General features: G+C 48.5%; 63 protein-coding genes and 1 other annotated feature (1 of these 64 running past the window's edge). Of the genes, 5 read left to right on the top strand and 58 right to left on the bottom strand.

The features are described from left to right. The 20 genes from rplR to AC1VOR_RS21800 form a co-directional block, all read right to left on the bottom strand. Positions 1-216, bottom strand: the 5' portion of a protein-coding gene (rplR, locus tag AC1VOR_RS21895; RefSeq protein ID WP_059048893.1) for a 50S ribosomal protein L18. 153 nt of this gene lie to the left of the window's left edge; only the first 216 of its 369 coding nucleotides appear in the window; its start codon is at positions 214-216; its stop codon lies beyond the left edge, outside the window. Positions 217-299: 83 nt separating this feature from the next. Continuing rightward, a complete protein-coding gene (gene rplF / locus AC1VOR_RS21890) occupies positions 300-842 on the bottom strand; it encodes a 50S ribosomal protein L6 (RefSeq protein ID WP_482621031.1) in 543 nt (180 codons plus the stop codon). Between the two features lie 30 nt (positions 843-872). Further along, positions 873-1271, bottom strand: coding sequence for a 30S ribosomal protein S8 (gene rpsH / locus AC1VOR_RS21885; protein WP_018753981.1), 399 nt, complete (start codon positions 1269-1271; stop codon positions 873-875). Between the two features lie 31 nt (positions 1272-1302). Next, on the bottom strand, positions 1303-1488 hold the full coding sequence (locus tag AC1VOR_RS21880; RefSeq protein WP_013312154.1) for a type Z 30S ribosomal protein S14: 186 nt from the start codon (positions 1486-1488) through the stop codon (positions 1303-1305). 41 nt (positions 1489-1529) lie between these two features. Then, positions 1530-2072 carry a 50S ribosomal protein L5 gene (gene rplE / locus AC1VOR_RS21875; protein WP_482621028.1) on the bottom strand — a complete coding sequence of 181 codons (543 nt, stop codon included), beginning with the start codon at positions 2070-2072 and terminating at the stop codon, positions 1530-1532. Between the two features lie 33 nt (positions 2073-2105). After that, the gene (gene rplX, locus AC1VOR_RS21870) at positions 2106-2459 is read right to left on the bottom strand and encodes a 50S ribosomal protein L24 (protein WP_482621026.1); all 354 of its coding nucleotides are present in this window, start codon (positions 2457-2459) and stop codon (positions 2106-2108) included. 39 nt (positions 2460-2498) lie between these two features. Next, the gene (rplN, locus tag AC1VOR_RS21865; protein WP_059048890.1) at positions 2499-2867 is read right to left on the bottom strand and encodes a 50S ribosomal protein L14; all 369 of its coding nucleotides are present in this window, start codon (positions 2865-2867) and stop codon (positions 2499-2501) included. Between the two features lie 36 nt (positions 2868-2903). After that, the gene (gene rpsQ / locus AC1VOR_RS21860; RefSeq protein ID WP_482621024.1) at positions 2904-3167 is read right to left on the bottom strand and encodes a 30S ribosomal protein S17; all 264 of its coding nucleotides are present in this window, start codon (positions 3165-3167) and stop codon (positions 2904-2906) included. 51 nt (positions 3168-3218) lie between these two features. Beyond that, positions 3219-3419 carry a 50S ribosomal protein L29 gene (gene rpmC / locus AC1VOR_RS21855; RefSeq protein WP_482621022.1) on the bottom strand — a complete coding sequence of 67 codons (201 nt, stop codon included), beginning with the start codon at positions 3417-3419 and terminating at the stop codon, positions 3219-3221. After that, positions 3409-3843 (bottom strand): 50S ribosomal protein L16, encoded by a 435-nt coding sequence (rplP, locus tag AC1VOR_RS21850; RefSeq protein ID WP_059048888.1) that lies wholly within the window; start codon positions 3841-3843, stop codon positions 3409-3411. The genes rpmC and rplP overlap by 11 nt, the downstream gene beginning before the upstream one ends. Positions 3844-3845: 2 nt before the next feature. Then, positions 3846-4514: a 30S ribosomal protein S3 gene (rpsC, locus tag AC1VOR_RS21845; RefSeq protein ID WP_059048887.1), complete on the bottom strand. Its 669-nt coding sequence runs from the start codon at positions 4512-4514 to the stop codon at positions 3846-3848. Between the two features lie 13 nt (positions 4515-4527). Beyond that, positions 4528-4860: a 50S ribosomal protein L22 gene (gene rplV, locus AC1VOR_RS21840; protein WP_018753989.1), complete on the bottom strand. Its 333-nt coding sequence runs from the start codon at positions 4858-4860 to the stop codon at positions 4528-4530. A 38-nt stretch (positions 4861-4898) separates the two neighbouring features. Continuing rightward, positions 4899-5177: a 30S ribosomal protein S19 gene (rpsS, locus tag AC1VOR_RS21835; protein WP_018753990.1), complete on the bottom strand. Its 279-nt coding sequence runs from the start codon at positions 5175-5177 to the stop codon at positions 4899-4901. Between the two features lie 77 nt (positions 5178-5254). After that, positions 5255-6085 carry a 50S ribosomal protein L2 gene (rplB, locus tag AC1VOR_RS21830; protein ID WP_059048885.1) on the bottom strand — a complete coding sequence of 277 codons (831 nt, stop codon included), beginning with the start codon at positions 6083-6085 and terminating at the stop codon, positions 5255-5257. A 28-nt stretch (positions 6086-6113) separates the two neighbouring features. Continuing rightward, positions 6114-6404, bottom strand: coding sequence for a 50S ribosomal protein L23 (rplW, locus tag AC1VOR_RS21825; protein ID WP_018753992.1), 291 nt, complete (start codon positions 6402-6404; stop codon positions 6114-6116). Next, a complete protein-coding gene (gene rplD, locus AC1VOR_RS21820) occupies positions 6404-7027 on the bottom strand; it encodes a 50S ribosomal protein L4 (protein ID WP_059048884.1) in 624 nt (207 codons plus the stop codon). The genes rplW and rplD overlap by 1 nt, the downstream gene beginning before the upstream one ends. Before the next feature lie 28 nt (positions 7028-7055). Then, positions 7056-7679 (bottom strand): 50S ribosomal protein L3, encoded by a 624-nt coding sequence (gene rplC / locus AC1VOR_RS21815; protein ID WP_059048883.1) that lies wholly within the window; start codon positions 7677-7679, stop codon positions 7056-7058. Between the two features lie 45 nt (positions 7680-7724). Then, a complete protein-coding gene (gene rpsJ / locus AC1VOR_RS21810) occupies positions 7725-8033 on the bottom strand; it encodes a 30S ribosomal protein S10 (RefSeq protein WP_006037947.1) in 309 nt (102 codons plus the stop codon). Positions 8034-8298: 265 nt separating this feature from the next. Then, the gene (locus AC1VOR_RS21805) at positions 8299-9819 is read right to left on the bottom strand and encodes a response regulator transcription factor (protein WP_482621016.1); all 1521 of its coding nucleotides are present in this window, start codon (positions 9817-9819) and stop codon (positions 8299-8301) included. Further along, positions 9816-11573 (bottom strand): sensor histidine kinase, encoded by a 1758-nt coding sequence (locus tag AC1VOR_RS21800; RefSeq protein WP_482621014.1) that lies wholly within the window; start codon positions 11571-11573, stop codon positions 9816-9818. Before AC1VOR_RS21800 ends, AC1VOR_RS21805 begins: the two co-directional genes overlap by 4 nt. 136 nt (positions 11574-11709) lie before the next feature. Here AC1VOR_RS21800 and AC1VOR_RS21795 point away from each other — a divergent pair, with 136 nt between their 5' ends. The 3 genes from AC1VOR_RS21795 to AC1VOR_RS21785 are packed head-to-tail and all read left to right on the top strand — an operon-like array spanning position 11710 to position 15210. Beyond that, the gene (locus AC1VOR_RS21795) at positions 11710-12618 is read left to right on the top strand and encodes an ABC transporter permease (protein WP_482621012.1); all 909 of its coding nucleotides are present in this window, start codon (positions 11710-11712) and stop codon (positions 12616-12618) included. A gap of 13 nt (positions 12619-12631) precedes the next feature. Further along, positions 12632-13504: a carbohydrate ABC transporter permease gene (locus tag AC1VOR_RS21790; RefSeq protein WP_482621010.1), complete on the top strand. Its 873-nt coding sequence runs from the start codon at positions 12632-12634 to the stop codon at positions 13502-13504. A gap of 29 nt (positions 13505-13533) precedes the next feature. Next, a complete protein-coding gene (locus AC1VOR_RS21785; RefSeq protein WP_482621008.1) occupies positions 13534-15210 on the top strand; it encodes an extracellular solute-binding protein in 1677 nt (558 codons plus the stop codon). An 81-nt stretch (positions 15211-15291) separates the two neighbouring features. Here AC1VOR_RS21785 and tuf read toward each other — a convergent pair whose 3' ends face one another. The 23 genes from tuf to cysE form a co-directional block, all read right to left on the bottom strand. Next, the gene (gene tuf / locus AC1VOR_RS21780; RefSeq protein ID WP_482621006.1) at positions 15292-16482 is read right to left on the bottom strand and encodes an elongation factor Tu; all 1191 of its coding nucleotides are present in this window, start codon (positions 16480-16482) and stop codon (positions 15292-15294) included. A gap of 86 nt (positions 16483-16568) precedes the next feature. Beyond that, positions 16569-18647, bottom strand: a complete 2079-nt coding sequence (fusA, locus tag AC1VOR_RS21775; RefSeq protein ID WP_482621004.1) for an elongation factor G — start codon at positions 18645-18647, stop codon at positions 16569-16571. A gap of 47 nt (positions 18648-18694) precedes the next feature. Then, complete coding sequence (rpsG, locus tag AC1VOR_RS21770; RefSeq protein ID WP_018753997.1) at positions 18695-19165, bottom strand: 30S ribosomal protein S7; 471 nt, start codon at positions 19163-19165, stop codon at positions 18695-18697. A 56-nt stretch (positions 19166-19221) separates the two neighbouring features. Continuing rightward, a complete protein-coding gene (gene rpsL, locus AC1VOR_RS21765; protein WP_018753998.1) occupies positions 19222-19644 on the bottom strand; it encodes a 30S ribosomal protein S12 in 423 nt (140 codons plus the stop codon). A gap of 142 nt (positions 19645-19786) precedes the next feature. Further along, positions 19787-20038 carry a ribosomal L7Ae/L30e/S12e/Gadd45 family protein gene (locus AC1VOR_RS21760; RefSeq protein WP_059048875.1) on the bottom strand — a complete coding sequence of 84 codons (252 nt, stop codon included), beginning with the start codon at positions 20036-20038 and terminating at the stop codon, positions 19787-19789. 121 nt (positions 20039-20159) lie between these two features. Then, positions 20160-20594, bottom strand: coding sequence for a VOC family protein (locus AC1VOR_RS21755; protein WP_482621002.1), 435 nt, complete (start codon positions 20592-20594; stop codon positions 20160-20162). Positions 20595-20707: 113 nt separating this feature from the next. After that, positions 20708-21760 (bottom strand): GNAT family N-acetyltransferase, encoded by a 1053-nt coding sequence (locus tag AC1VOR_RS21750; protein ID WP_482621000.1) that lies wholly within the window; start codon positions 21758-21760, stop codon positions 20708-20710. 163 nt (positions 21761-21923) lie between these two features. Continuing rightward, a complete protein-coding gene (gene rpoC, locus AC1VOR_RS21745; protein ID WP_482620998.1) occupies positions 21924-25538 on the bottom strand; it encodes a DNA-directed RNA polymerase subunit beta' in 3615 nt (1204 codons plus the stop codon). 43 nt (positions 25539-25581) lie between these two features. Continuing rightward, entirely contained in the window at positions 25582-29127 is a 3546-nt protein-coding gene (gene rpoB, locus AC1VOR_RS21740; protein ID WP_482620996.1) for a DNA-directed RNA polymerase subunit beta, read from the bottom strand. A gap of 337 nt (positions 29128-29464) precedes the next feature. Further along, positions 29465-30064, bottom strand: coding sequence for a class I SAM-dependent methyltransferase (locus AC1VOR_RS21735; RefSeq protein WP_482620994.1), 600 nt, complete (start codon positions 30062-30064; stop codon positions 29465-29467). 102 nt (positions 30065-30166) lie between these two features. After that, positions 30167-30532, bottom strand: coding sequence for a 50S ribosomal protein L7/L12 (gene rplL / locus AC1VOR_RS21730; protein WP_059048871.1), 366 nt, complete (start codon positions 30530-30532; stop codon positions 30167-30169). 71 nt (positions 30533-30603) lie between these two features. Beyond that, positions 30604-31113, bottom strand: a complete 510-nt coding sequence (gene rplJ / locus AC1VOR_RS21725; RefSeq protein WP_482620992.1) for a 50S ribosomal protein L10 — start codon at positions 31111-31113, stop codon at positions 30604-30606. Between the two features lie 34 nt (positions 31114-31147). Next, positions 31148-31295 (bottom strand) — a sequence feature (ribosomal protein L10 leader region). 86 nt (positions 31296-31381) lie between these two features. Continuing rightward, on the bottom strand, positions 31382-32074 hold the full coding sequence (rplA, locus tag AC1VOR_RS21720; protein WP_482620990.1) for a 50S ribosomal protein L1: 693 nt from the start codon (positions 32072-32074) through the stop codon (positions 31382-31384). 124 nt (positions 32075-32198) lie between these two features. Continuing rightward, a complete protein-coding gene (rplK, locus tag AC1VOR_RS21715) occupies positions 32199-32624 on the bottom strand; it encodes a 50S ribosomal protein L11 (RefSeq protein ID WP_026263624.1) in 426 nt (141 codons plus the stop codon). 116 nt (positions 32625-32740) lie between these two features. Next, positions 32741-33274, bottom strand: coding sequence for a transcription termination/antitermination protein NusG (gene nusG / locus AC1VOR_RS21710; protein ID WP_482620988.1), 534 nt, complete (start codon positions 33272-33274; stop codon positions 32741-32743). A gap of 23 nt (positions 33275-33297) precedes the next feature. Continuing rightward, on the bottom strand, positions 33298-33489 hold the full coding sequence (gene secE / locus AC1VOR_RS21705; RefSeq protein ID WP_009226623.1) for a preprotein translocase subunit SecE: 192 nt from the start codon (positions 33487-33489) through the stop codon (positions 33298-33300). Positions 33490-33510: 21 nt separating this feature from the next. Continuing rightward, positions 33511-33660 (bottom strand): 50S ribosomal protein L33, encoded by a 150-nt coding sequence (gene rpmG, locus AC1VOR_RS21700; protein ID WP_071784256.1) that lies wholly within the window; start codon positions 33658-33660, stop codon positions 33511-33513. A gap of 620 nt (positions 33661-34280) precedes the next feature. After that, positions 34281-34940, bottom strand: coding sequence for an RNA polymerase sporulation sigma factor SigH (gene sigH, locus AC1VOR_RS21695; protein WP_018754010.1), 660 nt, complete (start codon positions 34938-34940; stop codon positions 34281-34283). A 239-nt stretch (positions 34941-35179) separates the two neighbouring features. Next, positions 35180-35701: an NYN domain-containing protein gene (locus tag AC1VOR_RS21690; protein WP_059048867.1), complete on the bottom strand. Its 522-nt coding sequence runs from the start codon at positions 35699-35701 to the stop codon at positions 35180-35182. A gap of 5 nt (positions 35702-35706) precedes the next feature. After that, complete coding sequence (gene rlmB / locus AC1VOR_RS21685; RefSeq protein ID WP_482620985.1) at positions 35707-36459, bottom strand: 23S rRNA (guanosine(2251)-2'-O)-methyltransferase RlmB; 753 nt, start codon at positions 36457-36459, stop codon at positions 35707-35709. A gap of 52 nt (positions 36460-36511) precedes the next feature. Continuing rightward, positions 36512-36988, bottom strand: a complete 477-nt coding sequence (locus AC1VOR_RS21680) for a Mini-ribonuclease 3 (RefSeq protein WP_482621071.1) — start codon at positions 36986-36988, stop codon at positions 36512-36514. Positions 36989-37071: 83 nt separating this feature from the next. Further along, positions 37072-38478 (bottom strand): cysteine--tRNA ligase, encoded by a 1407-nt coding sequence (gene cysS / locus AC1VOR_RS21675; protein ID WP_482620983.1) that lies wholly within the window; start codon positions 38476-38478, stop codon positions 37072-37074. A gap of 54 nt (positions 38479-38532) precedes the next feature. Then, on the bottom strand, positions 38533-39192 hold the full coding sequence (gene cysE, locus AC1VOR_RS21670; protein WP_482620982.1) for a serine O-acetyltransferase: 660 nt from the start codon (positions 39190-39192) through the stop codon (positions 38533-38535). A gap of 75 nt (positions 39193-39267) precedes the next feature. Here cysE and AC1VOR_RS21665 point away from each other — a divergent pair, with 75 nt between their 5' ends. Beyond that, positions 39268-39546: a hypothetical protein gene (locus AC1VOR_RS21665; protein WP_482620981.1), complete on the top strand. Its 279-nt coding sequence runs from the start codon at positions 39268-39270 to the stop codon at positions 39544-39546. A gap of 104 nt (positions 39547-39650) precedes the next feature. On the opposite strand, the gene gltX is transcribed toward AC1VOR_RS21665, so the two are convergent. The 4 genes from gltX to AC1VOR_RS21645 form a co-directional block, all read right to left on the bottom strand. Continuing rightward, the gene (gene gltX, locus AC1VOR_RS21660; RefSeq protein WP_482620979.1) at positions 39651-41111 is read right to left on the bottom strand and encodes a glutamate--tRNA ligase; all 1461 of its coding nucleotides are present in this window, start codon (positions 41109-41111) and stop codon (positions 39651-39653) included. A gap of 44 nt (positions 41112-41155) precedes the next feature. Next, positions 41156-41644 carry a 2-C-methyl-D-erythritol 2,4-cyclodiphosphate synthase gene (gene ispF, locus AC1VOR_RS21655; protein ID WP_482620977.1) on the bottom strand — a complete coding sequence of 163 codons (489 nt, stop codon included), beginning with the start codon at positions 41642-41644 and terminating at the stop codon, positions 41156-41158. An 81-nt stretch (positions 41645-41725) separates the two neighbouring features. Beyond that, positions 41726-42427 (bottom strand): 2-C-methyl-D-erythritol 4-phosphate cytidylyltransferase, encoded by a 702-nt coding sequence (gene ispD, locus AC1VOR_RS21650; protein WP_482620976.1) that lies wholly within the window; start codon positions 42425-42427, stop codon positions 41726-41728. A 63-nt stretch (positions 42428-42490) separates the two neighbouring features. Then, a complete protein-coding gene (locus AC1VOR_RS21645; RefSeq protein ID WP_482620974.1) occupies positions 42491-43579 on the bottom strand; it encodes a PIN/TRAM domain-containing protein in 1089 nt (362 codons plus the stop codon). Between the two features lie 204 nt (positions 43580-43783). Here AC1VOR_RS21645 and AC1VOR_RS21640 point away from each other — a divergent pair, with 204 nt between their 5' ends. Beyond that, entirely contained in the window at positions 43784-44179 is a 396-nt protein-coding gene (locus tag AC1VOR_RS21640) for a nucleoside triphosphate pyrophosphohydrolase family protein (protein WP_482620972.1), read from the top strand. Between the two features lie 189 nt (positions 44180-44368). Here the strand turns inward: AC1VOR_RS21640 and pssA are convergent, their stop codons facing one another. From pssA to AC1VOR_RS21585, 11 genes are all read right to left on the bottom strand, one after another. Next, positions 44369-45103, bottom strand: a complete 735-nt coding sequence (gene pssA / locus AC1VOR_RS21635) for a CDP-diacylglycerol--serine O-phosphatidyltransferase (RefSeq protein WP_482620970.1) — start codon at positions 45101-45103, stop codon at positions 44369-44371. 50 nt (positions 45104-45153) lie between these two features. Continuing rightward, a complete protein-coding gene (gene disA / locus AC1VOR_RS21630; RefSeq protein ID WP_482620968.1) occupies positions 45154-46230 on the bottom strand; it encodes a DNA integrity scanning diadenylate cyclase DisA in 1077 nt (358 codons plus the stop codon). A gap of 13 nt (positions 46231-46243) precedes the next feature. Then, on the bottom strand, positions 46244-47611 hold the full coding sequence (gene radA / locus AC1VOR_RS21625; protein WP_482620966.1) for a DNA repair protein RadA: 1368 nt from the start codon (positions 47609-47611) through the stop codon (positions 46244-46246). 233 nt (positions 47612-47844) lie between these two features. Then, a complete protein-coding gene (locus AC1VOR_RS21620) occupies positions 47845-49095 on the bottom strand; it encodes a DHHW family protein (protein ID WP_482620964.1) in 1251 nt (416 codons plus the stop codon). A 30-nt stretch (positions 49096-49125) separates the two neighbouring features. Then, on the bottom strand, positions 49126-50541 hold the full coding sequence (locus AC1VOR_RS21615) for an MBOAT family O-acyltransferase (protein ID WP_482620963.1): 1416 nt from the start codon (positions 50539-50541) through the stop codon (positions 49126-49128). A gap of 211 nt (positions 50542-50752) precedes the next feature. Continuing rightward, the gene (locus tag AC1VOR_RS21610; RefSeq protein WP_482620961.1) at positions 50753-52000 is read right to left on the bottom strand and encodes a sensor histidine kinase; all 1248 of its coding nucleotides are present in this window, start codon (positions 51998-52000) and stop codon (positions 50753-50755) included. A gap of 17 nt (positions 52001-52017) precedes the next feature. After that, positions 52018-52713: a response regulator transcription factor gene (locus AC1VOR_RS21605; RefSeq protein WP_482620959.1), complete on the bottom strand. Its 696-nt coding sequence runs from the start codon at positions 52711-52713 to the stop codon at positions 52018-52020. A 100-nt stretch (positions 52714-52813) separates the two neighbouring features. Beyond that, positions 52814-55258: an ATP-dependent protease ATP-binding subunit ClpC gene (gene clpC, locus AC1VOR_RS21600; RefSeq protein ID WP_482620957.1), complete on the bottom strand. Its 2445-nt coding sequence runs from the start codon at positions 55256-55258 to the stop codon at positions 52814-52816. A 31-nt stretch (positions 55259-55289) separates the two neighbouring features. Next, complete coding sequence (gene mcsB, locus AC1VOR_RS21595; protein ID WP_482621069.1) at positions 55290-56348, bottom strand: protein-arginine kinase McsB; 1059 nt, start codon at positions 56346-56348, stop codon at positions 55290-55292. 12 nt (positions 56349-56360) lie between these two features. After that, positions 56361-56885, bottom strand: coding sequence for a protein-arginine kinase activator protein McsA (mcsA, locus tag AC1VOR_RS21590; RefSeq protein ID WP_482620956.1), 525 nt, complete (start codon positions 56883-56885; stop codon positions 56361-56363). A 95-nt stretch (positions 56886-56980) separates the two neighbouring features. Then, positions 56981-57439: a CtsR family transcriptional regulator gene (locus AC1VOR_RS21585; protein WP_482621067.1), complete on the bottom strand. Its 459-nt coding sequence runs from the start codon at positions 57437-57439 to the stop codon at positions 56981-56983. Positions 57440-57671 lie beyond the last annotated feature (232 nt).

Genomic DNA, 57671 nt, shown 5'->3' with positions numbered 1-57671 from the left:
GTTGGCACCGTTACCGATAGCAGTGCTCAATTCTTTATCAACGGTCGAAGCGCTAGCCAGCGTTACGCCTGCTACGTCATCGATCAATTGTGCATAGATATGTTTGGAAGAACGGTATACGTTCAGTCTTGGACGAGCTGCCGTTCCTTGGATTTTTCTCCGTACACGCAGATGTCTTTTCAGACGAGCTTTGTTCTTATCACCTTTTGTAATCATGACTTCGATTTCACTCCCTTCGGTTTACCGTTACGCACATTTCTTATCAAGACGCCAGAAAGTGAAGCCTGTTAAGAAGAGGTTTATTTCTTCTTACCAGCCTTACCTTCCTTGCGAATGATGCGTTCGCCTTCATACTTAATCCCTTTGCCTTTATAAGGCTCTGGTGCACGAACAGCACGAATGTTAGCGGCATATTCGCCTACACGCTCTTTGTTGATCCCTTTTACGATGATCTTCGTATTCACAGGTACTTCGAATTCAATACCTGCTTCCGGAGTGATTTCTACCGGATGGGAGTAGCCAACGTTCAGAACGAGTTTGTTGCCGGCCAAGCTTGCGCGGTAACCAACGCCAACCAGTTCGAGCGTTTTGGTGAAGCCTTCCGTTACTCCACTGACCATGTTGTTCACAACGGAACGAGTGGTACCATGCAGTGAACGATGCAATTTATTATCAGAAGGACGTTCAACAGTAATCACGTTTTCTTCAAGTGCTACCTTGATGTCCTTGTGAAGCTCACGAGTCAAAGTGCCTTTCGGCCCTTTTACCGTAATCACGGCATTATCAAATGTGACGGTGACGCCACTTGGTACTGTAATTGGTTTGCGACCAATACGAGACATTTATTGCACCTCCTTGTTATAAGACGTTAATTACCAAACGTAGCAGACAACTTCGCCGCCAGCTTTGGACTGACGAGCTTCCTTGTCGGTCATGACTCCCTTGGAAGTGGAGATGATCGCGATACCTAAGCCGCCGAGGACACGAGGAACTTCGTTACTTTTCGTGTACACGCGAAGGCCTGGTTTACTGATTCTCTTAAGTCCAGTAATTACGCGCTCATTGTTAGGGCCGTATTTCAGGAAAATACGAATCAGCCCTTGTTTGTTATCATCAACATATTCCGCATCACGGATGAAACCTTCACGCTTAAGGATTTCAGCGATTTGTTTCTTGATCGTGGACGCAGGCAGTTCTACCGTTTCGTGACGAACTGTGTTCGCATTACGAATACGTGTAAGCATATCTGCAATTGGATCTGACATAGTCATACGTGTAAACCTCCTTCCCGTTGTTGATTAATTACCAGCTTGCTTTTTTCACGCCAGGAATCTGGCCTTTATAAGCTAATTCACGGAAGCAAATTCTGCAAATTTTGAACTTTTGCAATACCGAATGTGGACGACCACAACGTTCGCAGCGAGTATAAGCCCGCACTTTAAATTTAGGCGTACGTTGTTGTTTAACTTTCATCGAAGTTTTAGCCACTTAGCCTGACACCTCCTAAATAGTTTCGGAGAATTAACTCTTTACTTTGCAAATGGCATACCCAGTGCTGTCAAGAGCTCACGGGATTCTTCATCTGTCTTCGCTGTAGTTACGAGGACGATATCCATACCGCGTACTTTATCCACTTGATCGTATTCGATCTCGGGGAAAATCAGTTGTTCTTTCAGACCCAGCGTGTAGTTGCCACGACCGTCGAATGCTTTCGTCGATACACCGTGGAAGTCACGGACACGCGGAAGCGTAACATTGAACAGTTTGTCGAGGAAATGGTACATGCGATCACCGCGAAGAGTAACCTTTACACCAATCGGCATGTTCTCACGAAGTTTGAAACCGGCAATGGATTTCTTAGCGCGCGTGATTACTGGCTTTTGACCAGCGATCAGTTGCATGTCATTCACTGCAGAATCAAGTACTTTGGAGTTTGCTACCGCTTCACCAACACCCATATTGATAACAACTTTCTCAATCTTAGGCACTTGCATAACTGTCGTATAGTTAAATTTTTGAACCAAAGCAGGTGTCACTTCGTTCAAAAAGCGTTCTTTTAATCTTGTTGCCATGAATCATGGACCTCCTTTCTTTGCGTTCCTGGATTAGTCGATTACTTCTCCGGATTTTTTAGCTACACGAACTTTCTTGCCGTTGTCCAATACTTTGTAACCGATACGGGTTACTTTTCCGCTCTTCGGATCAACGTGCATTACGTTCGAAGCATGAATCGGAGCTTCTTTCTCAATGATGCCGCCTTGTGGGTTGAGCTGATTTGGTTTTTGATGTTTCTTAACCATATTCACGCCTTCCACAAGCACGCGATTTTCGCGTGGGTATGCTGCGATGACGCGGCCCTTTTTGCCTTTGTCTTTACCGGAGATCACGATAACCGTATCTTCCTTCTTGACATGCAGCTTATTGTTATGAGATTCAAGAATCTTTTTCAGTCTAGGCACTTGTTTTACACCTCCTATTATTTCGGGGTAGGGGCTTTATTAGATAACTTCCGGAGCCAAGGAAACGATCTTCATAAAGTCTTTATCGCGAAGTTCACGAGCAACTGGTCCGAAGATACGTGTTCCGCGTGGGCTTTTATCTTCTTTCACAACAACCGCTGCATTCTCATCAAATGCGATGTATGAACCGTCTTTACGACGAACCGAACGTTTTGTACGAACAACAACCGCTCTGACTACATCACCTTTTTTGACAACGCCGCCTGGTGTTGCTTGTTTGACGGAACAAACGATCAGATCACCGATTTGCGCCGTGCGACGACCCGTACCGCCCAGAACGCGGATACACATCAATTCCTTCGCGCCGGAGTTGTCAGCCACATGCAAACGTGTAAATGGTTGAATCATGGATATTTCCTCCTTTCGGTCTATGCTACCGTGCTATTAGATGATAATCGCTGCTTCAACGACTTCAACGAGTCTCCAGCGTTTGTCTTTGGACAACGGACGCGTTTCGGCGATTTTAACAATATCTCCGATTTTCGCAGTGTTGTTCTCGTCATGCGCTTTAAATTTCTTCGTGTATTTAATGCGCTTGTGGTACAAATTATGTTTCTTATAGGTTTCTACAGCAACAACGATTGTTTTGTCCATCTTGTCGCTGACGACTTTACCAATTTGCACTTTACGGCTGTTACGTTCGCTCATGGTTAGCCTCCTTCCTGGACTTAAGCATTTCTCTTATCCGAGTAACGCTTCTTAGCTAGTAATTCCAAGTTCTCTTTCACGAATCACGGTTTTAGCACGAGCTATTTCCTTACGCACATCGCGAATCCGAGTCGGGTTGTCAAGCTGGCCGGTAGCCAACTGGAAACGGAGGTTAAAGAGTTCCTCTTTAAAGCCTGCGATTTTTGTTTCGATTTCTGCAGTGGTTAAGTTGCGAAGTTCATTAGCTTTCATTTGCTTCACCACCCAATTCTTCACGTTTCACAAACTTCGTTTTGATCGGCAGCTTGTGAGCAGCAAGACGCATTGCTTCACGTGCGATTTCTTCGGATACACCTGCAAGCTCAAACATGATTTTGCCTGGCTTAACAACGGCAACCCATTTCTCTACGTTACCCTTACCGCTACCCATCCGGACTTCAAGAGGCTTTTGAGTAATCGGTTTATCAGGGAAAATTTTAATCCATACTTTACCGCCACGTTTCATGTAACGCGTCATTGCAATACGCGCTGCTTCAATCTGACGGTTCGTAATCCAAGTAGGTTCCAGAGCTTGCAGACCGTATTCACCGAAGTTGAGTTCGGTGCCGCCTTTTGCTTGGCCTCTCATGCTACCGCGTTGTTGCTTGCGGTGTTTTACACGTTTTGGTACCAACATGATTAGTTGCCTCCTTCCTTAGCAGCTTGTTGTTTCTTAGCCGTAGGAAGAACCTCTCCACGATAGATCCATACTTTCACGCCGATACGGCCATAAGTCGTATGTGCTTCTGCCGTACCGTAATCGATGTCGGCGCGGAGCGTATGAAGTGGAACAGTTCCTTCACTGTAGCCTTCTGAACGAGCAATTTCAGCACCGCCGAGACGACCGCTGACTGCTGTCTTAATCCCTTTTGCTCCCGAACGCATAGTTCTTTGAATCGCTTGTTTCAGCGCACGACGGAAAGAAACACGACGTTCCAATTGTTGTGCGATGCTTTCAGCAACGAGAATTGCGTCAAGATCAGGATGTTTAATTTCCGAGATATTGATGTGAACTTTTTTACCGCCTGCAATCTTGGTGATTTCACCCCGCAGGTTTTCGACTTCCGAACCGCCTTTACCGATAACCATACCCGGCTTGGCTGTGTGGATAGTTACGTTCACACGATTTGCCGCTCTCTCGATTTCAATCCGAGATACTGCGGAATCTTTCAATTTAGTCTTCAGATGTTCACGAATTTTAACGTCTTCCAGCAAAAGATCACCAAAATCTTTTCCTGCGTACCATTTGGATTCCCAATCACGGATAATCCCTACTCGTAATCCGACCGGATTTACCTTTTGGCCCACACGTTTTCCCTCCTTATTTTTCGGATACCACCAATGTAATGTGGCTGGTGCGTTTGTTGATCCGGCTAGCACGTCCCATAGCCCGTGGACGGAAACGCTTCATCGTCGGACCTTGGTTTACGTAAGCTTGCGTAATCACCAATTTATTGACATCCATAGAATAGTTATGTTCTGCATTGGCAATCGCCGAGTTCAAAAGCTTCTCCACAACCGGGGAAGCCGCCTTTGGAGTATGGCGGAGAATCGCGATCGCATCGCCAACTTGCTTGCCGCGGATCAGATCGATAACGAGCTGAGCTTTGCGGGGAGCAATACGAATAGATTTTGCATGTGCTTTAGCTTCCATGTGTATTACCTCCTCTCAAACGAAGAACTTTATCGAAATTAACGTCTCGTTTTCTTATCATCGTCCGTATGACCTTTGTACGTACGTGTTGGAGCAAATTCGCCCAGTTTATGTCCGACCATATCCTCGGTTACATATACAGGAACATGCTTGCGACCGTCGTATACGCCAAATGTTTGACCGATGAATTGCGGGTAGATCGTGGAACGACGGGACCAAGTTTTGATCACGACTTTCTTGTTCGAAGCGCTCGCTTCTTCAACTTTCTTCAACAGGTATCCGTCGATAAAAGGGCCCTTTTTCAAACTACGACTCATTCATTTATCCTCCCTTCACATTGCGCTGCTTGTTAAACAGATTCGTTCATGCCGCGAAGTGATCCGCAGGATGCGGATTACTTCGTGCGACGGCGAACGATATATTTATCAGAAGCTTTACCTTTTTTACGCGTTTTGTAACCAAGGGTCGGTTTGCCCCAAGGAGACAACGGAGATTTACGACCGATTGGAGCGCGGCCTTCACCACCACCGTGAGGGTGATCGTTAGGGTTCATGACGACACCGCGGACTTCCGGACGTTGTCCGAGCCAACGATTACGTCCTGCTTTACCAATCTTCACGAGTTCGTGGTCACCGTTACCTACGGAACCGATGGTTGCGCGGCAAACTTTCAGGACCTTACGAACTTCACCGGAAGAAAGGCGAATCGTTACGTATTTTTCTTCTTTACCAAGCAATTGAGCTTCAGTACCGGCTGCGCGAACCAATTGTCCGCCTTTACCAGGCTTCAATTCAATGTTGTGAATCACAGTACCCACAGGAATGTTCTCCAGCGGCAGAGCATTACCGATTTTGATATCGGAACCCACGCCAGACTCGATTGTGTCGCCCACTTTCAAGCCCTTAGGAGCGATGATGTAACGTTTTTCACCATCGGCATAATGGATCAAAGCGATGTTCGAAGTCCGGTTTGGATCGTATTCGATCGTAGCAACGCGGCCTGGAATTCCATCTTTGTTCCGTTTGAAGTCGATGATGCGGTATTTACGCTTATGTCCGCCGCCATGGTGACGAACAGTAATTTTACCTTGGTTATTGCGCCCTGCTGTTTTGCTCAGCGGTGCAAGCAAGGATTTTTCCGGCTCATTCGTTGTGATTTCTTCGAAAGTCGACACGCTCATTGCGCGTCTTGCCGGGGATGTCGGTTTGTACTTTTTAATTGGCACGAGTTTTCCCTCCTTACTTTAAAAGATTTTATACCGATTCAAAGAACTCAAGCGGTTTGCTGTCAGCTGTCAAAGTAACGAATGCTTTTTTCCACTCAGGAGTGTAACCAGAGTAGCGTCCGTAACGTTTCAGCTTCCCAGGAACGCGCAGGGTATTCACTTTGCTCACTTTAACACCAAAGATCGCTTCTACAGCTTTCTTGATTTCGGTCTTGTTGGCACGAATATCAACTTCGAAAACATATTTCAAGTCGTTCATGTATTCAGCCGTACGTTCCGTAATCACCGGGCGTTTGATAATATCACGAGGATCTTTCATTACGCGAGCACCTCCTCTACCTTCTGAACTGCTTCCTTCGTAATGATCAGTTTGTCGTGTGTTAACACGTCAAGAACATTAATGCCGTCAGCCGCTACAAATTTAACACCTGGAATATTACGAGCAGACAATGCCACATTGTCGTCATAGCTAGGAGCTACGATCAATGCTTTACGTTCTACCTTCAGGTTGTTCAAAATCGCCGCGAATTCTTTCGTTTTTGGACCGTTCAGAGTGAGCGCGTCCAACACAATGATGTCTTGATCGATTACTTTCGACGACAAGGCCGATTTAATCGCCAAACGACGTACTTTCTTAGGCAATTTGTAAGAATAGCTGCGTGGAGTTGGTCCGAAAACCGTTCCGCCGCCTACCCATTGTGGTGAGCGAATGGAGCCTTGACGAGCGCGACCTGTACCTTTTTGTTTCCAAGGTTTACGTCCGCCGCCACGAACTTCCGAGCGTCCTTTAACTTTGTGCGTACCAAAACGCAGGGAAGCGCGCTGCATCACTACAGCTTCATGAAGAACATGTGTGTTCGGTTCAATTCCGAATACAGCATCATTCAGTTCAACTTCGCCCACTTGGCTACCGCTAATATTAAAAAGTGCTACTTTTGGCATTTCTTGTTCCTCCTTTCTTAGGGGTTATTTATTTCTTAATAGTTTCTTTTACTTTAACAAAGCTGTTCTTAGGCCCTGGAATCGAACCCTTAACCAGCAATACATTACGTTCAGCATCTACGCGTACAATTTCAAGGCCTTGGATTGTAACTGTGTCGCTACCCATATGTCCTGGAAGGCGTTTGCCTTTCGGAACACGGTTCGCTTGGATAGAACCCATGGAACCAGGTCTACGATGGTAACGCGATCCGTGAGCCATTGGTCCGCGGCTTTGTCCCCAACGTTTGATAACACCTTGGAATCCTTTACCTTTAGAAACACCCGTTACGTCAACAAATTCGCCCTCAGCAAAAATATCAACTTTGACCTCTTGGCCAACTTCATATCCCGCCAAATCAATACCGCGAATTTCACGAACGTAGCGCTTAGGCGTTGCGCCTGCTTTCTTCGCATGCCCAACTTCCGGTTTGTTTGATCTAGATTCTTTTTTATCGGCATAACCGATTTGGATGGCTTCATAACCGTCGTTCTCCAGGTCTTTCTTTTGCAGAACCACGTTAGAGCTTGCCTCAATGACCGTTACGGGAATGACATTCCCTTCCGGAGTAAATACTTGAGTCATTCCAAGTTTTTTTCCTAAGATACCTTTCATGTTGACACCTCTTTTCCTTTCCTGATTACCTTACATTAGTAGGTATTACAATTTGATTTCGATATCTACACCGGACGGCAGATCCAAGCGCATCAAGGCATCCACAGTTTGTGGAGTTGGGTTTACAATATCGATCAGACGTTTGTGCGTCCGCATTTCGAATTGCTCCCGGGAATCCTTGTACTTGTGTACCGCACGGAGAACAGTAATAATTTGTTTCTCAGTTGGCAACGGAATAGGCCCGGATACGCCAGCACCCGAACGTTTTGCCGTTTCAACAATTTTCTCTGCGGATTGATCAAGAATTCTGTGGTCGTAAGCTTTCAAACGAATACGAATTTTTTGCTTTGCCATTTTAGTCCCTCCTTCTATCGCCCAATTTGGTATCGGACATACTCCGCGAAAATTTTCTGACCACTCTCCCATGGCAAAGGGGCCGGGTGTGTCAGTAACCTCTCGCATCATCGCAACGTCACAGAACAACATTCATTATTATATAGAAAACACAGAAGCAATGCAAGCAGAAATTATAAAAGTATTCATCACTATTTATAGCGATATATATTATAGAAGGAAATCATATGATCAGGATCATTATATCCTTGCTGAACCGCGTATCTCATGGCTCATTGGGCTGTTTATTTTGGCGGAACTCGCTTGGAGACATGTGGAAGTGCTTTTTAAATACGCTGGAAAAGTAAGTCGAGTCCTCAAACCCCACCGTTTGGCAAATATCGGTCATCTTCATGTCCGTATTCCGGAGCAACACCTGCGCCCGTTGCAGCTTCAGTCGGTTGACATACCCGGTAAAGGTCTCGCCCATTTCCTTCTTGAACAAGGTGCTGAAATAGCTGGGGTTCAAATGAATGTGCTCTGCTACCTGCTTGACCGACAGCTCACCCAAATAGTGCTGTCCGATATATTCGCAGGCAAGCTCCATCGGGTTAGCATTGCGACTGAGCGGTTGCTTCCACTGCTTGAGTCGCAGGGCAAATTGATCATATGCCCTGCGAAGCCACTCAGTTATCTGGCTGGAATCCGACAAGTCACGAATGTGATCAAGTAACTCCGCTACCGGCTGGACAGTCTGTGGGTCCAAGGTCAGCATTGCTGCAACCTGGTCCAGCGCCATTGCCTGATTAACAGCTATAATCTTACTTTCCGCCAAATTATGCCCTGACAGTTGCTGAAGAACTTCGTCAAAATAATGGTCCAGACAGCCGTCTTCTCCCGTAACGATCAAATCCATAATTGCGTTTTTGATATCCTGTGCCGCCTGATGAGCGGTGACTTCTCCTGCGGAAGCTGCAGGGGCCACGAGCTTCACTTCCTCCTCACCAAATGCCGCGTAGGCTTCCAACAAGGAAGAAGCGTTCGTGCAGGCTCCCAAAAAGGCACCTTCGATTTCAATGCCCAGATAATCACGGACCGCCTCAACTGCCTGTTGCCGCCAAGCCTCGGAGATTTCTTCTGCATCAGCAGACAATACAAACCGATCTGCGGTCAGCATCATAAGTTCTGTCCGGACCCCGTCTTTGCTGGCAAGCTCCTGAATGATATTAAGAATTCCATATTGAAGCAGATATAGATCCTCTTGCCGATAATGTTTCCCTGTGGGGAAATAGTCATGGACAGCGATTAACCATAGTTGCCTCCCTGCGAATAATTGGGCGTACCGGGCGGTGATATCTTCGTTCATTTGAACTCTGAGTAGAATAGAGCGCAGCAACAGTTCCCTCGCCGCCCTTTGCGCTGTATATTTGCTCTCCAGCCTATCTGTTGCGATGCGGAGAATACGAGTAATGTCTTCGTCAGAACATGGTTTTAGCAGGAAATCCATAGCCCCGAAGCGCAGAGCAGATTGAGCGTATTGGAAATCCTGATAACCGGTAATCATCACAAACATGGTATCTACACGATGCTCGTGGATCTGCTGCGCCAGTTCAATACCGTTCATAACAGGCATATGTATATCCATCAGAACCAGGTCCGGCTGCAATTGAACGATCTTGCGCCAGCCCTCCTCCCCAGTTTCGGCTTCGCCAATAACCTGCCAGCCTGCGGACTTCTGTCCAACGAAGAATTTCAGCCCTTCACGAAAGTTAGGTTGGTCCTCCACGATCAATATCGTTCTTCTCATATCTGTTCCTTCTCTCCTGTAGGCAAGATATAACTGATCATCGTTCCACTGTCACTGCGGCTGGCGAATTGAAGACCATAGAGATCGCCATGAACAAGCTGTATTCTCCGCTTTACATTTTGCACACCCAAGTGCTCGTTCAAATTGTCATGCCCGGTGGCTTGTAGCCTTTGCAGGGTCGCCGGGTCAATGCCTTTCCCATTATCGGCAATATCGATTCTTAGTGCATCTTGCTCCAGATAAGCATGAACACTCAGTTTTTTCTGATCCAGCGTTGTTTTACGGGCGAAGGCGTGAACAAATACATTCTCAATCGTAGGCTGCAAAATCAATCGTTGGATCGGACAAGCAGCCACCGCTTCATCCACTTGAATGCTCAACTCCAGCTCGGGATGAAACAATTCCATCTGAATAGCAATATAATTTCTGATCTGCTCCATTTCCTCCTGCAGTGTACTGGACATCTCAATAGGCTTCAAGGAATACTGCAATATCGTGGAGAGTGACTTGATGATGTTAGCCGTATCCTTCACATTCTGTAAATACAACTTCCAGTAGATTTCATTAAAAATATTATACAAAAAATGCGGATTCAGTTGCGCCTGTAACGTCCTTAATTCGGCCTCCTTCTCCCGTAATTGCTTCAGCAGCACTTCATTAATCAAAGTATGGATATGATCGATCATGTCGTTGAATGTCTCGCCAAGAAATGCGAGCTCATCCTTAGTACGGACCTCAACTCGCGTATCCATTTGCCCATAACGGATTCTTCTCATACTGAATACCAGTTCCTTCAGTGGGCGGAGCAACCTTGAACTGGCTATAGCCAGAAGCACACTGGTGAGCAAGATGCTGACAAGCCCGGACAGAGCAATCGCTTTAAAAATATCGCTATTCCGTTTATCCATCTCCCGCAGAGACAACCCGCTGACCAATTTAAAATTACCTGAGGTCGACTTCTTCTGTACGAATAAATAATTCCCTTCTCCGGTAGCCTGAACCACCGACTCCTCTTCACCATATTGCAGTGGGATCTCATCTATATCCGTATCAGACCACCCCTGTCCAGCGAACAACAGACGGTCTTTGTAATCCAGCAAATAAACCTTGCCATTCTCCCCTTCCAGCTCTGCTGTCACTTCCGAGAATAAACCTTCGTCCAACACTAACACGAGGGTACCGTAGGTTTCTTGCCAGGTGCTCTTCATCAGCCGTGCGGCGATAATCATGGTACGGTAACCATCCGGATCTGCCGTACTGGCCAGTCTCATCCTGAACCAAGTCAACGCTCCCCCGGTCCCTTCTAACTCTTGATCAATAAATCGTCGAGTCTCAGGGTCCAGCATAGACACAGCTCCGTAATTAGCATTGTAGTAGCTGTCTCCCAGCAGATTGTAGATGAACATGGCCCGGATATCGGGGGCGTCCAGCTTGGCCTGAGAGACAACCTCATACAGCGATTGCAAACCTTGAATCTTATCCTTAGCCTCGGTAGTGCCCATCAACACTTCGACGACCGTAGGCTGAAATACAATGGACTGGGTGATTCGCTCCACTTCGTGAATGCTCTGATTGATTCTCTGTACCGTTTGCTCATTTGTCTTGAAGAATTGGCCTTTAATCTCTTCCTGAAACAAAGTCTGATTGGACCGATAAATGATTAGGCCAGTGATCGTAGAAGTGGCAATCACAATGAGAGAGAAGCTGATAATGAGTTTGACAATGAGACTTCGCGTTGGGGAAAACGTTTTCAAAAATGTGTACCTCCCAGGCTACTTCATCTGCAACAATCTAATTTAAGCTAAAATACTGCCAATTATATTTAAAGAGATGGACAAATAAAGAGGGTACCATTAAAGCAGTAACAAACGAAGGAGGTGAAATTCTAACATGAGAAGAGTTGTTAAAGGGGCCTTATTCCGAAAGAACATCCCGCTTTACGTCATGTTCGCTCCAGTAATTGCATATTATCTGATTTTTCGATATTTGCCAATAGGTGGGTTGGTCATTGCCTTCCAGAACTATAACTTCTTCGATGGCATCCTCCATAGCCCCTGGGTCGGATGGAAAAACTTTCAAATGCTGTTCAGTACCGATAAGACGATCCTCATTATCTGGAATACACTGTGGCTTAGCTTCTTGAATTTAATCGTCGGGTTCCCCGTGCCGATTATTCTGGCATTGCTGCTTAACAGCGTCAAAAAGATGTGGTACAAACGGATGGTCCAGACGCTGGTATACTTGCCCCATTTTTTCTCCTGGGTCATTGTAGGCGGCATGGTCGTGACCATCTTCTCCCTGGAATCAGGATTCATCAACCAATGGATTACCCAGCACTATGGGGAACCGTATCCGTTCTTGTACAAACATTTCTCTTGGGTATCCATCTTCGTTGGGGCTGGGATCTGGAAGGAGATGGGGTTCAGCACCATTATCTATCTGGCTGCGCTGACGGCAATCTCTCCCGCTCTCTATGAGGCTGCCTCCATTGATGGAGCAACCAAGTGGCGGCAAACCTGGCATGTGACCCTGCCCGGGATTAGAGGAACCATTATCTTGGTGCTAATTCTATCTATGGGTAGAATCCTCGAAGTCGGGTTCGACCAGATTTACAATTTGCGCAATGCCATGGTATCCCAAATCTCCGAAGTTATCAGCACTTATATTTTCTCCATGGGTATTCAGGGAGGACAGTTCAGCTTGACGGCAGCACTAGGCTTCTTTGAGTCCGCCGTGGCCTTCATATTCATATTAGGTGCCAACCTGATTGCCAAAAAATTCGATAACCATCTGTTCTGAGGTGAATTCAACAATGAGCGAATCTTACGGAGACAAGATTTCACGAGTCATTATTTCTTTTATCCTGTTGCTGATTGCGCTGTCTTGCTTAGCTCCTGTCCTCAACATCCTGTCCATTTCCCTAAGTGGCAAGCAAGCCGTCGAATCCGGCCAGGTGCTTCTGTGGCCCTTGGATATAACCCTGCAAAGCTATGAGACTTTATTCAAAGGGACTCGGATTCTTAGCGCTTTAGGCAACGGTCTCCAAATGACGATTGGCGGAGTGCTCTTGTCCATGGCCTTTACCATTTGCGCTGCTTACCCCCTGTCCAAAAGTTATTTTTTCGGCAGACGGGTATTCACCCTGTTAATTCTCTTTACAATGGTATTTAGCGGAGGCCTGATCCCTACCTACCTGGTTGTCAAATCGCTCGGATTGATCGATACATACTGGGCCATCTGGTTGCCAGGCGTAATCAGTACCTTCAATATGCTGATCATGCGCTCTTATTTTGAAGGAATCTCTTCTGAAGTGGAAGACGCCGCCCGTATTGATGGCTGTAACGAGTGGCAGTTGATGAGCAAGATCATTCTTCCGTTATCCATGCCCGTGATCGCCACCTTGCTATTATTCTATGGGGTTGGCTACTGGAACTCATTTATGAGTGTGTTGATCTACATTAACTCCACCGACAAATATACGATTACCGTCCTTATCCAGCAAATGATTCAAAGCCAATCTCTCTTAACCGAAGCGCTGGCCAACGATGTGCAAGCGATTCAGCTTGTGCCGGACGGTATCAAATCGGCAGGGATCATTATATTGATCCTCCCCATGGTTATTGTATATCCATTCCTGCAGAAATACTTTGTGCAAGGTGTTATGTTGGGCTCTGTGAAAGGGTAATTGCATTCCAAAATAAAGGGGGAATAACGATGTTTCAATCTCAAATGTACAAACGAACTATATCATTAACTTGCGCCATGCTGGCTATCATTGCAATTACTACAGCCTGCTCTGGTAAAGAGGGTCAAACTGCTGATAGCTCTTCAGCCCAAAAAGGTTCTCTCAGCGCCACGGTCTATGATCGCGGACTGATTCCTGCTTCCGAAGGCACCATGGAGAAAAACCGCTGGACCAAGTGGATCAATGAGAACGGTCCTGCAAATGTTACCTTTGTCGCGGTCCCACGAACAGAATCCAAGCAAAAGCTGAACACTCTATTTGCCTCAGGCAGCGCTCCCGATTTGATATTCGAATTTGAACCGAGCATTAAGAACCCGCTGTACGATCAAAAGCAGTTGATGCCTATCGACGACATGATTAATAATTACAGCACTGTCTATAAAAAGCTGATTGAAGAGAATCCTGCTCTCAAGCAAGCATCTATTAAATCCGACGGCAAAATGTACGAGTTTGGAAAACTAAACGAAGCGATTCCGCAAAACATTGCGGTCATCCGTCAGGATTGGCTGGAGAAGCTGAATTTGACGGCTCCCCAAACAACCGAAGAGTTGTATCAGGTGGCCAAAGCCTTCGCTGAGAATGACCCTGATGGCAATGGCAAGAAGGATACTTACGGCCTAAATATCGGAGCGGGCCTGTCAGATGTCTTCGGCGGCGGAAGCTTGAACAACTCTTATGTAGATGTGAATGGTGAACTTGTTCGGCAATGGGATAATCACAAATATCATACGGAGTTTGTTAAGCAAATGTTCGATGAGGGTATTATTGATAAGGACTTTATCACTGACAATAACGGGGCCAAAGCAAGGCAAGACTTCTTAAATGGCAAAACGGGCATCTACTTCACTCAGGCTAACACCAGTCTGTGGAGCCGGCTATGGGTTGCCGACTATGCAACGCTCAAGGCTAATGTGCCCGGTGCCGAGCTGGCGATTCTGCCGTACCCTAAATCTCCGCTTGGGCAATATATTAACTGGATCAATAATCCGGTGCAAATGACGGCTGTGGTTAACCGTTCAGCCAAAGACCCTAAAGCAATTATGGAATATATCGATTTCCTGTCAACGCCGGACACAGGAAGAACCTTGACCAGCGGCTTGGAAGGCGTTCACTGGAATAATGGTGCCGGTGGTTGCCCGAATGCGATTGATCCGGAGAAGAATAAGACAGAAACCGGGTATTTGGGACAAGATTACAATATGGTCTTCTCCGTTCCGGAAGGTGGCAAATGCTTCTTCATTGCAGGGACCTTTAATGTAGAAAAGCCGGAAGAGAAATTAGCCAAAGACATGTTCAAAGCAAACCTCAATATTTTCTACGATTTGATTGATCAACAAGCCAATTGGCCCGGCCTGACGCACAGTGAGCATCTGCCAAGTGTTCCCCAGGAACTGCTGGTAGACCTGCAAAATGCCGGCACAGAAATTCCGAACATCTTCAAAAGCGCGATGGTGAGCGGCTCCAGCTATACCGTTGATCAAGCCATGGCTGATGCACAAGCCACCTGGGACAAATATAATGGCCAAAAGATTGATGCGTTCTATCAGCAATGGTATTCCGAAAACAAGGATACGATTCTAATGCCTACGGATATCTTCAGTATTGTTAATGACCAGAAGAAACTGCAGGAAGACATATTGAAATAAACTCCATAGTGATACAACCAAAAAAACACCCTCCCTTGAAAATCAAGGGAGGGTGTTCTAATTCAGCCGGTTAAGGCTTTATTATTTGCTGATTGTAACAACGGCGCCCGATCCAACTGTACGGCCACCTTCACGAATGGAGAAGCGAGTTCCTTCTTCGATCGCGATTGGGGAAATCAGTTGTACGGTAACTTCGATGTTATCGCCAGGCATAACCATTTCAGTACCTTCTGGCAGGTTGATGATACCCGTCACGTCCGTTGTACGGAAGTAGAACTGTGGGCGGTAACCTGTGAAGAAAGGTTTATGACGTCCACCTTCTTCTTTTGTCAATACGTATACTTGAGCTGAAAACTCAGTGTGCGGATTAACAGAAGCTGGTTTAGCCAATACTTGACCGCGTTCGATTTGGTTACGGTCAACACCACGGAGCAATGCACCGATGTTGTCGCCCGCTTCAGCGGAATCGAGCAATTTACGGAACATTTCAACGCCGGTAACAACGGATTTCTTAGTTTCTTCTTGGATACCCACGATTTCGATTTCGTCGCCGACTTTAACTGTACCGCGTTCAACACGGCCAGTAGCAACCGTACCACGACCTGTGATCGAGAATACGTCCTCGACAGGCATCAAGAATGGTTTGTCAACTGGACGTTCTGGAAGCGGAATGTACTCGTCGATAACTTCGAACATTTCAACGATTTTCTTAGCCCAGTCGCCAGTAGGATTTTGCAACGCTTCACGAGCAGAACCACGGATAACAGGAGTGTCATCGCCAGGGAACTCATATTCGTTCAGCAAGTCGCGAACTTCCATTTCAACCAGTTCCAACAACTCTTCGTCTTCAACCATGTCGCATTTGTTCAGGAATACCACGATGTAAGGTACGCCTACGTTACGGGACAACAGGATGTGCTCGCGAGTTTGCGGCATTGGGCCGTCAGCTGCGGATACAACCAGGATCGCTCCGTCCATTTGAGCCGCGCCAGTGATCATGTTTTTAACATAGTCGGCGTGCCCTGGGCAGTCAACGTGTGCATAGTGACGATTAGGAGTTTCATATTCCACGTGGGAAGTCGAGATTGTGATCCCGCGTTCGCGTTCTTCTGGAGCTTTGTCAATTTGGTCGAATGCTACAGCAGCACCGCCATATGTTGTGGACAATACAGTCGTGATGGCTGCAGTCAGAGTTGTTTTACCATGGTCGACGTGACCAATTGTACCGATGTTAACATGCGGTTTTGTACGTTCGTATTTAGCCTTTGCCATTTTAAACAGTTCCTCCTTAAAATATGGATTGTTATGTTTGACTAACCGGAAGAGTTGATCTTCCGATCAGCAAGTACAACGAATAATTATTCTGCGCCTTTGTTCTTGGATACGATTTCTTCGGCGATTGTCTTAGGAACTTCTTCATAGTGAGAGAGTTCCATCGAGAACACACCGCGTCCTTGCGTACCGGAACGAAGCGTAGTCGAGTAACCGAACATTTCGGAGAGAGGTACCTTGGCACGAATGATTTGCGCGCCCCCACGGGAATCCATACCTTCGATTCTACCGCGACGGGAGTTCAGCATACCCATTACATCACCCATGTATTCTTCCGGAACCGTTACTTCAACCTTCATGATTGGCTCAAGAAGGGCTGGCTGACACTTATCTTTGGCCGCTTTAAGCGCCATGGAACCAGCAATTTTAAACGCCATTTCACTGGAGTCAACATCATGGTATGAACCGTCTACGATAGTAGCTTTGACATCTACCAGAGGGAATCCGGCGATAACACCGCTCTTCATAGCTTCTTCAATACCTTGTTGTGCAGGAGCAATATACTCTCTTGGTACGGAACCGCCGACAACCTTGCTTTCGAACTGATTACCTGTACCTGCCTCCAGAGGTTCAAATTCAACCCAGACGTGACCGTATTGACCACGACCACCGGACTGACGAACAAATTTACCTTCAACGCGACCCGCAGTTTTGAACGTTTCACGGTAAGCAACTTGAGGTTTACCTACATTCGTTTCTACTTTGAATTCACGACGCATCCGATCAATAATGATATCGAGGTGAAGCTCACCCATACCAGCAAGGATCGTTTGTCCCGTTTCTTCATCTGTATGAGCACGAAGCGTAGGATCTTCCTCAGTCAACTTGCCGAGAGCCACGCCCAATTTATCTTGGTCGGCTTTCGTCTTAGGCTCAACTGCAATTTCGATAACCGGATCAGGGAAGTTCATCGATTCAAGAATAACCGGTGCCTTCTCATCACACAGTGTATCACCTGTACCTGTATCTTTCAAACCTACAGCAGCAGCAATATCACCAGCATGTACCTCACTGATCTCTTGACGGCTGTTGGCATGCATTTGCAGGATACGGCCGATACGTTCGCGTTTGCCCTTCGTTGCATTCAGCACATACGAACCGGATTGCAAAATACCGGAGTATACGCGGAAGAACGTCAATTTACCGACATAAGGGTCGGTCATAATCTTAAAGGCAAGTGCAGCAAACGGCTCTTCGTCGGAGGAATGACGTTCTACTTCAGTACCGTCTTCCAGGTGACCTTGAATGCTTGCTACGTCGATTGGAGCTGGCAAATAATCGATAACCGCATCCAGCACAAGCTGAATCCCTTTGTTACGATAAGAGGAGCCACAAACAACTGGGAAGATTTTAACTTCACAAACACCTTTGCGAAGTGCTACTTTCAATTCTTCAACGGTGATTTCCTCGCCTTCGAGGTATTTCATCGTCAAATCCTCGTCCAGCTCAGCAACCTTCTCAATCAATTCAGCACGCAACTCTTCAACCTTTGCAGCCAAATTAGCAGGAATATCCGTTTCTTCGATATCTTGACCCAAATCGTCTTTGTACATATACGCCTTTTGAGTAACGATGTCGATAATACCGACAAAGTCATTTTCCGCACCGATCGGCAGTTGAATTGCAACTGCGTTCGCTTGCAGACGTTCGCGCATATCACTAACAACGTTCAGGTAGTCGGCACCGATGATATCCATTTTGTTGACATAAGCGATCCGAGGAACGCCATAGCGGTCTGCTTGTCTCCAAACGGTTTCAGACTGAGGCTCCACGCCTTCCTTCGCACTGAACACACCTACAGCCCCGTCCAATACACGAAGGGAACGTTCGACTTCAACGGTGAAGTCGACGTGTCCCGGGGTATCGATGATATTTACGCGGTGACCTTTCCATGAAGCGGTTGTCGCAGCGGAAGTAATAGTAATCCCGCGTTCTTGTTCTTGGTCCATCCAGTCCATTGTAGCGGAGCCGTCGTGAGTCTCACCAATTTTATGGTTGACCCCTGTATAGAACAAGATACGTTCCGTCGTGGTTGTCTTACCGGCGTCAATATGCGCCATGATCCCAATATTACGTGTATTTTTCAAGGAGAACTCTCTTGCCATAAATCTGTCTCCCTTCAAAATATAAAATTTGGATTGTAGATATAATCCTACCAGCGGTAGTGAGCAAATGCTTTGTTCGCTTCCGCCATTTTGTGCGTGTCTTCACGTTTTTTAACGGAAGCACCTGTGTTGTTGGATGCATCGATAATCTCTGCAGCCAAACGCTCTTCCATCGTCTTCTCGCCGCGGTTGCGGGAGTAGTTGACAAGCCAACGTAATCCCAAAGCAGTACGTCTTTCTGGCTTAACCTCGATTGGAACTTGGTAGTTAGCACCGCCGACACGACGAGCTTTAACTTCCAGTACAGGCATGATATTCTTGATCGCTGCTTCAAATACTTCCATTGGGTCATTCCCCGTACGTTCTTGAATCAACTTGAACGCATTATAAAGGATGCTTTGAGCAACGCCGCGTTTACCATCAAGCATGATGCGGTTGATCAGGCGAGTAACAAGCTTGCTGTTATACACCGGATCCGGCAATACGTCTCTCTTGGTAACTGGACCTTTGCGTGGCATAGTTATCCCCCTTTCAGTACAAATTCAAACCTAAATAATAGTAGTTCTAAGCGACCTTAGGATTTCTTCGCTTTCGGACGTTTTGCGCCGTATTTGGAACGGGCTTGCATCCGGTTGTTAACACCAGCGGTATCCAAAGCTCCGCGTACGATATGATAACGTACCCCCGGAAGGTCTTTGACCCGGCCGCCGCGAATCAGCACAACGCTGTGCTCTTGCAGGTTATGACCGATACCTGGAATGTAAGCCGTCACCTCTACACGGTTCGTCAAGCGAACACGAGCATATTTACGAAGTGCGGAGTTCGGTTTCTTAGGAGTCATAGTACCTACACGAGTGCAGACACCGCGTTTTTGCGGAGAACTCAAATCTGTAGCCTCACGTTTCAGAGCATTAAAACCTCTTTGCAACGCTGGCGATTTGGATTTGTACACCTTATCTTGGCGTCCCTTGCGTACTAATTGGTTAATAGTTGGCATGTTGTTGCCACCCCCTTCCTCAAATTTCATGATCCTTTACAAAACCCTTGATTAAGCCCACAGACCCAGGCGGTTCATAAAAGAACAAAGGAAAAGTTCTTGCCGGAGAGTTCCCCTCTATCAGCAAAAACGTTTCAATCAGCTATGGCTTAACAATCGCAACCATCGCCGCTCCCACCTCAATCCCGCAAGCTTCTCCGAGATTGGCCATCGTGTCTACATACGTAACCTTGACAGCGTGCTGGTTGCATAAGGCGACGATCTTCGATGTAAGACGCGGATCTGCATTCTCAGCTACATATACTTCTTCGGCCCGTCCAAGTTCAACCATTCGCATAGTTTGCTTGGTGCCGATCTTAACGGGTGCGTCTCGCAGTCCTTTATCATTAGACATAATCCGTCCTCCAAAGCACAGGGTGTATCCACACTCGCGCACTACGATATATTAGCACTTCTTCATAGCCCATGTCAAGCATATTATTCAGAGGTGTTTTCCAAAAATAAAAACGCCCATCCTATTCGATAATCAGCATATCATTCTCGTCAAATATCCATGAATCTGCATAAGCCACTTCCCAATAGTAGCCATCAGGATCCTGGAAGTATCCGCTATAACCACCCCAAAATACGGTTTCCGGCAGCTTGGCAATGGTACCTCCAATACTCTCGATTTTACGGAAGACGGCATCCACCTCTTCTTTGGACTTGGCGTTATACGCCAGAGTAATGCCAGAAAACCCGGTGCCGACAGAAGGAGGCGCTGCCCTGTTAATGTCTTGTACCAGCTCCTCCAAGGGGTAGAGCTCCAGACGGGTACCCTTATTTTGAAAGAATACAATGCTTGGATTGTCCTCCCGACAAGAAGTAGCAAAGCCCAAGCCATCTCTATAGAAAGCAAGTGATTTCTTCATATCCCGGACTCCAAGGCAAATTAAATTAATGCGGTCCATAGCTATACACCCTTTCATCTTCAAATATTAAGACCGGTAGCATTCAGACCTGCATCTCTTCTTACCATCGGCGCCTCTCTCATCTTCTACCCGATAATACAGGCCTTGCACCATCATAGGAGAAAGAGTACCGACAAACTCAACAGTGCCATCAGCGCGTATGCAACCTTACTCATCCGGTATACCCGAAGGGAACCAAAGTCCCCAAAGGGATATAAAGGAACTAACCGGTAAAATAGCAACGGACCTCCCAGATAGCTGAGGTATTGTACGTAGATATGCCGTTCCGAATACAGACCAGAGAGTATCACAACCAGGATCAGTAAGGCCCAACTTGCCAAAGCACTAAATCCCAGTGCTTTTCTGAGCTTTACCGACAGTTCAGGAGACGCTGGCATCCAGTTGCCAATCATAGGAAAAACCGCCCCCAGCAAAGGAATAAGCGCAGTGACCAGAAATCCACAGTTAGTCATCCTAAAATTCCATTTTCGTCCATCAAATCCCGCTCCAATACGGGAGAACAGAACATCCGCCCCCAACAGGGAAGCATAGGCTAACAGGAACCAGCCTAGTGCAAGCGGCCGATTCACCAGCATCACGCAGGACAGAAGCAAGTTTAGGAGTACAAATAACACCATTTGCGTTACCGAAGAACTCTTCTTCTCCTGGATTGGCTGCTGACGGGAAATGAAATAGAAATCCATACCAGATGCAAAGGGACCGGGAGTCCCTAATAATAGAGAAACACTTCCTCGCAAGCCTAGGTGCCTAAAAACCTCTCTAATGCCCGTGCGTTGGTAGCCGATTTTTTCGAGCAGGCTCCATGAAGCCACATTGTCGCTCTTCACCTGACCAGTGATGCAGTTGCAGCCACGTTCCCAGAACCTTTCCGTCGCCGCCTTATATAAGTTTCCACCAATCCCCCGGTTTGTATAAGCCGGATCCACGAAAGCGGCACTAAAATCTCCAATTGTCTGCCCGGCTCCGCCTTTAAGATGCTTCATGATTCCCGCTCCAACAATACGCTCACCGTCCAAAGCCACCATAGCTTCTTTGGGGCGGCTGATAAACAGGCTCTCCAGTCCCATAAACGCAAGGCGCCCCAGTCGTTGAACCTCCTTGGCCTCCTGTGGTTTCATCGGTCTGATCGAGATATTTTGATCCATATAATACACGGGCATCCTCTCTCGTTAATTTTCTCAGATTCTGCCATTAATTTATAGAGTGGGCTCCTACCTGTCAATCACCTTTATCACTATAAGCTCCACAGCAAAAAAACCGTAGAAGCTTCGACTAATGTCGAAGGCTTCTACGGTTTATAAGGTTACACTATTCTACAGACACAGGCTCCAGACTTTCCTCTGCATTCTCGTCCTTTTCCGGTTCTTCGAATTGAATGCTACGGTAGCGGTTCATGCCTGTACCGGCTGGAATCAGCTTACCGATGATAACATTCTCTTTCAAGCCGAGTAACTTATCGACCTTACCTTTAATGGCAGCATCGGTAAGTACCCGCGTCGTTTCCTGGAAGGAAGCGGCAGACAGGAAGGAATCAGTCTCCAGAGAGGCCTTCGTAATCCCGAGCAATACAGGTTTGGCCACAGCCGGCTCCTTGCTGGACAAAATAGCCTGTTTGTTGGCTACTTCATATTCATGCAAGTCAACAAATGATCCTGGCAGAAGCGACGTGTCACCAGCATCCACGATGCGGATCTTACGAAGCATTTGACGAATCATAACCTCAACGTGCTTGTCGTTGATTTCTACCCCTTGGTTCCGGTATACGCGTTGTACTTCCTGCAAGATGTAGTTCTGTACACCGCGAATCCCCTTGATCCGCAAAATTTCTTTCGGGTCAATGGAACCGTCAGTCAACTCATCGCCCGCTTCGATCTCATCGCCTTCGCTTACACGCAGACGGGAGCCGTAAGTAACGGAGTAGACTTTGGTTTCCGCTTCGCCTTGAACCTCGATCTCCCGACGATCCTTAGCTTCGCGGATTTCCTTAACCACACCATCCAGTTCACTGATGGTAGCTTGCCCTTTCGGATTCCGGGCTTCAAAGAGCTCTTGAATCCGCGGCAAACCTTGGGTAATATCATCACCCGCAACGCCCCCGGTATGGAACGTACGCATGGTGAGCTGAGTTCCCGGTTCACCGATGGATTGGGCTGCAATAATACCAACTGCTTCACCAATTTCCACATGCTTACCAGTAGCCAGGTTACGACCATAGCACTTCTTGCAGACACCATGACGAGCACGGCAGCTAAGCACGGAACGGATTTGCAGCTTGGCTACACCCGCACCTACGATTTCATGCGCTTTATCGGAGTCGATCAATTCGTTGCGATGAACGATAACCTCACCCGTTTGCGGATGTTTGATCGTTTCGAAGGAATAACGTCCTTCAATACGGTCGTACAAGTCCTCGATAACCTCTTTACCATCCTGAATGACGCTGACGGTAAAGCCTTTATCCGTACCGCAGTCTTCCTCGCGAACGATAACGTCTTGAGCTACGTCAACGAGACGACGTGTCAGGTAACCGGAGTCAGCCGTCCGCAATGCGGTATCGGCCAGACCTTTCCGCGCACCGTGCGTGGAGAGGAAGTATTCGAGGACGGTCAGTCCTTCACGGAAGTTCGACTTGATCGGGAGCTCGATAATCCGGCCCGCCGGGTTCGCCATCAGACCCCGCATACCGCCGAGCTGAGTAATCTGGGATTTGTTACCACGTGCCTTGGAATCCACCATCAGCATGATGGAGTTGTAACGATCCATGGATTTCATCAGCACTTCGGTAATTTGGTCCTTACACTTGGACCAGATATCAATAACGCGGTCATAACGTTCCTCATTTGTGATCAAACCACGACGGTATTGGTTCGTAACAACACTCACCTTCGCATCCGATTCACGCAGAATTTCTTGCTTCTCTTCTGGTACGATAACGTCCGACACCGCAATACTTACACCGGCGCGAGTGGAATAAGTAAACCCAGTTTGCTTGATTCTATCCAAGATCACGGAAGTTTCCGTTGTGTGATAGATTTCAAAGCAACGCCCGATAATTTCTCCAAGGTACTCTTTCCCTACCCCACTGGCTTGAGGAGCATTCATAATGCGTTCGTGAACGTTAGCCCCTTTATCATAGATAAAGTAGTGTTCAGGTGTGCCTTGGAACAGATTGACGCGAGTAGCTTCATTGATATACGGGAAGCTGGCAGGGAAAATTTCGTTAAAGATAATTTTACCCACCGTTGTAATCAACATTGCTTTTTGTTGCTCTTCGGTAAAGCTGGTTTTCCCCAAAGCCTTAACCGGAATTGCAACACGCGCATGTAATGAAGCTGTTCCACGTTGATAAGCCGATACTGCTTCGTTAATCGAAGACAAAATCAAGCCCGCACCCTTGGCTTCATGATTATCCATAGTCAGATAGTAAGAGCCCAAGACCATATCCTGAGAAGGCGTAACGACTGGTTTTCCGTCTTTCGGGTTCAGGATGTTACCGGATGCCAGCATCAAAATACGGGCCTCCGCCTGAGCTTCCGCAGACAACGGTACGTGAACAGCCATTTGGTCACCGTCGAAGTCGGCGTTGTAAGCCGTACATACGAGTGGATGCAGGCGGATCGCCCGGCCTTCAACCAGAATAGGTTCAAACGCTTGAATACCGAGACGGTGAAGCGTAGGTGCGCGGTTCAAGAGAACCGGATGCTCCTTGATCACTTCTTCAAGCACATCCCATACTTCTGGGCTGACACGTTCTACTTTACGTTTTGCACTCTTGATATTATGAGCCAGGCCTTTGTTGACCAGTTCTTTCATGACGAAAGGCTTGAACAACTCCAGTGCCATTTCCTTCGGCAAGCCGCATTGGTACATCTTCAGATACGGACCTACGACGATAACGGAACGACCAGAGTAGTCAACCCGTTTGCCGAGCAAGTTCTGCCGGAAACGTCCTTGCTTACCTTTGAGCATATGGCTCAAAGACTTGAGCGGACGGTTACCTGGGCCCGTTACCGGACGACCACGACGACCGTTATCGATCAAAGCATCTACCGCTTCTTGCAGCATGCGTTTCTCGTTTTGCACGATAATATCCGGAGCACCAAGATCCAATAGCCGTTTCAAACGGTTGTTCCGGTTGATTACACGACGATACAAATCGTTCAAGTCAGACGTAGCGAACCGGCCGCCATCGAGTTGCACCATCGGACGAAGTTCCGGAGGGATAACCGGAAGGACATCAAGGATCATCCACTCCGGCTCGTTGCCGGAGCTTTTGAACGCTTCAATGACTTCCAGACGCTTGATAGCACGGTTACGGCGTTGGCCTTGAGCCGTGCGCAGCTCTTCCTTCAGAAATTCCAGTTCTTTATCGATATCGATATCTTGCAGCAACTTCTTGACTGCTTCTGCTCCCATACCGGCTTGGAATCCATAGCCATATTTCTCACGATAGCTGCGGTATTCCTTCTCGGACAACAGTTGTTTCTTCTCCAGCGGTGTTTCGCCTGGATCAGTTACAACATAAGAAGCAAAATAGATGATCTCTTCTAGGGAACGCGGAGACATATCAAGCGCAAGGCCCATACGGCTCGGAATCCCTTTGAAGTACCAGATGTGGGACACTGGCGCAGCCAGTTCAATATGTCCCATCCGTTCACGACGCACCTTGGCGCGAGTTACCTCAACGCCGCAACGGTCGCAGACTACGCCCTTATAACGAACGCGTTTATATTTACCGCAATGACATTCCCAGTCTTTGGTTGGGCCAAAAATCTTCTCGCAAAACAGCCCTTCCTTTTCCGGTTTCAGTGTACGATAGTTGATTGTTTCCGGTTTCTTTACTTCTCCGCGGGACCAAGAACGAATTTTATCTGGGGAAGCAAGCCCAATTTTCATATACTCGAAGTTGTTGACGTCCAACAAGGAGCATCCCTCCTTAACCAAGTCCTGATTTGACTGTTACGCTCTATTCTACTCCGACTTCCGCACCTTCCAGATTAAGACTGAGCTTATCGCCCGAAGCATCTTCCTCATCGTCGATTTCCCTCATCTCAATCTCTTCTTCGTTTTCAGTCAAGATTTTTACATCCATACCCAAGCTTTGCAGCTCTTTGATCAAGACCTTAAACGATTCAGGCACGCCCGGTTCAGGCACGTTCTCGCCCTTGACGATGGATTCGTAGGTTTTCACCCGACCAACCACGTCATCCGATTTGACGGTAAGAATCTCTTGCAGCGTATAGGCGGCGCCATAGGCTTCCAGCGCCCACACTTCCATCTCCCCGAAACGTTGTCCACCGAACTGTGCTTTACCACCGAGCGGCTGTTGCGTAACAAGCGAGTATGGCCCTGTAGAACGAGCATGGATTTTATCGTCAACCATGTGTGCCAGCTTGATCATATGCATGACGCCCACGGTAACTTCGCGTTCAAACGGTTCCCCTGTTCGCCCATCATACAGAATGGTTTTACCGTTACGTTGCATTCCGGCTTCTTCCATCGTATCGAAGACATCTTCTTCATTCGCGCCGTCAAATACCGGCGTTGCCACATGGATACCCATTTTCAGAGAAGCCATACCCAAATGGATCTCCAGAACCTGCCCGATATTCATCCGAGAAGGTACGCCCAGTGGGTTCAAGACAACCTGAACCGGCGTCCCATCCGGCATGAACGGCATGTCTTCCTCAGGCAAGATACGAGCAACGACCCCTTTGTTACCATGGCGTCCTGCCATCTTGTCACCTTCGGAAATTTTCCGTTTTTGGGCGATATACACGCGAACCAGTTGATTTACACCTGGTGGCAATTCGTCACCATTTTCCCGAGTGAACACCTTCACATCAACGACGATTCCGTCGGTTCCGTGAGGTACTCTGAGGGAGGTGTCACGAACTTCACGTGCCTTCTCACCGAAGATAGCATGCAGCAAGCGTTCTTCCGCCGTCAGTTCGGTTACGCCCTTCGGCGTTACTTTACCTACGAGGATATCACCAGCGCCGATCTCAGCACCTACACGAATAATACCGCGTTCGTCCAGATTGCGAAGCGCTTCTTCCCCGACGTTTGGAATATCACGGGTAATTTCTTCTGGTCCCAGCTTTGTATCGCGAGCTTCGGATTCATATTCCTCAATATGAATCGAGGTGTATACGTCCTCCTTAACCAGCTTCTCACTGAGCAGAATCGCATCTTCATAGTTGTAACCTTCCCAAGTCATAAACGCTACGACAACGTTGCGACCCAGAGCCAATTCACCCATTTCCGTCGAAGGACCGTCAGCCAGAATGTCACCCTTCTTGATGACCTCTCCACGCTTCACGATCGGACGTTGGTTAATGCAGGTACCTTGGTTAGAACGCATGAACTTGTGCAGCTTGTGCTTGATAAGATCGCCCTTGACTTCCTTGCCATCGACCACTTCTACACGGCGCACCCAAATTTCATTGGCGGCTGAGCGTTCAACAATACCATCGTGTTTGGATACGATACAAACGCCGGAGTCCTTGGCCGATTTATGTTCCATCCCGGTTCCAACAAGCGGAGCCTTAGGAATAAGCAATGGCACCGCCTGACGCTGCATGTTCGAACCCATGAGCGCACGGTTGGAGTCATCATTCTCCAGGAACGGAATGAGCGCAGTCGCTACCGATACAACCTGCTTCGGCGAAATATCCATGTAATCCACGCGATTGCTCGGCAGGGTCAGGATGTTGTCCGATTGCTTGTTGTAACGAACGATGACAGACTCATCTTCAAATTTATTATCATCAGTAAGCTTTGCGTTCGCTTGCGCAATGATATAGTTATCTTCCTCATCAGCCGTCAGATAAGCGACTTGATCAGTGACCGTCCCCGTCTTCGGATCGACCCAACGGTACGGCGCTTCAATAAAGCCGTATTCATTGATTCGTGCAAAGGTGGAGAGGGAGTTGATCAAACCGATATTCGGACCTTCCGGCGTCTCGATTGGACACATCCGGCCATAGTGGGACGGGTGAACGTCACGCACTTCCATGCCGGCACGTTCCCGAGTCAAACCGCCGGGACCGAGTGCAGACAGCCGACGTTTATGAGTCAGTTCTGCCAGCGGGTTCGTTTGGTCCATAAACTGCGACAACTGGGAGCTACCGAAGAACTCTTTAATAGAAGCGATAACCGGTCGTATGTTGATCAGCGCCTGAGGCGTAATCACGTTAGCGTCCTGAATCGACATTCTCTCGCGAACAACCCGTTCCATCCGGGACAAACCAATACGGAACTGGTTCTGCAGGAGTTCGCCAACCGAGCGCAAACGACGGTTGCCCAGATGGTCAATATCATCCGTACTACCGATGCCATGCAACAGATTAATAAAATAACTGATTGAAGAGATAATATCAGCAGGTGTAATATGCTTCACCGCTTTATCAATGTCACGGTTGGCAATTACCTTAACTACCTTGCCATCTTCAATCGGAGAGAACACATCAATGGTTTGCAGTGGGACATCATCTGCATCCAGAACGCCGCCGGCTACATGATAGTCCTTGAACCCGACATTGCTCTCAAGCAGCGGCAGAATCTCGTCCAACAAACGACGATCCACCATTTGTCCGGCCTCGGCAATAATCTCTCCCGTGGTCGTGTCAATCAGAGTCTCAGCAAGACGTTGATTGAACAAACGGTTTTTGATGTGCAACTTTTTATTGATTTTGTAACGGCCTACGTTGGCCAGATCATAACGTTTTGGATCGAAGAAGCGCGCTACCAGCAGACTCTTTGCATTGTCTAGCGTTGGTGGCTCGCCTGGACGCAGACGTTCATAGATTTCGATCAGAGCTTTCTCTGTCGAATCTGTGTTGTCCTTATCCAGTGTATTGCGGATATATTCATCGTTGCCAAGCAGATCAAGAATCTCGGCATCCGTCCCGAAACCAAGCGCACGAAGCAACACAGTTACCGGAATTTTACGAGTACGGTCAATACGCACGTAAATAATATCCTTCGCGTCCGTCTCCAGTTCAAGCCATGCTCCACGGTTAGGAATAACGGTTGCGGTATACATCTTCTTGCCGTTCTTATCCACTTTAGTGCTGAAATAGACGCTAGGAGAGCGAACCAACTGGCTGACAATAACCCGTTCCGCACCATTAATGATAAAGGTGCCGGTTTCGGTCATCAGCGGGAAATCTCCCATGAATACTTCCTGCTCTTTGACTTCGCCGGTTTCCTTATTAATGAGCCGGACTTTCACCCGCAGCGGCGCCGCATAGGTAACGTCGCGTTCCTTCGCGTCATCCACCGTATACTTCGGTTCGCCCAGGCTGTAATCGATAAATTCCAACACCAGATTCCCAGTGAAATCCTGAATCGGCGAGATATCCTGGAACATTTCCCGAAGGCCTTCTTCCAAGAACCACTCATAGGATTTCTGTTGGATTTCGATCAGGTTCGGAACTTCGAGTATCTCGTTAATTCGCGCATAACTACGCCGAGTGCGTCGACCATATTGAACAAGATGTCCTGCCAACTTAAACTCACCCCTCATGTCTACTCACTTAAAAATTGATTGTCAACCCGTGTCGGTCACCTTATAATAGGACCATACGGATTCATCCACAAATAAAGAAAAGCCCTTATCGAATGCTTTCGAAAAAAGAGCATCATTATCCGTGTCGTTTCTGCCCTGATATCCTCATAACTGTTAGTTTATCCAAAATGTGCATAATATATGTAAAACAACGCGCTATTATGCATTGTTTTTACAAAGCTATTGACATTTCAGTCAACTAAAGTCATAGAGGGCATCCTAATGCTGACATTTTATAATAATAACATATTGGTTTTGTCAAGTCAACATGTTCCATTTACTGCTTGATCGCTTTGAAAATCCGATACCCCTTGTCCTTCGTAACTTCCTCCACGGACGCAAACAAGGATTCCAACTTCTCCTTGGCCGACGGTGCTCCTTGCTTCTTCTGAATGACAATCCATAACGCTCCGCCCGGCTTCAACCGTTCATGAGCTCCTTCAAAAATAGCATGCACTGTCGCTTTGCCGGCACGAATGGGCGGGTTGGTCAACACGATATCATATTGTCCCTCTTCCAAGGCTGCATATAGATCACTCTCAAGAATGGTCACATTAGCAATTCTATTAGCCGCAGCATTCTCTCTTGCCAGTTCAACGGCTCGGCTGTTCACATCTATCATTGTGACATGCCCCCGTGAAGCCAGTCTCGCTGCCGTTAGTCCAATGGGACCGTAACCACAACCTACATCAAGCACCTTCGCCTCCGGAGCAATCTCCATCGCCTCAATCAACGTACGGCTGCCAAAATCAACACCTTCCTTGGCAAACACACCCGTATCGCTGATAAAACGATAGTTTTGCCCTCGCAAGACTGTCTCCCAGGTCTTACGCTGATGCGCAACCGTTGGCTTACTACTATAGTAGTGATCTGACATTCGTGCACCTCCTTACACAATCGGGATCGGTTCAAAACCCTTAAGCAGTAAAACAAACCCCTTGAATCAAGTTCAAGGGGTTTGCCGTAGGAAAGAAGGGAATTACTTCACTTCTACGCTTGCGCCTGCTTCTTCCAATTTTGCTTTTACAGCTTCTGCTTCTTCTTTAGCCACTTTTTCTTTCAGTGGTTTTGGTGCGTTATCAACCAGGTCTTTGGCTTCTTTCAAGCCCAGGCCAGTGATTTCGCGAACAACTTTGATTACGTTGATTTTGGAGCCGCCTGCACTAGTCAGGATTACGTCGAATTCGCTTTGCTCTTCAGCCGCTGCTGCGCCTGCGCCACCGCCAGCTACAACAACTGGAGCTGCTGCAGTTACGCCGAATTCTTCTTCGATTGCTTTAACAAGTTCGTTCAGTTCAAGAACGGTCATACCTTTGATTTCTTCCAAGATCGTTTCTTTACTCATGGTTGAACCTCCATTGTATAATAATTTATTGGTTTTGTTGAATCAACTAGCTTGTAGCAGACAGAGTAAGCTTACGCGCTTGCGCTGCCTTCTTCTTTCTCGGCAACAGCCTTGACTGCCAGTGCCAAGTTGCGTACTGGAGCTTGAAGCACGCTGAGGAGCATCGAAAGGAGACCTTCGCGGGACGGCAGGCTTGCGAGAGCATTGATTTGATCTACGCCAACCACACGACCTTCAACCACGCCACCTTTTAACTTCAAAGCTTCATTCTTCTTCGCGAATTCGCTCAGAATTTTAGCTGGAGCAATAGCATCTTCCGTACTGAACGCAATTGCTGTAGGACCAGTCAATACTTCATCCAGTTCGCTAAGTTCCGCTGCAGCCGTCGCACGACGAACAAGCGTGTTCTTAAGCACTTGGAATTCCACGCCAGCTTCACGAAGCTGTTTGCGAAGTTCAGTAACTTGAGCAACATTCAAACCGCGATAGTCGGCAACAACGGTCGTTGCACTTTCGCGCAATTTCGACGTTACTACTTCAACGGCTTCTTGTTTTGCTTGAATGACTTTTGCGTTTGCCAAACTTTACACCTCCTATTAGATTACATGAGCCTTCTTAATCATTAAAAAAAGCCTCCGTAGAATCACGAAGGCTCGATATACATCACACGCAGTAAAACTGCCATATTGACGTTCTATCACAACACCTCGGTAGGAAATTAAGCTTGCGCACCTACTGTCTACGGTAAGCATATTCTTATTTAAGTCTCACATGAAAACAACTTTTACAGTATACCAAGGACGAGCCCTGGATGTCAATCCCTTCGCTCTCTAAAGATAGAAGAGGATCTTATCTGTAAGATGCTGTATTTACGCGAGCGCTAGGGCCCATGGTCGAAGAAATCGCAATATTCTTCAAGTATACGCCTTTGGCAGCAGCCGGTTTAGCCCGGTTCAAAGCGTCAAGCAGAGCTTTGAGGTTTTCGTTCAATTGCTCTTCAGTAAAGGATATTTTACCGATTGGCGCATGAATTTGACCCGCTTTATCCAAACGATACTCGATTTTACCTGCTTTGATTTCTTGAACGGCTTTAGCTACGTCAAACGTAACTGTGCCTGCTTTAGGGTTAGGCATGAGGCCTTTACCACCGAGCAAACGGCCGAGTTTACCAACTTCACTCATCATGTCCGGTGTAGCTACGCACACATCGAACTCGAACCAGCCTTGTTGGATTTTGTTGATCATGTCCTGATCGCCTACATAGTCAGCTCCAGCAGCTTCCGCTTCCTTCACTTTATCGCCTTTGGCAAATACCAGAACACGTTGTGTTTTACCAGTACCGTGTGGCAGTACAACTACGCCACGAACAGCTTGGTCTTGTTTACGAGGGTCTACGCCCAAACGAACTGCTGCTTCGACGGTTTCGTCGAATTTCGCACTCGCTGCCTTCTTTACCAGCCCAACGGCTTCAGCAGGCTCATAGGTTGCTTCGCTATCAATCAGCTTAGCAGCTTCAAGGTATTTCTTACCATGTTTAGCCATTAAATTCGTCCTCCTTCGTGGTATTAGCGGAAATTCCTCCCACTTAAAGATGAACTCTATGTCGACGCATGTGCATCTCATAGCTATTCATCCGAGGGCAGATTACTCCACCCTTGCTCCAAGATTAGTCTTGGATTGTGATGCCCATACTGCGAGCAGTACCTTCAACCATACGCATAGCTGCTTCAACGGAAGCTGCGTTAAGGTCAGGCATTTTTTGCTCCGCGATTTGACGAACAGTGTCGCGATTCACGGTAGCTACTTTCTTCTTGTTCGGTTCGCCAGAACCCTTCTCGATCTTCGCTGCTACGCGAAGCAGAACGGCTGCCGGTGGAGTTTTGGTGATGAACGTAAAGGAACGATCTTCAAACACCGAAATTTCAACCGGGATGATCAAACCTGCTTGATCGGCAGTACGTGCGTTGAATTCCTTACAGAATGCCATGATGTTGACACCCGCTTGACCCAGCGCCGGACCTACCGGAGGTGCAGGGTTCGCTTTACCCGCAGGAATTTGCAGTTTTACCACTTTGATAACTTTTTTCGCCATGTAAAACACCTCCTTGCCAAATTGTGGTAGACGGAACCGAGGTGGCCCCTCCCACTTAAAACCCTAAGAAACCTTAGAAGTAGCTCAAATAATCAATCTGATTTTTCGAGCAATTCTTATATTTTTTCCACTTGAGTGTAATCCAGTTCAAGCGGGGTTTCTCGTCCAAACATGTTGACGTGAACCTTGACCTTGCTCTTGTCTGTCAAAATTTCCTCGATCGAGCCGACGAAATTGGCAAACGGACCAACCTTGATGCGTACGGATTCCTTGAGTTCGAATTCGATCACCGGCTTCGGCTCTTCCATACCCATATGCGCCAAAATCTGCTCCACTTCTTCAGGAAGCAGAGCCGTAGGCTTGGAACCGGAGCCCGTGGAGCCGACAAACCCAGTAACCCCTGGCGTATTGCGAACAACATACCAAGAGTCGTCGGTTTGGATCATTTCCACCAAGACATAACCGGGGTAAACTTTACGCATGACGGTCTTCTTCTTACCGTCTTTGTTCACCACTTCTTCTTCCATCGGAACAAGAACGCGGAATATCTTGTCTTCCATGCCCATGGACTCGACGCGCTTCTCCAAATTGGCTTTGACTTTGTTCTCATACCCGGAATAGGTATGAACGACATACCATCTTTTTTCCATATCAAGCCACCTAAGGACCCTTCTTAAATTATCGCTTCGATCACAGCAGAGATGCCAATGTCCAGAACCCAAAAATAAATCGCGACAACGGTAATTGTACCCAGCACAATCAGCGTGTAATTAGTCAGCTCTTTACGATTAGGCCAGCGAACCTTTTTAAGCTCGGCCCAGCTCTCAGAGAAAAAAGAAAACAACGACTTGAAACTACGTTTCACGCGCCATTACACCTCCAAAGACTATCTGGTTTCGCGATGAGGAACTTGCTCGTTACAAAACTTGCAAAATTTCTTCATCTCCATGCGGTCGGGGTGGTTACGCTTGTTTTTCGTTGTCGTGTAGTTTCTTTGTTTGCAGTTCGTACAAGCCAACGTAATGATTACCCGCATGATGTGCACCTCCCGAAGACATTCTAAATGAGCGTCTCTATATTGACCTAAGCCTCTATGTTCACCTAAAAAAGGGAACACAAAATTAGGCCTACCTAAAACACTTTATCATATGGGGTCAACCATGTCAACGAGACATCATATCTACTCTTCGATTAATGATAGAGGTTGTTCAAAAAGTCGTCTTCCCATGACGGAGTTGATTCGAGAAGTGAGTTCGACATCGAATCTTGAATTCAGCCGGGCCTAGCATAGGCTTCCGAAGTATGTTTCTTGCAGAAACATTTCAGTTGCTCACGTACCCTGCTTCCGAAGTCGTTTTCTCCGAAAACGTGTAGCTCCGCTACTCAGTCCCTGTCTTCATCCAACCTTCTCGGTCCTGTCAACGAGACATCATATCTACTCTTCGATTAATTATAGTATAACTCACTATTTTGGAAGATAAACCCGTCGGGCTGACAATAGCTGCTACTATCGCACTGGAAGCCTTCGTGCTTTACCCCCGGCCAGCGCTTGACCCAAGGCATTCCGGCCCCTTCATTCCTGCTTAATCCCACCTGTGCAAAGTGGCAAAAAAAGGGCCGCCTGCTAGCAGGCCACCCGGTCATTCGTTCTGAAATTTAAATACTACTGCTGCCATCTCGTACTTCCAAGTAGCGTTCTAACTTGCGCTTCACCCGCTGCAAGGCGTTATCGATCGACTTCACGTGGCGGCTTAAATCCACCGCAATTTCCTGATAGGAACGTCCATCCAAATAAAGCATCAGGACCTTTCGCTCCAGATCGCTGAGAATTTCGGACATCTTGTCCTCAAGACCCGTAAATTCTTCCTGGTTAATGATCAATTCTTCCGGATCACTCACTTGAGTGCCACAGATGACATCAAGCAATGTCCGGTCGGAATCCTCATCGTAAATCGGCTTATCTAAGGATACATAGGAATTAAGCGGAATATGCTTCTGCCTCGTCGCCGTCTTGATCGCCGTAATGATCTGTCTGGTTATGCAGAGCTCGGCAAAGGCCTTGAAGGAAGATTGCTTGTCCCCCCGAAAGTCCCGGATCGATTTATAAAGTCCGATCATGCCCTCCTGAATAATATCCTCTCGATCCGCACCGATCAGGAAGTAGGATCTGGCTTTGGCGCGCACAAAACTGCGATATTTGTTGATTAGGTATTCCAGTGCTTCACTATCACCCTGGCGAACCGCTTCGACAATATCTTCGTCATTTTGGATCTCATAGTCAAACCTTACCCATAATTCGAGTTTGACACTCACCACAAATCCCTCCGGCTGCAACGCACCGTACTCCGTCACTCAATCAAGTAATACGAACAGTATATATGAAGCTGCATATTAGCGTCAACCGCAAAAGTACCAAAAGATGTAAAGACAAGCTTTGTCAAGGGTATTTAGGAGGAGTCTAAGAGATTAACCTATTATTGTGAGTTTCATTGCATTGCCTAAAAAAATGTTTTATTGTCTTCAAAATTTGTGTTCAAAAAGTTAGGTTTTCAGCGTTACTGTCTTCGCCAGCGTTCGAGGAACTGCCGCTGCTCCGGACTCAGCTTGGAATCCAGGGTATTACGGCTGGAGCTCTCGCTTCGCTTGGCGATTTGGGCCTGTATTTCCTTCTCGCTTTGCTCCACCTGGATTAACAATTCGCGGGCGGAAACACGCAAGGCTCCCTGGCCGAAAATCACATGCTGTTCTACCATATCGCTGGTAGCAACATAAACCTGGCGTCTGCGATGGCTAAGTTCGCCAACCAAACGCTCAATGCACTCATCCGCCGTCTCCTTCTCTTTAGTGAAGACCATGGCTACTTTATTTTGAGAATAGGATTTGCCTAGACCTGGCACCCGGTAAGCATCGAAAACGACAATCACTTTCCTGCCAGAAAAGGCCTGGTAATCGGCGAGGCGCTCCAGCAGCCGGTCCCGCGCCTCCTGTAAATCCCGCTGAGACAGCTCGAACAGCTCAGGCCACCCGCCGATCATGTTATATCCATCTACCAGAAGCACATCGCGCACATCGCGCATGGCCCTTATCCTTCAGCGCGTCGTCTGCGCAGTGCTTCATACATAATGACCCCTGCGGCGACCGAAGCGTTCAGAGAATTCAATCGTCCATTCATCGGCAGCTTTAACAGAAGATCGCAGGTCTCCCGCACCAAGCGCCCCATGCCTTTACTCTCGTTGCCAATGACGATAGCTACCGGTCCGGTCAACACATTCCCGCCTTGGTACATTTCCTCCTGGGCCGCTACATCCGTGCCCACGATCCATATCCCAGCTTCCTTCAAACGTTCCATCGTCTGCACAAGATTGGTTACCCGTGCTACAGGCACATACTCAACCGCACCCGCTGAGGTCTTGGACACCGTTGCAGTAATCGCGACAGAACGACGCTTCGGAATGATGACACCGTGTACTCCCGTGCACTCCGCCGTACGCAATATCGAACCTAGATTATGCGGGTCCTCGATCTCGTCCAAAATAAGCAGAAATGGTGCTTCCTCCCGTTCCTTCGCCTTAGCTAACAGATCATCCACCTCGGCATAGGCATAAGGAGCAACCTGAGCTACGACGCCTTGATGCTGCAGTCCCGGAGCCAACTGATCCAGCTTCCTCTTATCTACAAATTGCACCACGATACCATGCTTCTTCGCTTCGGCTACAATGGGCTGGGTCAGATGCTTCTGAGCACCTTCAGCCACCCATATTTTATTAATTGTTCGTCCGGCATTCAGCGCTTCAAGCAGCGAATGTTTACCGCCAATCCATTCTTGTTCCTCCATGTAAGTCCTCCTGGGGAGCTTCCTTCTATTTCATGCTCCCAATATATTATGGCTACGATTTACGAGTATCCTCCAAATGAGCAAAGCCTTCCGCAATTAACAACCGGAGCCGAGTGTGCTCACCGGTGTAATAGAGAAAGCCGATCAGGCTTTCAAAAGCCGTCGCCTGACGGTAATCCTGCACGCTGGCATTCTTGGGCACGGTGCCCGACTTGGCGTTGCGCCCCTGGCGCACGACGTCCTTCTCCGCTTCCGTGAGCAGTGGCTCCACCAGAGCCAGCAATTGAGCTTGCGCCTTGGCCGAGACGTACTTCGTCGACTCACCGTGCAGATGATGAGGCCGCAGGTTCGGGCGGGCCATCACATGCTGACGCACGGCCACCTCGTACACGGCGTCGCCGATGTAGGCAAGCGCCAGCGGGGGTAGAAGCCGTGCCGGCTTGGAGGGCGCGTCAGGGAACCAGAGCGGCGAGAGGTCGCCTGGCTCCGGCGCATTCCCGCCAGTGCTGGCTGGCGAGCCGCCGCCCATAGCAGCGGCTTCCAGCGCCTGTAGGCCCCCTTCTGCCTGCTGGTTGCCTACAGGTGCCCCGCTGCCCTCCCGGTTAGGCCCGCTCATTTGCGCCGCCATCTCATGCCCTGCGGCGTATCCTCAAGCACGATGCCGCGCTCATCCAGCAGATCGCGAATCTCATCAGCGCGAGCCCAGTTCTTGGTCTTACGCGCTTCATTTCGTTCGGCAATCAGCGCTTCGATCTCCTCATTAGGCAGTTCTGTTTCCGGGGGCAAGGCAATCCGGAGCACACTGTTCATTTCCTCAAACAACGCAAGTGCCGCTTCAAGCTCACCGCGACTAACCACTGGCTGTTGCAGCAGCGTGTTCACTTCGCTCACCCACTCGAAGACCGCCGTAATCGCATCCGGTGTATTGAAGTCATCCTGCATTTTCGCATGGAACAACTCTCGTACCGTCTCCAGCTTGGCCTGCCACTCGGGCGACGCTTGCTCGCTGCCGCTCTGGAAGGCGGCGCCAAGACGGTGACGCAAATTGTTCACCGCGTTGCTAATCCGCTCTACACTCCGCTCTGCCTGCTGCATGATTTCCTCGGTGAAATTCAACGGATTGCGATAGTGGGTCGATAACATGAAGTAGCGAATAGCCTCCAGCTTATACTGGGTACGCAAATCCTTGACCAGAATACCGTTGCCCAGAGACTTCGACATCTTCTCCCCACCAATATTAATATACCCGTTGTGCATCCAGTAATTGGCGAGCGGCTTGCCAGTAACCGCTTCGGATTGAGCCACCTCGCACTCATGGTGCGGGAACTGCAAATCCTGGCCCCCGCCGTGGATGTCCAGCGTGTCACCCAGCAATTGCCGGGACATCGCCGAGCATTCGATATGCCAGCCTGGTCGGCCTTCGCCCCAAGGGCTGCTCCAGTGAATCTCGCCAGGTTTGGCCGCTTTCCAGAGTACGAAATCCTCAGGATGTTCCTTACGATCATCGATATCAATACGAATACCGAATTGCAGCTCCCCGATATTTTGACCAGATAGCTTGCCGTAATCGGAAAATTTGTTCGTCCGGTAAAATACATCTCCCCCGTTCTCGTAAGCATAGCCCTTCTGCTCCAGATCGCGGATAAAATCGATAATCACGTTCATGTTGTCGGTAACCCGCGGATTAGCCGTCGCCCGGGGAATCCCCAGCCCATCCAAATCCTCATAGTAGGCCTGAATGAACTTCTCGGCCACCTCGGGTACCGTTGTATTCATCTCTTCCGCTTTACGAATTAACTTATCATCGACATCCGTAAAGTTAACCACGTAATTCACTTTGTATTGTTGATTCTCCAAATAGCTGCGGACCACATCAAAGAAAATCATGGGTCTTGCATTTCCGATATGGATATACCCGTATACCGTCGGCCCGCAGACGTACATATTCACTTCTCCCGGGTTCAAGCTGACAAACTCTTCTTTCTTGCGGGTAAGGGTGTTATAGATCTGTAATGCCATAAAGTAATGTTCCTTTCAGTGTAAATTTCAGGAGTCTTCGCCGGCTATGCCCACTTATTTCTCTGTGGGAGCTTCCTTACGAAGCTGCTGGCTCAATTCCAGGAGTTCGTTACGCAATTGCTCAATTTCTCGATGCATGTCGCGCATCGTATCAATCACAGGATCGGGCAGTTGATGATCAAGGCGGTCCAGACGCTTGCCACCTTGGCGCACGACTCTACCCGGAATGCCGACCACGGTACTTCCTGCCGGCACCTCCTTCAGTACAACTGAATTGGCCCCGATATTGGCCTGATCGCCAATTTTGAATGAGCCAAGCACCTTGGCCCCGGAACCAATAACTACATTATCGCCGACGGTCGGGTGACGTTTCCCCTTCTCTTTCCCGCTACCACCAAGCGTGACTCCCTGATAGATAACCACATCATCGCCTATTTCGCAAGTTTCTCCAATCACAACCCCCATGCCGTGGTCAATGAACAAGCGATTCCCAATTCGAGCCCCCGGATGGATCTCGATGCCGGTGATAAAACGGCTGGCTTGCGAGATGATGCGCGCAATCGTAAACCAGCGCCGACGATAGAAGAAATGTGCAATCCGGTGGTTCCAAATGGCATGAAGACCGGAATAGGTAAATATCACCTCAAACCAGCTTCTGGCCGCCGGGTCATTGTCAAAGACAGCCCGAATATCCGATTTGATCGTTCTAAACATCGTCTCCCCCACCTTCTTGCCCGCCTTCATTCAAAAAAAGGACGCCCCTGCAGCTATCGCTGCAAAGGCATCCTGATGACGCGGTTCCACTTTGCTTTGGATGAAACCCAAGCCTACGGCCAGGTTCCTCTCTCTAACGTCCTTAACGCGGACGAAACGGCGGATGCTACCTCGCTCTTCAAGCGGCGTGCTCGCATCCGCGGCTCCCGGGTGCATTTCCCCCAGCTCCGTATCCGGATAACTCTCAGCCTGGATGTCCTCGTGGCGGTCCGCACCGAAGGGTCCCGGTTATCCTCTCTGGTTGATACGGCTAGTCTGGTGTACTTCTCCCGATCTATGCCTATGGGAAGGTAGCCACACGGCCACCTCTAAAATATCAATAATGAATGTACTGCCTTTATATTACCTAAAGGCCATGCAACTGACAAGCTCGATTTACCGAGATGACCAGTCTTTGCTTATAATGCAGCAATACGAGCTTGCAGCCGGGCAATGACTTTATCACGTCCCAATAAATGAAGGGTCTTGTTCAAATCCCGCCCATGCATTTGTCCTGTCAGCGCTACGCGAATTGGCATGAACAACCCTTTACCCTTCACGCCGGTCTCCTTCTGCACCTCTTTGATCGCTGCGGCGATGTGCTCTGCACTGAAGTCAGCCAGGGCTTCTGCCTTGGCCAGAAAAGCACTAAGTACCTCTCCAACCTGAGGTTCACCCAAAATGGCAGCGCCTTCCGCATCAATCTCCAGCTCGCTGCGGAAGAACAGTTCGGATAACTCTACAATATCCGAAGCTGCGGTCATTTGTTCCTGATACAAAGCGACCAGTTCCTTCGCCCAGACCGTAAGCTCCGAATTAAGTTCAGCCGGCAGACGTCCAGCCTTCTGCAGATGTGGAATCGCCAGCGCTGCAATACGTTCCGGGTCCGCACTCTTGATGTAATGGTTATTCAAGTGAGCCAGCTTGTTCTTATCAAACACGGCCGGACTACGGGACAAGCGGTTGGCATCAAATATAGAGATTAATTCTTCCTTGGTGAAGAACTCCTCTTCCCCTTCCGGCGACCAGCCAAGTAAAGCGATGAAATTAAACAATGCTTCAGGAAGATATCCAAGCTGATCATACTGCTCAAGGAACTGGATGACCGATTCGTCGCGTTTACTCAGCTTCTTGTGATTATCTCCCACGATCAGCGTCATATGCCCGAATACCGGCGGCTCCCAGCCGAAGGCATCGTAAATCATGAGCTGCCGCGGCGTGTTGGAGACATGGTCTTCCCCGCGCAGCACGTGGGTGATGTTCATCAAATGATCGTCAAGCACTACCGCAAAATTATAGGTAGGAATGCCATCCTTTTTGACGATAACAAAATCACCGCTAACCTCGGACTCGAAGGAGATAGGTCCTTTGACCAGATCATCAAATGTAAATGTCCGGCCTTCCGGTACGCGGAAGCGAATGCTATACGGGCGACCTTCTGCTTCGAAGGCAGCGATCTGCTCGGAGGTCAGGTTCCGGTGCTTCCCGGAATAACGCGGAGTTTCCCCGCGAGCCGATTGCTCCTCGCGCTCCTTCTCCAATTCTTCTTCGGTGCAATAACAGCGGTAAGCAAGCCCACGGTCCAGCAAATCCTGAACTAACGGGCGATACAATTCCAGACGCTCCGTTTGGCGATAAGGACCATAGTCTCCGCCTACATCTACGCTCTCATCCCAATCAATCCCCAGCCATTTCAAGTAAGTAAGCTGGTTCTCTTCCCCACCGGCTACGTTACGCTTCATGTCCGTATCCTCAATCCGGATCACAAATTTTCCGCCATGATGTCTGGCAAACAAATAATTAAATAACGCCGTTCTGGCATTTCCGATATGTAAATGACCCGTCGGACTCGGCGCATAACGCACGCGAACTTCTGCCATGCTAATCCCTCCCGTTAATCAACCTCTTTTGAACCTCTACAAGTTTATGATGATAGCATATTTGAAACTAAACAGACAATGCACTGTGCCGCAATGCCCTCGCCGCGCCCGGTAAATCCAAGCTGCTCGGTCGTGGTCGCCTTGACATTGATTCGCTCTGCCTCGGTACCCAGTGTACGAGCGATCACCTCTACCATTTGCGGGATATAAGGGGCCATCTTCGGTTTCTGGGCGATCAGAGTGGCATCCAGATTTCCCAAGCTGTATCCTCGCTCGCCTGCCATCTCCCAGACCCGCTCAAGCAGGACAACACTGTCCGCATCCTTGAACGCAGGGTCCGTATCTGGAAAATGGCGTCCGATATCTCCAAGCCCCAACGCTCCCAGAATTGCATCACTTATAGCATGGAGCAAGACATCAGCATCGGAATGGCCCAACAGCCCTTTCTCGTACGGAATTTCTACGCCACCGATGATGCATGGCCTGTCCTCTACCAACTGGTGCACGTCGAAACCTTGCCCTACCTTTAACATATGATAATCCTCTCCCTGACATATAATGGCCCTTGCTATAAAATACGGGTCAACTCATAGGTGCCTGCTGCCGGTATGGGCTTACGGACGCTGCTGCAGCCGGAGAAATGTCGCATAATCCAAATCCTCAGGCGTCGTCAGCTTGATGTTGCGGTAATCCCCCTCCACCAGCTTGACCCGAATGCCCAGACGCTCCACCAGCATAGAATCGTCCGTGCCTACAAAGCCCTCCGCCTCCGCCTGCTCATGAGCAGCCAGCAAATCCTTCAAGCGAAAAGCCTGCGGGGTTTGAATGGACCATAGCAGGCGCCGATCCAGAGTAGAAGCTACCCAGTCCTGCTCCTCTGCCTGCTTGATTGTATCCTTCACCGGTACGGCCAGCACGGCTGCACCGTGTGCCTTCACCGCCTCACAGCAAGCCGTAATATGCTCGCCTGCAACAAAAGGGCGGACGCCGTCATGCACCAGTACCCAGGGCGTGCTAAGCTGTAGCAATCCCTGGTATACCGAATGCTGACGCTCGGCGCCGCCCGCGATAACTTGTATGTGCCCTTGCATTCCATATTCGGCAATCCACGCCTGGCAACGGTCCACATCCTGTTCACCTGTTACCAGTACAATTTGTGAAATCAGCGGATGGCGGTCAAACGCCTCCAAGGTATGAATGATAATCGGCTTGTCCTCCAGCATAAGATACTGCTTGCTTTCAGCCGTCCCCATACGCGTGCCGCGGCCCGCTGCCACCACGATGACACCAATATCGCCGTTCGCTTGTAACTCCACGTTCTGCCTCACCCTTGCCCGAAAGTAAATGCGACTAGACGCATTTACTCCCATCATACCGAATTACTGGGCTTTTTCCAACAGTTTTGGCTTGGCAAAAATCATTCGCCCCGCCGAGGTTTGCAGTACGCTGGTCACCAGTACCTCTGTAATGCTGCCAATATAGTCACGTCCGCCTTCCACAACGATCATTGTTCCATCGTCCAGATAAGCCACGCCTTGTCCATGTTCCTTGCCATCCTTGATCACCTGAACCATAATTTCCTCGCCCGGCAGTACAACCGGCTTTACGGCATTGGCCAAATCATTGATGTTCAACACTGATACCCCTTGAAGCTCACACACCTTGTTCAGGTTGAAATCGTTCGTCACGACTTTCCCCGGCAAGACCTTTGCCAATTTAACCAGCTTGCTGTCCACCTCGGAGATATCTTCGAAGTCTCCTTCATAAATCATGACCTTCACGTCCAGTTCCTTCTGAATCTTGTTCAGAATATCCAGCCCGCGACGCCCACGATTTCGCTTCAACAAGTCTGAAGAGTCGGCAATATGCTGCAATTCCTCCAGCACAAACTCGGGAATAACAATCGTACCCTCAATAAATCCCGTCTTGCAAATGTCTGCAATACGGCCGTCGATAATCACGCTTGTATCCAGAATCTTATGTTCCTCAGACCAGTGCTCTTCGTCGGCTCCCGTTCCTCCCCAAGCTCCTGACTTCCAGAGTAGGGATAATTCTTCCTTCTTCGCCAAGCCAACACATAAACCCATATAGCCCAGCAGAGCAGAAACCGTAAACCGAGCCAAACTTTCCAAATTCCCAAGCCAAGATAACAGGGGATAGACCGTTAAAGAAAGAAGAAGTCCCGCAGTCAGACCGACCGCACCGGCCGTCATCTCATTCATTGGAATTTGCGTTAAGGTCGCTACCCATGATTTCACCTTGGAAGATACGACGTCTGCAGCCAAAGAGAACAGGAACAAGAACAGAATAGCACCAGCCGCTGCCCACAATAAGTTCGCCACAAAGGGAGGCAGTTCACGGAACCAGCTCTGTAGAGTCTCTGGCATAATTCCCATCAAGCCACCGGTCGTATAACCGAGCCACGCTCCGCACAAACCGGACAACATCAGCAAGTATTTTTTCAGCACGCCTTTCTTCACCTCCTGAATAAGTATTTTCTTTAGCCAGTATGAACCAAATATTGGGTACATAATCCGGGAAGTCCTAACTTTTTTGGTGAAAAAAATGACCTCGGGCCGCAGAGGCCCCTCACACTATGCCATTTCAGGTTGATATCGGAGGATTAGGTGGAATATAATGAATTCAATTCATAATATTGAGGTGGATGGAAAATGAGCGCACCAAGCCTTCAATCTTTTCAAGAACAAGTGTCTGAATTGTTGCTCCGTCACCGCAGTCTGTTAGATGTCCTGTCCAAAATGGGACAAACCAACGCTGCCGCCGTTCGTTCCGTAACCAAGTCCGTGACGGAATGCGGGTGCATTGAATTACACGCCACCAGGCAGGATTTTGAGCCTGGACTTAATTTGCAGGAAGCTAAGGAAACCATCGCCAAGCATGTGCAGGGCGAGCTTTGCGAGAATTGCCGGGATGCTATTGCAGGTGAGCTTGGACGCAACCTTTTCTATATGTCTGCCCTCTGCAATCTGCTGGATATTGATATGCAAGAAATTATGGAGCAGGAGTCACAGAAATGCGCCACACTGGGTCTGTTTAACTTGTCGTAAGCAGTCTTCCCGCCCATTCAAGAACATACCAAAAAGGCATCGATCCATCCCTAGGGGGAAGATCCATGCCTTTTTTTGACTTTCTATAAGAGCCTACGAGCCGTAATTCTCAATAAAAAAGCCACCCTGCACAGGATGGCCCTGATACTTAACGTATGTTAACTTACACCCTAATGTCCACGAGACCTGTCAGCGCTTCGAGCGATAACCTTCTTCTCCATCCGCCTTGTCGTCTTGCCGGCGTCTGCGGCGAACCAAACGCTTGATATTCTGGTTAAATCCGTACAACGCATAGACCACTAACGGGATGAAGATGAGTTTGGCCATCTGATCCGGAAAAATAACCGCAATAACTACGGCAAAAATAACTACCAGCGGGGTATAGGCCACTGCCTTCTTCGGCAAACCAACCTTCTTGAAGTTAGGATATTTAACGGTGCTAATCATCAGATAAGAGAGCAGCAGCATGGATACTACAAAATACGGAGCCGTAAATTCCCGGTAAAACAAGGATAAGGTGGCAAGCACACCTCCGGCTGCCGGAATCGGCAAGCCAATAAAATATCCCGGAATTCCCTTCTGGACATTGAAGCGGGCTAATCTCAGCGCTCCGCAAAGCGGGAAGATCGCCGTGACGGCCCAAGCCATTCCCGTGGGGATACTATGAAAGGAGATCAGATACATAATCAACGCTGGCGCGATCCCAAACGAAATGATGTCCGATAAGGAGTCCAGTTCTTTCCCAAATTCGCTTTGGGCATTGAGCGCCCTAGCCACACGTCCGTCCAAACCATCCAGCAGCATGGCGACAATGACCATAATGGCGGCCAAGCTAAAACGTTCCTCCGTCGCCATTATGATAGCCAGCATGCCGAGAACCATGTTTCCTAACGTGAACAGACTTGGAATTGATTTCGTAATCATCTCTTCACCTCGAATAGATATTCCTTAACCATCCATTGATGATAGGTGATTTAAATTTGTCTGTCAATGAACACTTGCTCTTGAAGACGCTTGAGACCTTCCTTGATTGCGCGGGCGCGAACTTCGCCAATTCCGTCAACTTCGTCCAGTTCCTCAATGCTGGCCATCATGACATTAGGCAATTCCTCGAACTTTTCCACCAAATTATGGATGATCACATTCGGCAGCCGCGGTATTTTGTTCAGCACCCGGTAACCACGCGGTGAGATCAATTCTTCCGAGGTTGCAGCCGAGGATGGATACCCCAGCAGCTTCGTGATGTGAACATCGTCCAGTAATTCATCATCCGTAGAGCGCTTGAGTCCAAGAATAATCTCTCGAATGGCCTCATCATGGCCTTCCTTGGCATAATCCTTATACAGTAACCAAGCCTCTTCTTCCATATTGCTGACCAGTTCCTCCATCTGCATACTGATCAGTCGACCTTCCGTACCCAATTCATTGATGAACCGCTTAATCTCCATCTTGATACGGATGACCATCTCCACCCGCTGAATCACATTGATGACCTCAGGCAAGGAGACCAATTCCTCAAATTCGGAAGCCGTCAGGTTCGTCAGGGCCTGGTTCAACACGGCACGATATTTCTCTAAGGTCTGAATCGCCTGATTGGCCTTTGTCAGGATCACCCCGATCTCCTTCAGGGCATAACGTAATGCCCCTTGGTACAGAGTGATGATATTGCGCCGCTGGGAAATAGAGACCACCAACTTCCCTGTCTGCTTGGCGACCCGTTCCGCTGTACGGTGCCGAATCCCGGTCTCTGCGGAAGCAATGGAGGAATCGGGAATCAGTTGGGTATTAGCATATAAAATCCGCTTTAAGTCTTCGCTGAGGATAATGGCTCCATCCATCTTGGCCAGTTCGTAAAGGTAGTTTGGCGAGAAATCACAGTTAATGGAGAAGCCCCCTTCAACCACCTCCATCACTTCCGGGCTGTAGCCAACAACGATCAGTCCGCCGGTCTTCGCCCGCAGAACGTTCTCCAGCCCGTCGCGAAAGTGCGTCCCCGGGGCCACAAGCCTCAGCAAGTCGTTCATTTTCTCTGCATGAGTAGTTTCTTTCATCAATTAATGCCCCCTAATCTAACGCGACAGCTAGCGCATCTGCAACGGTATTAACTCCTACTAGTTGAATCCCTTGTGGTGCCGTCCACCCCTTCATGCTCTTCTCCGGCAGAATAACTCGTTTGAAGCCAAGCTTGGCTGCTTCCTTCACCCGTTGTTCCGCTCGGGAGACCCCTCTCACCTCACCGGTCAAGCCTACCTCACCAAAGATAACGTCGTGGGGCTTGGTCGGGATATCGCGGAAGCTGGATGCTACACTGACCGCAATGGCCAGATCGACTGCCGGCTCATCCAGCTTCACCCCGCCGGCCAGATTCACATAAGCGTCCTGATTCTGCAGGAACATGCCCATGCGCTTCTCCAGAACTGCGATAATCAGGTTCATCCGCTGATGATCGACCCCTGTCGCCATTCTGCGCGGGGAAGGAAAGTGCGTGGCCGCAATCAAGGCCTGCAATTCCACCAGAATGGGTCTGGTCCCTTCCATACTGGCGACTACAGTAGAGCCAGCCACGCCAAGCGGACGTTCCGACAGGAACAATTCCGAAGGATTGGCCACTTCCGTCAAGCCGGCCTCGTTCATTTCAAAGATGCCGATCTCATTGGTCGAGCCAAAGCGGTTCTTGACGGCCCGCAGTAGCCGGTAGGAATGATGCCGTTCTCCCTCGAAGTACAGCACACAATCCACCATATGCTCCAGAAGCCTTGGACCGGCAATTGCGCCCTCCTTGGTAACATGGCCTACAAGCACGGTCGCAATTCCTTGCCCCTTGGCAATTCGCATAAACCGGGCCGTACATTCACGAACCTGGGATACACTGCCGGGTGCACTAGTCACTTCCGGCAAATAGACGGTTTGAATCGAGTCAATGACCAGGAAGTCCGGCTTCACCATCTCAATTGCGGCTTCAATTGCATCCATGCTACTCTCACATAACACGAACAGTTCCGGAGACAAGGCGCCTAGCCGCTCCGCCCGCAACTTGGTTTGACGAACGGATTCTTCCCCCGATATATATAGCACTTTAAGACCGGTGCGGGCCATTTCGTGGGAGGTTTGCAACAGCAAGGTTGACTTGCCAATACCGGGATCGCCGCCAACAAGCACTAACGAACCCGGAACCACTCCACCCCCAAGCACCCGGTTTAATTCGCCGATGCCCGTTTGAATACGCGGCTCCTTGCCGCTTTCTATATTTATGATTGATTGCGGTGTTTCTTTCGCATGAAATATTCCAGAATTCATCCCTTGTGTCTTGACGGCCTTCTCAATTTCCTCCGTCATGGAATTCCATGCTCCGCAGCCCGGACACTTGCCGTACCATTTCGGCGACTCATAGCCGCATTCATTACAGAGAAACTTTGTTTTTACTTTAACCATTTCCCGCTCCTTCTCACATATGCAAAATTTTCCGGGCTGGGGATTTCAATCCGACTCCATGACTCAAATTTTACCACCCTTTCAGCTTTCTCGAAAGTCATTAAGCAAGTCTTTGGCCCAGAGCCGGGTATTTAGGAGCTGGTTATAAAAAAGCAGCCCCAAAGCATCGCTTTGGAAGCTGCCTTTTATCTATTTCATCGGCTAAAAGGTTACTTTATTGTAGTACTTTCAGCTTATTTGTTTCCATTTTCTGTCCCAATTGCAATTTGATTGATAAGCTGTGCCATTCCTGTTGTTCTCGTAGCTGTTGCACTGCTTAAGAACAGGACATCTGTAATTCCATGCTCCTCCACAAATGTGGTGAGACTGCCCGTAAAGTAACGGGGGTCTACATAATAAACTGTCTCAAAATGCGGGAGCAGAAAAGGAATCAACGCATTACCATAAGAATCCTTGACTACGACGATTTTTTTGCCATTTGCCTGACCTGTATTTATTTCACCCCAAGGAAAATCTCCTCCCAGAAACACGGCATACAAGCCATTAGCAGGTGTGGCATACGCGGGATCTACCAGTTGTCCGGTTACCGTCTTGCCCGTCGTCAAATGCCGAGTATACGTATAATCGTCTAGCGGCTCGTAGTAAGTAATCGTATCGGGTGCTTTTTTGAGCTGTACATTCAATGTGGCCTTATAGGCAGACCCCAGAAAGTTTGTTATTTCCCCTGTCGTATAACTGGTCAACGGAATCGCTTCTTCTCCCATCGTGCTCATCAATTCAGTATAAGCATAGTATGCCCCCAAAGCTGTCCAATGATGGTCCGTGCGAAAATAGATATTCTCCTGCGTATGCTGCTTGAGCGCATCAATTACATCAACACGTCCCACCTCAGGGACTAGCTGTTCATTAACATGCTTAAATGCCGCTGCCTGCGAATCCGTTAGCTCCTGGTACGCCTCAGATTCGATGAATTCAGCCGAGGTTGGAGCAAGCAGAGAAAATACACGCAATTCCGGTTCGGCCGATTGTTGAAAGTTATTTATAGCTTCCGCATAGGCCTCGGCAGCGGCAGGGGAATACTGGTACAAGGTATAAGCCCGGTCCTTGTAGATCAGATACTGAGTGTCATTCTGATTGGAAACACTCGCATCCCCCACCTTCTGCACCGTGTTATCCCTCCCCTGCTGAAGCAGAACCACCTGCTGGCTGCCAGGTATTCCCTTCCACTCCTTTAAATAAGCTCCCGCCTGCACCAGCAGACCTCTAAAGGCAAAGTGATCCGCAAAGAAATCTTCCAACTCCAGCATGAATTGCCCGGATAGGAGGCTGGCTACGGTAAGTTCTGGCTTCTGCGTAAGCTGGCGTTGCTCTAGAGAAGAGGATGCCTGCGATGAATAGCTAAACAGGTTCACCAGGGTAAAACCAAAGATTAAAACCAGTAAGGATATCACTATGAGCTTATGCTGCCATTTCTTCAATTGCATTTATTTAAAACCTCCTTATAAGAAACCCTCTTAGAAACGGTAATATAGAAATGGATTATACGAGCTGCCCACCAGCAATATGGTTGAAAGAGCAAGCAGAATACCATTCGTAAGCTGGGCTCCCAGCATGATAAGGTTGCCTTTTCCAGCATCGGAAAGCCTGCGGCCCCCATACTGAACAAGATATTTCAACAGTGGGGTCGACAGGAGAAGCCCGGCGACATACAGCAGCAGATGATCGTGTAGAATTAACATGAATTCAGCGTTAACCCAGGTCTCATGTCGTATTCCAAACAAAATGGATAGTGCCCTCAGGGCCTGAGACAAATCAGTAAAGTAAAACCAATTCCAGCCCAGCAAAATAACGATAATTGCATACCCATGTTGAAAAGCAACAGGTAGCCGAGCCATCCATCTTCCTAACGAGGTGCGTTCCACATAAATCAAAGCACCACAATACAGCCCCCAAATTACGAAGTTCCAGCTTGCTCCATGCCAAATTCCCGTTAAGCACCATACGACCAATAGATTGCGAACATAATAACGACGACTGCCACCCAGTGGGATATATACGTAGTCCCGGAAGAAGCCGCCTAGCGACATGTTCCAGCGCCGCCAGAACTCCCCCATCGTCTTGGAGAGGTAGGGATAGTCAAAATTTTCCCTTAGCTTGAAGCCAAGCATTTTTCCAAGTCCAATCGCCATATCGGAATATCCGGAAAAATCAAAATAAATTTGCAGCGCAAACAAGCTAAGTCCTAGCCACATACCAAGCACTGAGACCGATTCCAGGTCGGGATTCAGCAGTTGCGTGACCACTTCTCCCATAAGATTGGCCAGAACAACCTTCTTCCCTAGCCCCACCATGAAGCGAGTAAGCCCTTCACTGAAGCCGGACCATGTCACCTGAGGGCGATCAATTTGCTGCTCGATGTCCGAATAGCGTATGATAGGACCTGCTACTAAATGCGGGAAAAAGGAGACATAGAACAAGACCTTCTTCGGCGACTTGGGGGCAGCTATCTTCCCCCGGTACACGTCGGTCAAATAACAAATCAACTCAAAGGTAAAGAACGAAATACCGATGGGAAGGTCGATATCCGGCACCGGAATGGAAAAGGACAGCACTCTATTCATGTTCTCCACCAGAAACCCTGCGTATTTAAAGAACCCCAGCAGACCTAGATTGATAACGATAGCCAGCGTGTATAGGAGCTTCGCCGTTGTTCTTCCCTTATACCGATCGATAGCGAGTGCAAATAAATACCCTAACAAGGAAGCAAGCAGCAGCAGAACTACCCACACCGGTTCCCCCCAGGCGTAAAATATATAAGAGAAGACAATCAATACCCAAATTCGATAGCTAGCATTGGAAAATGTGAAATAAGCGAGTAATAAAGCAGGCAAAAACAAGTATAAGAAAATCAGGCTTGAGAAAACCAACATTCTAACTCCTCTCTGTCATCAGGACTTGAAGAGAAGTATAGCGGACAAAAATAACGATTTGCTGCCGCAAATCTTAACAAGTTCTTAGCATTTACTTATCGTTTTCAAACGTTCGGTTGGGTCGCATGAGCAAAATTAAAACAGGACCCTTCGGTTTTATTCCGAAACGTCCTGTTCTTCACACCATGCTATGTTCTGTTATTTGTTCTTCCTAGCTGGATTCCCCTAGCTTGAAGCAGATCTCAAATACCGTCCTTTGTCGGTTGCTGCTAACCGTGATATGCCCACCATGCGCCTCGATGATGCTCTTGGTAATAGCAAGCCCAAGTCCAGTTCCTCCCGTTTGCTTGGAGCGTGAGGCATCAACACGGTAGAAGCGCTCGAACAAATGCGGCAGGCTACCCGGCGGAATTGCTTCACCGTAGTTGATGAACTGGACAACCGCTGCATCTCCCCTCTGCCCTACGGATATATCTATCCTTTTCCCCTCGGCTCCGTATTGTATGGCATTCGTCAGCAAATTCTCAAAGGCACGAGCCAGCAATTCTCCATCCGCATCAATGAGTACCGGAGGTTCAGTAGCCGTAACCTGACATTGTAGTCCTCGCTGTTGCAATTGTGGTACGAATTCTTCTACCAGTTGATGCAGGAAGGCATTCAAATCCAGGGTGGATGCGTGAAGCGGAAGCCCGTGATTAACCCGCGTGTATTCGAAGAGATCGTCGATCATTTTCTGCAAGCCCCTGGCCTTTTCATAGGCAATGTTGACGTAATATCGCAGCTCCACTTCGTCCTTATATTGATCCTCTTCGATAGCTTTGAGGAATCCCAGTATAGAGGTTAAGGGTGTTCTTAAATCGTGAGACACCCCGGTAATCAAGTCATTCTTCGATCTCTCCGCCAGTCTCTCTTCCTCTATGGATTGCTTCAGACGAAGCGACATTTGGTTTATACTCTTCGCCACTTTGGCCAATTCACTATTCTCGGCTGCGATTTCGTCATCCAGCCTACCTTCAGCAATTCCCTCAAGCCAGGAGTTGATCTGTCCCAATGACGAATTTAGCTCTGCTGTCATCTTATTGAATTGTTCAGCCATGCCTGCCAACTCCCCCCTGCCACGAACAGGAAGGGCAACATCAAGGTCCCCGGAGCCCACAGCCGTAACGGCTGTTCTGATCTGCTCCCAATAGCGCTGCGTCCCCTGCGTCAACCACAGGTAAATGCCCGTATATAACAAAACTCCGACGAGCAGTTGGATGGGGACCGAGCCAATCTGGTTGACCATCCATTCCACGATTGCACGGAAGGGAATCGTTATGACCGACGAGCTTGGCTTCAGCAAAAACTGGGCTATTTTCCGGCATACATACAAGATGGTCACGGTAGACAGCAAGCTTCCAACAGCGAAAAGCAAGAAAGTCAGCCGAAGTGATAACCGGCGTTTAATTTCCAATTGCATCACGACCTCTATCCATCTTAATTGGCCTCCAGCTTGTAGCCGATTCCCCAGACCGTCTTGATATAACGGGGATGCTGCGGATCTTGTTCAAGCTTCTCCCGAAGCCTGCGAATATGTACCATAACTGTATTTTTTGATTGCATGTAAGGCTCTTTCCACACTTCCTCATAGATCGTCTCCATCCCTAACACAACTCCCCGGTGTAACGCCAGCAACTTGAGTAATTCAAATTCGCGAGGAGTCAACTTCACCTCCCGGTCATTCATCATCACCCTATGCTTCGCCGTGTTAATCGTGAGTTCATTGATGGTGATCTCATCCTGGTTAGCCGGTATGTATTTGCCAAAGCGCTGGTATCGCCGCAGTTGTGACTTCACCCGAGCTACGAGCTCCAAGGGATTGAAGGGCTTGGTGACATAATCGTCAGCACCGATGCTCAGTCCTTCAATTTTATCCATGTCCTCGCTCTTGGCCGATAGCATAATAATAGGAATATCCCGCGTTTCTCGGATACGCATGCAGGCCTGGATTCCGTTCAATCGAGGCATCATAATATCCAGAATAATCAAATCAATTTGGCGTGCTTCCAAAATACTCAGCGCTTCCTCTCCATCCGAGGCAGAAAACAGCTTGTATCCCTCATTATGCAGATATATTTCGATCAGCTTCACAATTTCACGCTCATCGTCGACGATGAGGATCGTTTCTTTCATTTGGCTCTCAGCTCCCTTATGCCTCTCCTCCAATTATCCCAAATTACACAAGGGACCTGCAAATATCTGCAGGTCCCTTGTAAATTATGAACATCTTAGCTTATGCGTTTTTGGAAAAAGTTCCGGTGCGCTCTACAGCCAGCGTACCGTTGTCCTCATCGATCGTCAACGAGTCGCCCTTCTTCACGTTGCCAGTCAGCAATTCTTCGGACAAGCGGTCCTCAATGTACTTCTGAATAGCCCGGCGCAGTGGACGTGCACCATAAGCCGGATCAAATCCTTCTTTAGCCAGGAAGGCCTTGGCTTTGTCCGTCAATATGAAGTCCACATCAAATTCATGCAGCCGCTTGCGCAGCTCCTCGGACATAAGCGAAACGATCTGTCCGATGTGGGATTCCTCCAGGGAATGGAACACGATGCTCTCATCGATCCGGTTCAAGAACTCCGGACGGAAGTTCTTCTTCAGTTCTTCCATGACTTTGCCCTTCATGTTCTCGTAGTCCGCACCCGCATCCTGCACCGCCGTGAAGCCAAGACGCGTGTTGCGCTTGATAGCCTCAGCCCCAACGTTGGAGGTCAAGATAATGAGTGTGTTGCGGAAATCGACCACACGGCCCTTGGAATCGGTCAGACGGCCATCTTCCAGGACTTGCAAGAGAATGTTGAATACTTCCGGATGCGCCTTCTCAATTTCGTCCAGCAGTACCACCGAATAGGGTTTACGGCGTACCTTCTCAGTCAATTGGCCGCCTTCTTCATAACCAACGTATCCTGGAGGCGCACCTACTAAACGAGCGGTGGAATGCTTCTCCATATATTCAGACATATCAATGCGAATCACGGCGTTCTCATCACCAAACATCGCTTCTGCCAGGGCTCTTGCCAACTCGGTCTTACCAACCCCGGTTGGACCAAGGAAGATGAAGGAGCCCATCGGACGCTTCGGATCTTTAAGTCCGGCGCGAGCACGACGAATGGCCCGGCTAACCGCCTTGACGGCTTCATCTTGACCGATAACGCGCTCATGCAGGATTTGTTCCATGTTCAGCAAGCGTTCGGTTTCTTCTTCCTTCAGCTTGCTAACCGGTATTCCTGTCCAGCTAGCGACCACTTGAGCAATATCCTCAGGTGTAACTTCGGAATCCGTACGACCTTGCTTTTCCTTCCACTGGTTCTTGGTTACATCCAGTTCTTCACGAATCTTCTGTTCCGTATCGCGTAGAGCTGCCGCCTTTTCGAATTCCTGGCTTTGTACCGCAGCATCCTTCTCTTTGCGAATATCCTCCAGACGACTCTCTAATTGCTTGAGGTTTGGCGGTACAGTATATGAATTCAACCTTACCTTGGAGCCCGCCTCGTCGATCAGGTCAATCGCCTTATCTGGTAAGAACCGATCCGGAATGTAGCGGTCCGACAGCTTCACTGCTTGGTCAATCGCCTCATCCGTGATCTTCACGCGGTGATGCGCTTCGTAGCGATCGCGCAATCCGTGCAGGATTTGAATAGCTTCCTCTACCGAAGGTTGATCCACCGTAATCGGCTGGAAGCGGCGTTCCAGTGCAGCATCCTTCTCGATGTATTTGCGATATTCATCCAGCGTTGTAGCACCGATGCATTGCAGTTCGCCACGGGCCAGTGCCGGCTTCAAAATATTTGAAGCGTCGATTGCACCTTCCGCTCCGCCTGCCCCGATCAAGGTATGCAATTCGTCAATAAATAGAATGATATTGCCAGCCTGACGAATTTCATCCATGATCTTCTTCAATCTATCTTCAAATTCACCGCGGTATTTGGTACCCGCTACAACAGAGCCCATATCCAGGGTCATAACCCGTTTGTCACGCAGTGTTTCCGGAATTTCATTATTAATAATCTTCTGAGCCAGGCCCTCGGCAATCGCCGTTTTACCAACACCCGGTTCACCAATTAGCACCGGATTGTTCTTCGTCCGACGGCTAAGCACCTGAATAACCCGTTCAATCTCCTTGCTGCGGCCAATGACCGGATCGAGGTTACCCTCTTTGGCAGAAGCCGTCAAATCACGAGCCAGACTATCCAGCGTAGGCGTGTTGACGTTAGCAGGTGCCCCGTGATGACTGGATACGGCTTCGCTGCTGCCCAGCAATTGCAATACTTGCTGCCGTGCCTTGTTCAGGCTGATGCCCAAATTATTCAATACACGAGCCGCTACGCCTTCCCCTTCACGAATCAAGCCAAGCAAAATATGTTCTGTTCCGACGTAAGTATGACCAAGCTTGCGTGCTTCATCCATGGACAATTCAATGACCTTCTTGGCGCGAGGTGTGTATGCAATATTCGTTGGTTGCTCCTGACCGCGGCCAATCAGCGTTTCTACTTCATCTTGTATTTTCTCAAGGCCCAGACCAAGTCCAATCAGTGCCTTCGCCGCGATGCCTTCTCCCTCGCGAATCAGTCCGAGTAATACATGTTCTGTTCCGATATTGTTATGCCCCAGTCTTACCGCTTCTTCCTGGGCCAATGCCAGCACCTTCTGGGCGCGTTCCGTAAATCTTCCAAACATCATCTCTCAACACCTCCATAGTTGGTCCTAACCGTTAATTCCCCATTCTCTCCCGAATGAGCTTGGCACGGTACATGTCCCGTTCTGCCGGTGACATGCCGTTATTGAATTTCTTCTGCAGAAAACCAGGCTGCGTCAACACATTAAGCTCATTGAGCGTCTGCGCCGATACATTGTCGATGAGACCAAGGTCTACCCCGAGGCGAACATCGGATAACCGCTGGGCCGCTTCCTTCGAGTCAATAATGAAGGCATGTGACAGAGTCCCGTAAGACCGCATCACCCGATCCAGCATTCGCGGCCGCGACTCCGTGATCAGCTTCTCTCTGGCCGTCTTCTCGTGCTGTATAATCTGCAAAACGACGCCATACAAGTTCTCAATAATCTCGGCTTCGCTTTGTCCTAGTGTAATCTGATTTGAGATTTGAAACAAGTTGCCTAGTGTCTCACTGCCCTCTCCATAGATGCCCCGCACCGTCAAGCCAACTTGGGACACCGCCGACAAAATGCGACCGATTTGCTGAGTGAGTACCAATGCGGGCAAATGCATCATGACCGAGGCACGAAGCCCCGTTCCGACATTCGTCGGGCAACTGGTCAAATAACCGCGATGATCGTCGAAGGCATAATCGACATGTGCTTCGAAGATATCGTCAATTTCCGTGGCCTTCTCCCATGCTTCCTGAATTTGCAGCCCCGGGTATAAACATTGAATGCGCAGATGATCCTCTTCGTTAATCATAATACTGAGGCTTTCATCTTCACTAATGAAGGCTGCACCATTTCGGGAATCCGTAGCCAAGTTCGGGCTAATCAAGTGCTTCTCAACCAGTACCCTCTTGTCTAATTCATTCAAATCAGTAAGTAACAACGGATACAGCGGGCCATAGGCCTCAAACTGTTCATCCGTCAGTGCTTGCTGCAATTGCTCCAGCACTTCCTCGGACTGCCTGTTGGTCGATAGCATGGGAAAAGGATGTTGCAGCATATTACGCGCAATTCTTACCCGGCTGCTGATGACGATGTCGGATTCCCTGCCCTCCCGGCTCATCCATTCGCTAAGTGGCTGTTCTGTAAATCGGAGATTTGTCATCATGCATCCCTCCTACTCGGCAGACATATTTTTTTCGAGTTCGCGAATCTGATCCCGCAGCGCCGCAGCGTCTTCAAACTCTTCTTGTAGAATCCGTTGCTGAAGCTCATGACGTAGATCATCAAGCTTACGCTTGGCCTGAATGTGCCCCCCTGTGCGCTTCGGAATTTTGCCGACGTGAACGGTATTACCATGCACCTTCTTGAACAACGGGTCCAACCGATCGTTGAAATATTTATAGCATGAACTACAGCCAAAACGGCCAATCTTGCTGAATTGCGAATAGGTCATGCCACATTCTTCGCAACGCAAATGCTCAGGAGGTTTAGTCCCTGAAATTTGCCCCTTATTGCCCGGACTCAAGTCAAGAAATCCGGATAACAGGTTGTGAATGGAGAAGCCACCAGAGGTACCTGGAATCAGTTCTCCCTTCTCCCTGGCGCAGTTCTCGCAAATATGGAATTCTGTCTTCTCCCCATTGACGATCTTCGTGAAATGCAAGGTCGCGGGGCGTTTGCCGCATTCTTGGCATTGCATGGATGACCCTCCTCTAATACTGGATAGACTGGGTAACCTTATCTGTCCGGTGAACTCTAAAGACTTACGCCCCCTGTTCACCACACCTCTGGAACCTAGCTCAACAAAGAAATCAGCATCGCCTTCATCATCCGCGCCCGGATTTGATCGCGATACGGCAATTTAACCATAAGCACATCGCGAGAAACGACCGCACGCATCAGTGCAGCCTCTCTCCGGCTTAAGAAACGGGCTTCCTCCAACTGATAAATCAACCCTTCGGCTGCAGACTGTCCAATCTCCATCCCGATAGTCTCGTGCAAATGCGTATGCAGCGATATGGGACCCGGCAGTTCTATCTGCCGAATACGTACATAACCACCGCCGCCGCGCTTGCTCTCAACCAGGTATCCCTTCTCTACCGTAAAGCGAGTGCTGATCACATAATTGATTTGCGATGGCACGCAGGAGAATTGGTCGGCAAGATCATTACGCTGAATTTCAATCATGCCTTCAGGACTTTCATGCAGAACACTCTTTAGATATTTTTCGATGATATCGGAGATATTACGCATCACTCATCCATCCTCCATCAATCCTAACGTGATATTCTTGTCGTGTTGACTTTGACTTTCTTTGACTTTATAAACATTATACCACAGATTGTTGATTTGCCAAGAGGGTGAAGCTCTTTCGTTAATTCAGTGTGAGCGTGCTGGGATTAAAATATTCCCCATTTCATAAAATGATCCCTTGGGAGCTAAATAACTATCCTTCAATTAACCCTTAGCCCAGCTAAAAAAACAA

Source organism: Paenibacillus sp. 1SOY10 (genome assembly GCF_056836745.1).
This window is presented reverse-complemented; position numbering and strand designations above follow the sequence as displayed.

Coding starts and splice junctions, on each gene's coding strand:
- rplF (WP_482621031.1), bottom strand. CDS start 842: ATGTCTCGTATTGGTCGCAAACCAATTACAGTACCAAGTGGCGTCACC.
- rpsH (WP_018753981.1), bottom strand. CDS start 1,271: ATGACTATGTCAGATCCAATTGCAGATATGCTTACACGTATTCGTAAT.
- rplE (WP_482621028.1), bottom strand. CDS start 2,072: ATGGCAACAAGATTAAAAGAACGCTTTTTGAACGAAGTGACACCTGCT.
- rplN (WP_059048890.1), bottom strand. CDS start 2,867: ATGATTCAACCATTTACACGTTTGCATGTGGCTGACAACTCCGGCGCG.
- rpsQ (WP_482621024.1), bottom strand. CDS start 3,167: ATGAGCGAACGTAACAGCCGTAAAGTGCAAATTGGTAAAGTCGTCAGC.
- rpmC (WP_482621022.1), bottom strand. CDS start 3,419: ATGAAAGCTAATGAACTTCGCAACTTAACCACTGCAGAAATCGAAACA.
- rplP (WP_059048888.1), bottom strand. CDS start 3,843: ATGTTGGTACCAAAACGTGTAAAACACCGCAAGCAACAACGCGGTAGC.
- rplV (WP_018753989.1), bottom strand. CDS start 4,860: ATGGAAGCTAAAGCACATGCAAAATCTATTCGTATTGCTCCCCGCAAA.
- rpsS (WP_018753990.1), bottom strand. CDS start 5,177: ATGAGTCGTAGTTTGAAAAAGGGCCCTTTTATCGACGGATACCTGTTG.
- rplW (WP_018753992.1), bottom strand. CDS start 6,404: ATGAAAGATCCTCGTGATATTATCAAACGCCCGGTGATTACGGAACGT.
- rplD (WP_059048884.1), bottom strand. CDS start 7,027: ATGCCAAAAGTAGCACTTTTTAATATTAGCGGTAGCCAAGTGGGCGAA.
- rplC (WP_059048883.1), bottom strand. CDS start 7,679: ATGAAAGGTATCTTAGGAAAAAAACTTGGAATGACTCAAGTATTTACT.
- rpsJ (WP_006037947.1), bottom strand. CDS start 8,033: ATGGCAAAGCAAAAAATTCGTATTCGTTTGAAAGCTTACGACCACAGA.
- AC1VOR_RS21805 (WP_482621016.1), bottom strand. CDS start 9,819: ATGAGAAGAACGATATTGATCGTGGAGGACCAACCTAACTTTCGTGAA.
- AC1VOR_RS21795 (WP_482621012.1), top strand. CDS start 11,710: ATGAGAAGAGTTGTTAAAGGGGCCTTATTCCGAAAGAACATCCCGCTT.
- AC1VOR_RS21790 (WP_482621010.1), top strand. CDS start 12,632: ATGAGCGAATCTTACGGAGACAAGATTTCACGAGTCATTATTTCTTTT.
- AC1VOR_RS21785 (WP_482621008.1), top strand. CDS start 13,534: ATGTTTCAATCTCAAATGTACAAACGAACTATATCATTAACTTGCGCC.
- tuf (WP_482621006.1), bottom strand. CDS start 16,482: ATGGCAAAGGCTAAATACGAACGTACAAAACCGCATGTTAACATCGGT.
- fusA (WP_482621004.1), bottom strand. CDS start 18,647: ATGGCAAGAGAGTTCTCCTTGAAAAATACACGTAATATTGGGATCATG.
- rpsG (WP_018753997.1), bottom strand. CDS start 19,165: ATGCCACGCAAAGGTCCAGTTACCAAGAGAGACGTATTGCCGGATCCG.
- rpsL (WP_018753998.1), bottom strand. CDS start 19,644: ATGCCAACTATTAACCAATTAGTACGCAAGGGACGCCAAGATAAGGTG.
- AC1VOR_RS21760 (WP_059048875.1), bottom strand. CDS start 20,038: ATGTCTAATGATAAAGGACTGCGAGACGCACCCGTTAAGATCGGCACC.
- AC1VOR_RS21755 (WP_482621002.1), bottom strand. CDS start 20,594: ATGGACCGCATTAATTTAATTTGCCTTGGAGTCCGGGATATGAAGAAA.
- AC1VOR_RS21750 (WP_482621000.1), bottom strand. CDS start 21,760: ATGGATCAAAATATCTCGATCAGACCGATGAAACCACAGGAGGCCAAG.
- AC1VOR_RS21735 (WP_482620994.1), bottom strand. CDS start 30,064: ATGTCAGATCACTACTATAGTAGTAAGCCAACGGTTGCGCATCAGCGT.
- rplL (WP_059048871.1), bottom strand. CDS start 30,532: ATGAGTAAAGAAACGATCTTGGAAGAAATCAAAGGTATGACCGTTCTT.
- rplA (WP_482620990.1), bottom strand. CDS start 32,074: ATGGCTAAACATGGTAAGAAATACCTTGAAGCTGCTAAGCTGATTGAT.
- rplK (WP_026263624.1), bottom strand. CDS start 32,624: ATGGCGAAAAAAGTTATCAAAGTGGTAAAACTGCAAATTCCTGCGGGT.
- nusG (WP_482620988.1), bottom strand. CDS start 33,274: ATGGAAAAAAGATGGTATGTCGTTCATACCTATTCCGGGTATGAGAAC.
- rpmG (WP_071784256.1), bottom strand. CDS start 33,660: ATGCGGGTAATCATTACGTTGGCTTGTACGAACTGCAAACAAAGAAAC.
- AC1VOR_RS21690 (WP_059048867.1), bottom strand. CDS start 35,701: ATGCGCGATGTGCGCGATGTGCTTCTGGTAGATGGATATAACATGATC.
- rlmB (WP_482620985.1), bottom strand. CDS start 36,459: ATGGAGGAACAAGAATGGATTGGCGGTAAACATTCGCTGCTTGAAGCG.
- AC1VOR_RS21680 (WP_482621071.1), bottom strand. CDS start 36,988: ATGGGCGGCGGCTCGCCAGCCAGCACTGGCGGGAATGCGCCGGAGCCA.
- cysS (WP_482620983.1), bottom strand. CDS start 38,478: ATGGCATTACAGATCTATAACACCCTTACCCGCAAGAAAGAAGAGTTT.
- cysE (WP_482620982.1), bottom strand. CDS start 39,192: ATGTTTAGAACGATCAAATCGGATATTCGGGCTGTCTTTGACAATGAC.
- AC1VOR_RS21665 (WP_482620981.1), top strand. CDS start 39,268: ATGACGCGGTTCCACTTTGCTTTGGATGAAACCCAAGCCTACGGCCAG.
- gltX (WP_482620979.1), bottom strand. CDS start 41,111: ATGGCAGAAGTTCGCGTGCGTTATGCGCCGAGTCCGACGGGTCATTTA.
- ispF (WP_482620977.1), bottom strand. CDS start 41,644: ATGTTAAAGGTAGGGCAAGGTTTCGACGTGCACCAGTTGGTAGAGGAC.
- AC1VOR_RS21640 (WP_482620972.1), top strand. CDS start 43,784: ATGAGCGCACCAAGCCTTCAATCTTTTCAAGAACAAGTGTCTGAATTG.
- pssA (WP_482620970.1), bottom strand. CDS start 45,103: ATGATTACGAAATCAATTCCAAGTCTGTTCACGTTAGGAAACATGGTT.
- disA (WP_482620968.1), bottom strand. CDS start 46,230: ATGAAAGAAACTACTCATGCAGAGAAAATGAACGACTTGCTGAGGCTT.
- radA (WP_482620966.1), bottom strand. CDS start 47,611: ATGGTTAAAGTAAAAACAAAGTTTCTCTGTAATGAATGCGGCTATGAG.
- AC1VOR_RS21620 (WP_482620964.1), bottom strand. CDS start 49,095: ATGCAATTGAAGAAATGGCAGCATAAGCTCATAGTGATATCCTTACTG.
- AC1VOR_RS21615 (WP_482620963.1), bottom strand. CDS start 50,541: ATGTTGGTTTTCTCAAGCCTGATTTTCTTATACTTGTTTTTGCCTGCT.
- AC1VOR_RS21610 (WP_482620961.1), bottom strand. CDS start 52,000: ATGCAATTGGAAATTAAACGCCGGTTATCACTTCGGCTGACTTTCTTG.
- AC1VOR_RS21605 (WP_482620959.1), bottom strand. CDS start 52,713: ATGAAAGAAACGATCCTCATCGTCGACGATGAGCGTGAAATTGTGAAG.
- clpC (WP_482620957.1), bottom strand. CDS start 55,258: ATGATGTTTGGAAGATTTACGGAACGCGCCCAGAAGGTGCTGGCATTG.
- mcsB (WP_482621069.1), bottom strand. CDS start 56,348: ATGACAAATCTCCGATTTACAGAACAGCCACTTAGCGAATGGATGAGC.
- mcsA (WP_482620956.1), bottom strand. CDS start 56,885: ATGCAATGCCAAGAATGCGGCAAACGCCCCGCGACCTTGCATTTCACG.
- AC1VOR_RS21585 (WP_482621067.1), bottom strand. CDS start 57,439: ATGCGTAATATCTCCGATATCATCGAAAAATATCTAAAGAGTGTTCTG.